The sequence below is a fragment of the Pseudoalteromonas sp. P1-7a genome (assembly GCF_001401855.1).
Taxonomy (GTDB): domain Bacteria; phylum Pseudomonadota; class Gammaproteobacteria; order Enterobacterales; family Alteromonadaceae; genus Pseudoalteromonas.
This window is the reverse complement of sequence record NZ_LKDU01000016.1, coordinates 1-57,671: the sequence shown is the minus strand read 5'-3', so window position 1 is coordinate 57,671 and position 57,671 is coordinate 1. Positions and strand designations below refer to the sequence as shown.

General features: G+C 40.4%; 50 protein-coding genes (1 of these 50 running past the window's edge). 19 read left to right on the top strand and 31 right to left on the bottom strand.

Going from position 1 to position 57,671, the window contains the following annotated elements; translation table 11 throughout:
* The 3 genes from AN389_RS11475 to AN389_RS11465 form a co-directional block, all read left to right on the top strand.
* Positions 1–96: the end of a histone deacetylase gene (locus AN389_RS11475; RefSeq protein ID WP_055019827.1), read on the top strand. 813 nt of this gene lie to the left of the window's left edge; the window shows 96 of its 909 coding nt (coding positions 814–909); its start codon lies beyond the left edge, outside the window; the stop codon is at positions 94–96.
* A gap of 60 nt (positions 97–156) precedes the next feature.
* Complete coding sequence (locus AN389_RS11470; RefSeq protein ID WP_055019826.1) at positions 157–651, top strand: TlpA disulfide reductase family protein; 495 nt, start codon at positions 157–159, stop codon at positions 649–651.
* Positions 652–757: 106 nt separating this feature from the next.
* The gene (locus AN389_RS11465) at positions 758–1,423 is read left to right on the top strand and encodes a hypothetical protein (RefSeq protein WP_055019825.1); all 666 of its coding nucleotides are present in this window, start codon (positions 758–760) and stop codon (positions 1,421–1,423) included.
* 1 nt (position 1,424) lies between these two features.
* Here AN389_RS11465 and AN389_RS11460 read toward each other — a convergent pair whose 3' ends face one another.
* The gene (locus AN389_RS11460) at positions 1,425–2,885 is read right to left on the bottom strand and encodes a PLP-dependent aminotransferase family protein (protein ID WP_055019824.1); all 1,461 of its coding nucleotides are present in this window, start codon (positions 2,883–2,885) and stop codon (positions 1,425–1,427) included.
* 106 nt (positions 2,886–2,991) lie between these two features.
* Here AN389_RS11460 and AN389_RS11455 point away from each other — a divergent pair, with 106 nt between their 5' ends.
* A complete protein-coding gene (locus tag AN389_RS11455; protein ID WP_055016860.1) occupies positions 2,992–3,567 on the top strand; it encodes a GNAT family N-acetyltransferase in 576 nt (191 codons plus the stop codon).
* Positions 3,567–4,154: an FMN-binding negative transcriptional regulator gene (locus AN389_RS11450; protein ID WP_055019823.1), complete on the top strand. Its 588-nt coding sequence runs from the start codon at positions 3,567–3,569 to the stop codon at positions 4,152–4,154. The genes AN389_RS11455 and AN389_RS11450 overlap by 1 nt, the downstream gene beginning before the upstream one ends.
* Before the next feature lie 59 nt (positions 4,155–4,213).
* Here the strand turns inward: AN389_RS11450 and cyoE are convergent, their stop codons facing one another.
* The 17 genes from cyoE to AN389_RS11365 all read right to left on the bottom strand — a co-directional run bounded on the left by cyoE (position 4,214) and on the right by AN389_RS11365 (position 20,750).
* Complete coding sequence (cyoE, locus tag AN389_RS11445; protein WP_055017573.1) at positions 4,214–5,098, bottom strand: heme o synthase; 885 nt, start codon at positions 5,096–5,098, stop codon at positions 4,214–4,216.
* Between the two features lie 9 nt (positions 5,099–5,107).
* Positions 5,108–5,464 (bottom strand): cytochrome o ubiquinol oxidase subunit IV, encoded by a 357-nt coding sequence (cyoD, locus tag AN389_RS11440; RefSeq protein WP_004587444.1) that lies wholly within the window; start codon positions 5,462–5,464, stop codon positions 5,108–5,110.
* The gene (gene cyoC, locus AN389_RS11435; RefSeq protein ID WP_055016848.1) at positions 5,464–6,099 is read right to left on the bottom strand and encodes a cytochrome o ubiquinol oxidase subunit III; all 636 of its coding nucleotides are present in this window, start codon (positions 6,097–6,099) and stop codon (positions 5,464–5,466) included. The genes cyoD and cyoC overlap by 1 nt, the downstream gene beginning before the upstream one ends.
* On the bottom strand, positions 6,096–8,084 hold the full coding sequence (gene cyoB, locus AN389_RS11430; protein WP_055016847.1) for a cytochrome o ubiquinol oxidase subunit I: 1,989 nt from the start codon (positions 8,082–8,084) through the stop codon (positions 6,096–6,098). Before cyoB ends, cyoC begins: the two co-directional genes overlap by 4 nt.
* Positions 8,085–8,086: 2 nt before the next feature.
* Positions 8,087–9,040, bottom strand: a complete 954-nt coding sequence (gene cyoA, locus AN389_RS11425) for a ubiquinol oxidase subunit II (protein ID WP_055016846.1) — start codon at positions 9,038–9,040, stop codon at positions 8,087–8,089.
* Between the two features lie 310 nt (positions 9,041–9,350).
* Positions 9,351–9,770, bottom strand: coding sequence for a hypothetical protein (locus AN389_RS11420; protein WP_055016845.1), 420 nt, complete (start codon positions 9,768–9,770; stop codon positions 9,351–9,353).
* A gap of 1,050 nt (positions 9,771–10,820) precedes the next feature.
* Positions 10,821–11,033, bottom strand: coding sequence for a (Na+)-NQR maturation NqrM (gene nqrM / locus AN389_RS11415; RefSeq protein WP_004587136.1), 213 nt, complete (start codon positions 11,031–11,033; stop codon positions 10,821–10,823).
* A gap of 162 nt (positions 11,034–11,195) precedes the next feature.
* Positions 11,196–12,227 (bottom strand): FAD:protein FMN transferase, encoded by a 1,032-nt coding sequence (locus AN389_RS11410; protein WP_055019822.1) that lies wholly within the window; start codon positions 12,225–12,227, stop codon positions 11,196–11,198.
* A gap of 97 nt (positions 12,228–12,324) precedes the next feature.
* Positions 12,325–13,554, bottom strand: a complete 1,230-nt coding sequence (gene nqrF / locus AN389_RS11405) for an NADH:ubiquinone reductase (Na(+)-transporting) subunit F (RefSeq protein WP_055014971.1) — start codon at positions 13,552–13,554, stop codon at positions 12,325–12,327.
* Between the two features lie 18 nt (positions 13,555–13,572).
* Positions 13,573–14,181: an NADH:ubiquinone reductase (Na(+)-transporting) subunit E gene (nqrE, locus tag AN389_RS11400; protein ID WP_004587139.1), complete on the bottom strand. Its 609-nt coding sequence runs from the start codon at positions 14,179–14,181 to the stop codon at positions 13,573–13,575.
* 10 nt (positions 14,182–14,191) lie between these two features.
* A complete protein-coding gene (locus tag AN389_RS11395; RefSeq protein WP_004587140.1) occupies positions 14,192–14,824 on the bottom strand; it encodes an NADH:ubiquinone reductase (Na(+)-transporting) subunit D in 633 nt (210 codons plus the stop codon).
* Positions 14,824–15,576 carry a Na(+)-translocating NADH-quinone reductase subunit C gene (locus AN389_RS11390; RefSeq protein ID WP_055014970.1) on the bottom strand — a complete coding sequence of 251 codons (753 nt, stop codon included), beginning with the start codon at positions 15,574–15,576 and terminating at the stop codon, positions 14,824–14,826. The genes AN389_RS11395 and AN389_RS11390 overlap by 1 nt, the downstream gene beginning before the upstream one ends.
* Positions 15,569–16,771: an NADH:ubiquinone reductase (Na(+)-transporting) subunit B gene (locus tag AN389_RS11385; protein ID WP_055014969.1), complete on the bottom strand. Its 1,203-nt coding sequence runs from the start codon at positions 16,769–16,771 to the stop codon at positions 15,569–15,571. Before AN389_RS11385 ends, AN389_RS11390 begins: the two co-directional genes overlap by 8 nt.
* Positions 16,772–16,774: 3 nt before the next feature.
* On the bottom strand, positions 16,775–18,118 hold the full coding sequence (locus AN389_RS11380; RefSeq protein WP_055014968.1) for a Na(+)-translocating NADH-quinone reductase subunit A: 1,344 nt from the start codon (positions 18,116–18,118) through the stop codon (positions 16,775–16,777).
* A 355-nt stretch (positions 18,119–18,473) separates the two neighbouring features.
* The gene (fabV, locus tag AN389_RS11375) at positions 18,474–19,667 is read right to left on the bottom strand and encodes an enoyl-ACP reductase FabV (protein WP_055014967.1); all 1,194 of its coding nucleotides are present in this window, start codon (positions 19,665–19,667) and stop codon (positions 18,474–18,476) included.
* A 104-nt stretch (positions 19,668–19,771) separates the two neighbouring features.
* Positions 19,772–20,083 carry a BolA family transcriptional regulator gene (locus tag AN389_RS11370; protein WP_055017576.1) on the bottom strand — a complete coding sequence of 104 codons (312 nt, stop codon included), beginning with the start codon at positions 20,081–20,083 and terminating at the stop codon, positions 19,772–19,774.
* 55 nt (positions 20,084–20,138) lie between these two features.
* A complete protein-coding gene (locus tag AN389_RS11365; RefSeq protein ID WP_055019821.1) occupies positions 20,139–20,750 on the bottom strand; it encodes an alpha-ketoglutarate-dependent dioxygenase AlkB in 612 nt (203 codons plus the stop codon).
* 42 nt (positions 20,751–20,792) lie between these two features.
* Between AN389_RS11365 and AN389_RS11360 the strand changes: the two genes are divergently transcribed.
* From AN389_RS11360 to AN389_RS11345, 4 genes are read left to right on the top strand one after another with little or no spacing between them, the layout of a single operon-like run.
* A complete protein-coding gene (locus AN389_RS11360; RefSeq protein WP_055019820.1) occupies positions 20,793–21,935 on the top strand; it encodes a methyltransferase in 1,143 nt (380 codons plus the stop codon).
* A 1-nt stretch (position 21,936) separates the two neighbouring features.
* Positions 21,937–22,497, top strand: a complete 561-nt coding sequence (locus AN389_RS11355) for a YajG family lipoprotein (RefSeq protein ID WP_055019819.1) — start codon at positions 21,937–21,939, stop codon at positions 22,495–22,497.
* Positions 22,498–22,499: 2 nt separating this feature from the next.
* A complete protein-coding gene (locus AN389_RS11350) occupies positions 22,500–23,117 on the top strand; it encodes a peptidylprolyl isomerase (protein WP_055014962.1) in 618 nt (205 codons plus the stop codon).
* 46 nt (positions 23,118–23,163) lie between these two features.
* Positions 23,164–24,543 (top strand): AmpG family muropeptide MFS transporter, encoded by a 1,380-nt coding sequence (locus AN389_RS11345; RefSeq protein WP_055014961.1) that lies wholly within the window; start codon positions 23,164–23,166, stop codon positions 24,541–24,543.
* Positions 24,544–24,614: 71 nt separating this feature from the next.
* Here the strand turns inward: AN389_RS11345 and AN389_RS11340 are convergent, their stop codons facing one another.
* A complete protein-coding gene (locus AN389_RS11340; RefSeq protein WP_004587151.1) occupies positions 24,615–24,854 on the bottom strand; it encodes a helix-turn-helix domain-containing protein in 240 nt (79 codons plus the stop codon).
* Between the two features lie 500 nt (positions 24,855–25,354).
* Here AN389_RS11340 and AN389_RS11335 point away from each other — a divergent pair, with 500 nt between their 5' ends.
* Entirely contained in the window at positions 25,355–25,543 is a 189-nt protein-coding gene (locus AN389_RS11335; RefSeq protein ID WP_055014960.1) for a hypothetical protein, read from the top strand.
* Positions 25,544–25,591: 48 nt separating this feature from the next.
* On the opposite strand, the gene erpA is transcribed toward AN389_RS11335, so the two are convergent.
* Positions 25,592–25,930, bottom strand: a complete 339-nt coding sequence (erpA, locus tag AN389_RS11330; protein WP_002958911.1) for an iron-sulfur cluster insertion protein ErpA — start codon at positions 25,928–25,930, stop codon at positions 25,592–25,594.
* A 246-nt stretch (positions 25,931–26,176) separates the two neighbouring features.
* On the opposite strand from erpA, the gene AN389_RS11325 reads away from it, so the two are divergent.
* The 5 genes from AN389_RS11325 to AN389_RS11305 all read left to right on the top strand — a co-directional run bounded on the left by AN389_RS11325 (position 26,177) and on the right by AN389_RS11305 (position 32,751).
* Complete coding sequence (locus AN389_RS11325; RefSeq protein WP_055014959.1) at positions 26,177–27,859, top strand: chloride channel protein; 1,683 nt, start codon at positions 26,177–26,179, stop codon at positions 27,857–27,859.
* 7 nt (positions 27,860–27,866) lie between these two features.
* Positions 27,867–28,301, top strand: a complete 435-nt coding sequence (locus tag AN389_RS11320; protein WP_055019818.1) for a CopD family protein — start codon at positions 27,867–27,869, stop codon at positions 28,299–28,301.
* Between the two features lie 116 nt (positions 28,302–28,417).
* Positions 28,418–29,434 (top strand): aspartate carbamoyltransferase, encoded by a 1,017-nt coding sequence (locus AN389_RS11315; RefSeq protein WP_055014958.1) that lies wholly within the window; start codon positions 28,418–28,420, stop codon positions 29,432–29,434.
* A 35-nt stretch (positions 29,435–29,469) separates the two neighbouring features.
* Complete coding sequence (gene hemL / locus AN389_RS11310) at positions 29,470–30,750, top strand: glutamate-1-semialdehyde 2,1-aminomutase (protein ID WP_055014957.1); 1,281 nt, start codon at positions 29,470–29,472, stop codon at positions 30,748–30,750.
* Positions 30,751–30,909: 159 nt separating this feature from the next.
* The gene (locus AN389_RS11305; protein WP_055014956.1) at positions 30,910–32,751 is read left to right on the top strand and encodes a methyl-accepting chemotaxis protein; all 1,842 of its coding nucleotides are present in this window, start codon (positions 30,910–30,912) and stop codon (positions 32,749–32,751) included.
* A gap of 75 nt (positions 32,752–32,826) precedes the next feature.
* Here AN389_RS11305 and AN389_RS11300 read toward each other — a convergent pair whose 3' ends face one another.
* The 5 genes from AN389_RS11300 to AN389_RS11280 form a co-directional block, all read right to left on the bottom strand.
* A complete protein-coding gene (locus AN389_RS11300) occupies positions 32,827–35,847 on the bottom strand; it encodes a TonB-dependent receptor (RefSeq protein ID WP_055019817.1) in 3,021 nt (1,006 codons plus the stop codon).
* Between the two features lie 454 nt (positions 35,848–36,301).
* The gene (gene mrcB / locus AN389_RS11295) at positions 36,302–38,644 is read right to left on the bottom strand and encodes a penicillin-binding protein 1B (RefSeq protein WP_055017580.1); all 2,343 of its coding nucleotides are present in this window, start codon (positions 38,642–38,644) and stop codon (positions 36,302–36,304) included.
* 149 nt (positions 38,645–38,793) lie between these two features.
* Positions 38,794–40,023 carry an ammonium transporter gene (locus AN389_RS11290; protein ID WP_055014953.1) on the bottom strand — a complete coding sequence of 410 codons (1,230 nt, stop codon included), beginning with the start codon at positions 40,021–40,023 and terminating at the stop codon, positions 38,794–38,796.
* Between the two features lie 12 nt (positions 40,024–40,035).
* The gene (locus tag AN389_RS11285) at positions 40,036–40,374 is read right to left on the bottom strand and encodes a P-II family nitrogen regulator (RefSeq protein WP_004587162.1); all 339 of its coding nucleotides are present in this window, start codon (positions 40,372–40,374) and stop codon (positions 40,036–40,038) included.
* A 220-nt stretch (positions 40,375–40,594) separates the two neighbouring features.
* On the bottom strand, positions 40,595–41,815 hold the full coding sequence (locus AN389_RS11280) for a response regulator (RefSeq protein ID WP_055019816.1): 1,221 nt from the start codon (positions 41,813–41,815) through the stop codon (positions 40,595–40,597).
* Positions 41,816–42,152: 337 nt separating this feature from the next.
* Here AN389_RS11280 and AN389_RS11275 point away from each other — a divergent pair, with 337 nt between their 5' ends.
* Positions 42,153–43,670: a S10 family peptidase gene (locus AN389_RS11275; RefSeq protein ID WP_055019815.1), complete on the top strand. Its 1,518-nt coding sequence runs from the start codon at positions 42,153–42,155 to the stop codon at positions 43,668–43,670.
* A 24-nt stretch (positions 43,671–43,694) separates the two neighbouring features.
* Here the strand turns inward: AN389_RS11275 and AN389_RS11270 are convergent, their stop codons facing one another.
* The 3 genes from AN389_RS11270 to AN389_RS11260 all read right to left on the bottom strand — a co-directional run bounded on the left by AN389_RS11270 (position 43,695) and on the right by AN389_RS11260 (position 48,424).
* On the bottom strand, positions 43,695–45,941 hold the full coding sequence (locus AN389_RS11270) for an ATP-binding protein (protein WP_055019814.1): 2,247 nt from the start codon (positions 45,939–45,941) through the stop codon (positions 43,695–43,697).
* Positions 45,928–46,698: a phosphate/phosphite/phosphonate ABC transporter substrate-binding protein gene (locus AN389_RS11265; RefSeq protein ID WP_268795563.1), complete on the bottom strand. Its 771-nt coding sequence runs from the start codon at positions 46,696–46,698 to the stop codon at positions 45,928–45,930. The genes AN389_RS11270 and AN389_RS11265 overlap by 14 nt, the downstream gene beginning before the upstream one ends.
* A 205-nt stretch (positions 46,699–46,903) precedes the next feature.
* Positions 46,904–48,424 carry a CYTH and CHAD domain-containing protein gene (locus AN389_RS11260; RefSeq protein ID WP_055019813.1) on the bottom strand — a complete coding sequence of 507 codons (1,521 nt, stop codon included), beginning with the start codon at positions 48,422–48,424 and terminating at the stop codon, positions 46,904–46,906.
* Between the two features lie 215 nt (positions 48,425–48,639).
* Between AN389_RS11260 and AN389_RS11255 the strand changes: the two genes are divergently transcribed.
* Positions 48,640–49,245: a TIGR04211 family SH3 domain-containing protein gene (locus tag AN389_RS11255; RefSeq protein WP_055014947.1), complete on the top strand. Its 606-nt coding sequence runs from the start codon at positions 48,640–48,642 to the stop codon at positions 49,243–49,245.
* A 104-nt stretch (positions 49,246–49,349) separates the two neighbouring features.
* Here AN389_RS11255 and AN389_RS11250 read toward each other — a convergent pair whose 3' ends face one another.
* The gene (locus tag AN389_RS11250) at positions 49,350–49,832 is read right to left on the bottom strand and encodes a winged helix-turn-helix transcriptional regulator (protein ID WP_055014946.1); all 483 of its coding nucleotides are present in this window, start codon (positions 49,830–49,832) and stop codon (positions 49,350–49,352) included.
* 206 nt (positions 49,833–50,038) lie between these two features.
* Here AN389_RS11250 and putA point away from each other — a divergent pair, with 206 nt between their 5' ends.
* Both putA and AN389_RS11240 read left to right on the top strand, forming a co-directional pair.
* Positions 50,039–53,842: a bifunctional proline dehydrogenase/L-glutamate gamma-semialdehyde dehydrogenase PutA gene (putA, locus tag AN389_RS11245; protein ID WP_055014945.1), complete on the top strand. Its 3,804-nt coding sequence runs from the start codon at positions 50,039–50,041 to the stop codon at positions 53,840–53,842.
* A gap of 118 nt (positions 53,843–53,960) precedes the next feature.
* Positions 53,961–55,160, top strand: coding sequence for an HD-GYP domain-containing protein (locus AN389_RS11240; protein WP_082430554.1), 1,200 nt, complete (start codon positions 53,961–53,963; stop codon positions 55,158–55,160).
* Positions 55,161–55,196: 36 nt separating this feature from the next.
* Here AN389_RS11240 and AN389_RS11235 read toward each other — a convergent pair whose 3' ends face one another.
* Positions 55,197–56,261 carry a general secretion pathway protein GspB gene (locus AN389_RS11235; RefSeq protein WP_055017583.1) on the bottom strand — a complete coding sequence of 355 codons (1,065 nt, stop codon included), beginning with the start codon at positions 56,259–56,261 and terminating at the stop codon, positions 55,197–55,199.
* A gap of 11 nt (positions 56,262–56,272) precedes the next feature.
* Positions 56,273–57,190, bottom strand: coding sequence for an ExeA family protein (locus AN389_RS11230; protein WP_055017584.1), 918 nt, complete (start codon positions 57,188–57,190; stop codon positions 56,273–56,275).
* Positions 57,191–57,671 lie beyond the last annotated feature (481 nt).

The following is a 57,671-nucleotide window of genomic DNA, read 5'->3' as shown; positions in this document are numbered from 1 at the left end:
GCTATTGCCAGTGTTATTGGCGGCGGTTACGACAGAAACCATACGCGTTTAGCAAAGCGCCATGCAATCGTAATTGAGCAGGCCGCTGGTTTTTAATGAAATGAAATAACTTAATTCACGTTCTTATTAATATTAAAAAAATAATAAGAACGAACCATGAGAAAACTAATTACTGCCATTACACTGATTTTATTAAGCTTTATAAGCTCTGCACAGCAACTCGCTGATGATGACTCATTACCACTATTGCCTGCAATAACGTTAAACATGGCTGATGGTTCAACCGTTCAAACGCACGATTTATTAGGCCAACCTTACGTTTTACATTTTTGGGCTACGTGGTGTCCATATTGTAAAAAGCTGCAACCAGCACTTGAAAAAATAAAACACAAAGGCTTAAAGGTCATTGCGGTAAGCTTTAAAGAAGACGACGATGCCAGCCCCGCCATAGCAATAATTGATAGAGGCTATACATTTAAAACAGCTATTAAAGCCGATGCCATAGCAAAACAATTAGGAATCAGAGGCACACCCACTACCTTATTTATTAATAAAGCTGGGCGTGTAATTTATTTAACCAACACTTCAAACCCTGAAGACGAAAACTTACACGTATATGCTAGGACTTTATTACACGAAGTGAACAACTAAGTGCATAAATACATCTTAATAAATAAACTTACTTGCCCTAACAATAAATCACCAGCTTAGCGCACTTTATACTACACTTTAAGCTCATAAATTAATTGAGATTATTATGCGTTTACTTCTTACTTTGTTGATCATTACTATAAGCGGATACGCTTTTGCTGAGGAAGAGGCAGCAGAATTGCCACCACTCAACCCCAAATACAATGCTGAGCATGCAATAGCACTGGTAAATAAAGGTTCAGGAATTTATGCGTTTAATTTACCCAGTTATAAATTACCGTACGATATACAAGTAGTGTATAGGATTAAAAACCCTGATGTTGCTTTTTTAGATGTTGTTCGCAACGCAGAGCTAATAACCCTAAAGCCTAAACCGTTTAATATTCAACGCTTAATGCGCGGTGAAGCAATAACCATTATCGCCAATGTGTACGAAGGCAATTACAAAAATGCAGGTAGCCTAATTTACACAAACCGAACAATAGAAATGAATAAACAGCTGTATTCTCGCCAGTTAAAAGATTTAGCTAAAGCCAGCCCCTGGCAAGAATACGACATGATAGACCTAGGCGGCACTGAGCGTATTTATATTCATAAAATTAGCCAAGCACCTAGTTTTAACCACCTAATTTTTGTGGATTTGGTAAATGCCTGTATGCAAAAATTTAGAACCTCAACTCTCCTTCCTGGCCAGAATGAGTTAACGTATAAATTTATAAACTGCGGCACCCTAAAACCTTTGTTTTACGAAGCAGAAAGTTTAAAAAAATAGCTTAATAAGCATACTCAGCAATGATATCTAATCCCTTTTGCATGGCTTCCTCCGACTGCCCCGCAAATCCTAGGCGCAAGTAACTAAAGTGTTTAGGTTTTAAGCTTCTATAAGAATCGCAAAAATAAAACTCTGCTTCTGTTTGCAAATAAATACTGTGTTTGTGTAGGTACTTTTTAATATTAGCCGTATCTATGTTTAAGTTAATCCACATTGCCATCCCACCATCGGGCTTTTTAAACTCAAGAGGTAATCCTTTAGCCTGCAGTGCTCTTAATGAGTTATCCATTGCTTCATATCGCTGTTTATAAAGCTTTGTCATACGTTTTAAATGACGCTCAAATGCGCCTTCTTTCATAAAGTGTGCTACCGCTAATTGCATTACCACATCGTTTTTATGATTCATGAGTTGCTTCCATGCACTTAATTGCTCAAGTACTGCAGGTGCAGCACATATGTAGCCTATACGGGCTGCCGAAAACATAATTTTAGAAAACGTAGAGAGATAAATCACTATACCTGCTGGGTCATCTGCTGCCATAGGTTGTAACGGGTGGCATTGATAGTGAAACTCATGGTCATAGTCATCCTCTATAATCATTACCCCATGTTGGTAACATAACTGATAAATTTGCATACGCCGTGTAGGCGATAAAGTAACAGTTGTCGGGTACTGATGCAGCGGTGTTAAGTACAACATTTTAATTGAGAAGCGACTAAATTGTGTTTTCAAATCATCAATACATAAGCCAAATTCATCTTGTTTTATATCTACTATTTGTGCGCCACATGCCGCAAAAGCTTTACGCGCTGGTGGATACCCTAACGTCTCAACCGCAACAAAGTCACCTTTACTTATAAAAGCTTTTGAGATTAAAAATAATGCCTCCTGAGAGCCGTTACATATCAGTAAGTCATTAACTTTAAGATTACGTGCTTTGTATAAATGACTACTTACTTGGTGCTTTAACTCGCTCGCCCCGTTTATATCGCCATAATGAAACTTACTGGTATCTACATGATTAAATACATAACTTAAAGAACGTTTAAATTCTTTATATGGGAAGCAATTAAGATCAGGGAGTCCACCTGCAAAGTTATATTTAAATTCATTTAAATTCATAGCAGGCGCGGGCTCTGCTAACTTTTTGGTAAATTTGTAAGGTTTAGGGTCAACAACAGGTACTTGCTTTGTGTTAACACTGCTTTGAATTGGTAAGGTTTGTGTTACGTTATACCCGCTGCGCTCATTAGATTCCAACCACCCTTCAGCTACCAATAACTGTAAAGCATTCATTATTGTATGGCGGTTTAACTGATAAATTTTTGCCATTTCTCTGGCTGAGCTGAGCTTTGTGCCCACCGCTATGTCGCCTTTAATAATTGCACTGCGAAGTGCTTGCGCTAATTGCAAATATTTTGCTTTGCGTTGCTCATTAAATTCAATACTTAGCGGCTGCATATATTCCCTTTAATCTGGTATAGGTAAAAGTTATATTCTGGTTGTTTTTACTATGCCAAATAAGCGTACATTTATTGCTCTTTAATAGCAAAAAATGGAGCCAGCAATGTTTACTCTGCAAACGCACAAAACAAACAAGGTTATTCTTGAGCCATTAAGCCATAAACACTTAAATGGGTTATATAAAGCGGGCCAGCACCCTATTGTGTGGCAATGGGTACTTATTAACTACACTAAAAGTCATGATATTTTAAAGGAGTGGTTTTTAACCCAGGCGCAATTTAATAAAAACGAACAAATTGTGTTTGCCATTATCGACAAAGATACTCAGCAGGTAGTGGGTACAACACGATTATTTAAATTGGATAAATTCAATTTGAGTGCTGAAATTGGCCACACTTTTATAAGCAATGACTGGCAGCGAACTTACATAAATACACACGCTAAATATTTACTGCTTAAATACGCGTTTGATGAGCTTAATTTAGTGAGAATTACATTTAATACCCATGAAAAAAATCAAAAATCACGTAACGCAATTATTCGTTTAGGTGCTCACTTTGAAGGGCTCGCTTATAAAGATAGAAAGCTTAGTGATGGTAGCTATAGAAACACAGCAAAATTTAGCATAGTTGATGAGCAGTGGCCGGATGTAAAATCACAACTAGAAGAGAGGCTTTAATGTACCCACCGATGCATTTTCAGGAAAATGATATAAAACGCTTAAAGGCATTGGTTAGGCAATTTCCGCTAGCGAGTATTTTAATGCCCAACTCGCAAAGTGACTTAAATACTGTATGCCAAGTACCTGTATTATATGAGCCCTCACAGAATATATTTATGGCTCACGTAGCAAAAAATAACCCTCTGACGCATTGTGATAAACACTCTGTAAAATTACTTTTTAATGGTGACAATTGTTACCTATCTCCCTCTTATAGCAATAATAAAACACTGCCGAGCTGGCTTTACGCATCGGTGCAAATAACTGCAAAGGTAGTGATTATTAAAAGTGACATTGAGAAAGAAAAAATAATGAATCAACTAACAACCCATTTTGAGCAAACCTTTAAGCCCATGTGGAATATTAATGATATGCCTATACGCAGTCGCCAAGCAATGTACCAACAATTAAGTTTTATAGAGTTTACTCCCACTCATTGGAGTGGAAACTTTAAGCTAAGCCAAAATAAATCAGCAGAAATTAGAGCCCAAATAAAAGAAAACCTAAAGCAAGCTCATAAACACTCTATTGCCCAGCTATTTTAGGCATAAAAAAAGGCCCTTTCGAGCCTTTGGATTAACTTTGGAAATGTAAAGTTTTAAAATTATATTAGTGTAAGCAGTTGTGGCGCTGCACTGTGGTAGTCAACGGCCATGGCTATACTGAGTGCTGTAATATTTATAATAGAAAAAGCAAACACTTGGCGTGCCCAGCTCGTTAAATTAATATTACGGCGATAGCCACGCAGTGCCATAAGTAACCACCAAAAGCTGGTAATACACGCCACGGCCATAAAGGCAGCGCCGGTGTAGCCACTTATTGGTAATAGCATGACAACTAAAGCGTACACAGCAATATAAAGTACAATATGGCGCTTCGCTTTATCAATACCTTGCGCTACGGGTAATACGGGGATACCTGCGGCTTGGTAATCTTTAAAGCGAAAAATAGCAATGGCATATGAGTGCGGCATTTGCCACAAGCTAAACATAACCAATAATATTAACGCGCCCATATCGAACTGCCCTGTTACAGCGCAGTAACCTACCACAGGAGGCACAGCGCCTGAAAGACTGCCTACAAACGTGCCATAAACAGAGTTGCGTTTCATGTAAAGGCTATAAACCCCAACATAAATGACATAGCCAAACGCTGCAAAAAATACCGCGGCTTGTGTGGTGTAAGCAATGAGTAACCCAAAACCTACAACCCCCAACAAAACACCGTGACTCAGTGCAGCAAAGGCCGACATTTCGCCTGTTACTGTCACCCGCGTACGCGTACGTGCCATGGCTACATCTATGTCTCTATCAATTACATTGTTGATAGCACAGCCCGATGCAACCACAAGTGACAAGCCAATAAGCGTAACAACCATTAACCATGGGTCTATATCTCCGCGCGAGGCAAGTAAAAAACCGCCTGCCACGCTAATAAGGTTACCCATAATAATGCCCGGCTTAGTCACTGATAAATAACGACGAAACATCTTTAACTCCTAGTACATCATCATTGCGTTAGATTCGTAAATTATCCAAACCGATAACCCAACAACCATGACGATAATTAGGGCGCTGAATAAAAATGAAAAGGTACTTGCACGGCCATCTTCTGTCGTAAAATTAAGGTGTAAAAAGTATTTTAAGTGCACCCAAATTTGTACAATCGCTAAAGTCACAATGCTCCAAAGCGTTGTTACTTTTGAAAAGTCGCCTTCCATTACCATGTAAAACGGTATGGCGGTCAAAATTATTGATAGCACAAAGCCTATTAAGTACGTTTTAACGCTGCCATGAGACTCATCATGGTGCTCGTTTTGCATTTGCTTTAACGCGTGCGCTTCGCTGTGGCTCATTACATTGCTCCCATTAAATAAACAACGGTAAATACACAAATCCAAACAATGTCTAAGAAGTGCCAAAATAGGCTTAGGCAGCTTAAACGCGTTACGGTTGGTTTACCTAAACCACGTTTAGCCACTTCTATCATCATAATACTCATCCAAATTAGACCCGCTGTTACGTGTAAACCATGTAAGCCTACTAACGAGAAGAATGAGGTTAAAAAGGCACTTTGCTGTGGACCATTACCGTGCACAATTAAGTGATGAAATTCGTAAATTTCCATGCCTATAAACACAGCGCCTAAACAAAAGGTGATAAACAACCAGGTGAGTGTGAGTGCCTTTTTTTGCCCTTGTGCGGCAATCATGGCAAAGCCAAAGGTAATACTACTAATGAGTAGCGCCGCTGTTTCTACAGCGACAAAGTCGAGTTCAAAAATGTCTTTACCTGATACACCACCGGCTGTGTTCATAAACAGCACGGCGTAAGTGGCAAAAAACGAGGCAAACAATAGGCAATCGGTCATTAGGTATAACCAAAAGCCAAAAATTGTATCGCCAGAGGTATCGTGATGCTCATGTGCATGATCATCGTGCGAGACTGAGTCTAAATGGGCAGTTTCTACATTCGCAGATAGTGTACTCACGCGCTTAGCTCCTTATTTCCACTAGAATTATACGCAGCTTCAATACGTGCAATTTCATCAGGTTGTATATAGTAATCAACATCGCTGGTGTAACAACGCTTAATAAATAAGGCAATTGCGCCAACAAAACCTACAGCGGCTAACCACCAGATGTGCCAAATCATGGCAAAACAAAATGCTGTTAAACTTGCTGCCATAAATACACCCGCTGAGGTATTTTTAGGCATATGAATTGGGCTGTAGCTTGCTTTTGTTTTATACGCTTGGCCTTTTTCTTTCATGTCGGTCCAGGCATCAATATCATCAACGTGTGGAATAGTGGCAAAGTTGTATACTTGCGGTGGTGAGCTGGTTGCCCACTCAAGGGTATGTGCGTTCCATGGATCGCCTGTTGTATCGTCAAGTGCTTCGCGGTCTCTAAAGCTAACGAATAACTGCACGGCTTGGAAAATAATACCAAACATAATAATGACAGCACCGCCTGCTGCAATGTATAACCATATGTTCCAATCTGGGTTATTAGTGTGGTTTAAGCGACGAGTCATACCTAAGAAACCAAGTACATACAACGGCATGAACGCCACGAAGAAACCAACTATCCAACACCAAAAAGACGCTTTACCCCATTTTTCGCTAAGCTTAAAGCCCATTGCTTTAGGGAACCAGAATACAAAACCTGCAAGGTAGCCAAATACAGCGCCACCAATAATTGTGTTATGGAAATGCGCAATTAAGAATAAACTGTTATGCAACACGTAATCGGCACCCGGAATAGCCAATAGTACGCCGGTCATACCGCCTACTGTAAAGGTAACCATAAAGCCTAATGTCCAAAGCACCGGAACGCTGATGCGTAAACGGCCGCGGTAAATGGTAAACAACCAGTTGAATAACTTAACGCCAGTAGGGACGGCAATAACCATGGTCATTACCCCAAAGAACGCATTAACGTTTGCACTCGACCCCATGGTGAAAAAGTGGTGTAGCCAAACAATAAAACCTAAAATAGAGATTGCACCGCTGGCATACACCATCGATTTGTAACCAAATAAACGTTTACCGGCAAAGGTTGAGATAATTTCAGAAAAAATGCCAAACGCAGGCAGTACTAAAATATAAACCTCAGGGTGACCCCACGCCCAAAACAGGTTGATGTACATCATGGCGTTGCCGCCCGCTGCATTGGTAAAAAAATGAAAATCAAGGTAACGGTCAAGCGTTAGCATGCCCAGCACAGCAGTTAAAATAGGGAAAGAGGCTGCAATTAAGATATTTGCCCATGTACATGCCCATGTAAAAATTGGCATTTTCATTAGGGTCATACCTGGGGCACGCATTTTAAACACAGTAACTAAAAAGTTTACTGCCGTTAAAAGCGTACCGAGTCCGGATATTTGCAAGGCCCATATATAATAATCGACCCCCACCCCAGGGCTAAAGGTCAGCTCCGAAAGCGGCGGATACGCCACCCAACCTGTTTTTGCAAACTCACCAAATACAAGCGACAAGTTAATTAAAATGGCGCCGCTGGCTGTAAACCAAAAACTTAAATTATTTAAAAATGGAAAAGCAACATCGCGAGCACCAATTTGCAGTGGCAATACAATGTTCATTAGGCCAATCATAAATGGCATAGCCATAAATATGATCATGATAACGCCGTGCGCTGTAAATATTTGGTCGTAATGCTCAGGAGGTAAATAACCTGGCGCACCACTGGTAGCAAGTGCTAACTGCGCACGCATCATAATGGCATCAGAAAAACCACGAAACAGCATTATTAATGCTAAAAAGATGTACATTACGCCTAAGCGTTTATGATCAACAGAGGTGATCCAGTCGTGCCAAAGCACGCCCCACTTTTTATATTTAGTAATAAGCCCGGCGATAATAAGCCCGGCAATCGCTATCACCGTCATGGTAACCATTATAATTGGCTCATGAAACGGAATTGCGTCGAGTGAAAGTTTACCTAAAAACGACATTATTATTCCTCGCCCTGGCTGTGAGATAAAGGCATTGCGTGTTTATTCATTTCATGGTGCTTTTTGCTCATTTGCCCATGTTCGCTCATCGCTTGATGTTTTTTGTTCATATCGCCATGTGCCTGCATATACTTCATCACAATGGTATGAAATAGGCCGTCGTCGACCTTGCCATAATAGGCAACAGGATTGTTTTCACTGGCTTTTGCAAGCTCAACATAATTGGCATGAGTGAGGTTGTTAGCATTGGCTTTAACGCTTGTTACCCACGTGTCAAAATCAGCTTGTGTTGGGGTGGCAATGGCATTGAACTTCATACCGGTAAAACCTGCGCCACTGTAATTAGCAGAAAAGCCTTTAAATGTACCCGGCTCGTTTGCGATTAAATGAAGCTTGGTTTCCATGCCTGCCATAGAATAAATTTGACTACCTAGCTGAGGAATAAAAAATGAGTTCATTGTGCTTTGTGAAGTGATTTTGTATTCAACAGGTACATTAGCCGGAAATACCAATTCATTTACCGTTGCAATACCTTGCTCTGGGTAAATAAATAGCCACTTCCAGTTTAATGAAACCACCTCTACAGTGAGGTGCTCGCCTTTACCTTCAATAGGTTTATAGGGGTCTAAGTCTTGGGTAGACTGCCAGGTAATAACACCTAAAATAATAACGATAACAATAGGAACAGCCCAAACAACGGCTTCAATCTTATTTGAATGAGCCCATTTTGGTGCATAAATTTCATGATCTTGTGTGTCTCGGTATTTCCATGCGAAATACAAAGTCATCACAATAACGGGGATTACTACGAGCAGCATAAGGACAGTAGCAATGATGATTAAGTTTTTCTCATCAATACCTATTTGGCCTTTTGGATCGAGTATCCCGCCTTTACAGCCTGACAACGCCAGCACCGTACTAGCTAAAGCAATATTACAAAGGTTACGAATTAACAAGGGAGTATCCTACAAACCTAGAGTTTTAATTTGCTGCTTTGAATAAAAATTAAGCAACGATTTTTCAATAAAAACCCAAGTTAACTAGCACTAAATTATAAAAATAAAGGGGACTGAACCCGCTGCAAGTGGATGCAAAAAATACCTAGCAACAAACCCAGCTTCTAAACGCATTTATATAACGTAATAAAAGTTAACTTGGGTGAGTGTTGGTTGGCTGACGTGTTTAAAACACGCGGCTACATTGCTAATGCAAACTTTAATTATTTACAGCAAGAAAAAATAATTAAAACCAGCAACAAGTGAAGCCTTACAGACAACCTGTAAAGCTAGGTGGAGCACGACAACCATGTGCAGCGGACACAGGTTGGTGTACTTTTGCCTCGCGAAAAGCGAAAGCGGCTTTACGAAGGATTATTCCAGCACGACGCGCCGGAAAAATATGGAACAATAACCAGCAAAGGCCAATGAGTAACTGACTAGATATGATCGGATGAGCTAAAAATTGCGTAATGTGCAGCAAAACAGGCTCAACAATAGAGCCATTGCTAAACAACGCTTCAAGCTGAAAGGCATCCTCTAATGCACCACTTAGCAGCATTACCGTATTAAACACTAATAATGTTATAGCGACACACACGCCCTTGCCCGCTTTATTCAAGCGTTCACACGTTTGCGGTTTGCTAGAAGCAAAAGCCGTATTTGTATGATGCAAAGAAAGTGTGTTCAAAGACATTAACCTACTAAATGACTAATAACAAAATTAGAGTAATAAAGCGCGCAATGGAAAAATTAAAAAAACATTGCTGCTGTAAGCCCTAAAACGAGGTGCTAAATACAATCAAACCCGGCTAGCACACATTTACCTAGTGAGAATTGATCCGTATCAAATAAACTTTCAAAACTTACTGAAAGTTCGATGCTGAGTATAACAAAGACAGTTTTCGGTTCAACAAAAAATATAAAGTTTTGCGTTAAGCTTTCGCAGCTATTTTGTTAATAAAAAATAACATAATAAAAATAATGACTTAGTTTATAAATATTTTATATTTAGGAAGCTTGAGGAGTAGAGATAAGGGGGGATTAATGAAGTTAAAAATAAAGCCGCACAAACAAAAACAGCCCAAATTCAGTCACCACCGAACTTGAGCCGCCTTTCACACTGACAACATCTTCACACACATATAAAGATTCTTGGTTTACACTGCGTGGCAATTGTAGGGAATAAAAACAACTCAAAACCGGTCACCACCAACCTTGAGTTGCCTTTCACACTGACAACATCTTCACACACAATATAAAGATTTTTGGTTTACACTGCGTGGCAATTGTAGAGGATAAAAACAACTCAAAACCGGTCACCACCGACCTTGAGTTGCCTTTCACACTGACAACATCTTCACACACAATATAAAGATTTTTGGTTTACACTGCGTGGCAATTGTAGGGAATAAAAACAACTCAAAACCGGTCACCACCGACCTTGAGTTGCCTTTCACACTGACAACATCTTCACACACAATATAAAGATTCTTTTAAGCGAGGCTAACTTCATGCCTCTACCTTATGACGAGAGCCTTGCTCCGTGTCTATGGTTAAACTTTAGAGTGTTAGCTCCAATTTGACAAACGAGAAAAATAAACCTAATAGGTGAAAAAAACTAAACTATAGACCTTGGTCTAATACATTAAGCTTGTGTTTATTTAAAACATAATCTGGGCACTAAATATACAGGTACAAAAAAAGCGCCATAAGGCGCTTTTTGTCGTTAAGCTACTGCTTAAATAATTTGGTTTTCTTTCCAGGCTTGCTCTTTAGCCATACGCTTTTTACGCTTATCACAAGGATCGTCACAATCACAGGCTTTATCAATACCTACCGAGCCTAACCCACCGCAACTACTTGCCATAGATTTTCTTTGCACGATCATACCAACAGCCATAGCTATCACGATTAAAATTAATAAACCAAATGTAAGAAGAAAAAGTGACATTGCTTAGCCCCTATTGATCAGCAATAAATTATGCTCAAACATTGTTGAGCGACCGCTAAATTATACACCCAAAACCCACATAGATGCGAGAGAAGTCTATCTCAAAAAATCGAGTGAAATATGCGTTTAGCACTAATAAAGTGTTAGCTAAACGCCATTATATTACAAATAAGGTTTAAATGCAGTGCTCGCGTAAGTCACAATGCCTTTGTCTGATTTAGCCATTAAGTACACTGGTAAATCGTGCTTTTCAGCATATGCTTTAGCATCATCCATTCCCATAACCGTTAATGCCGTTGCTAAGCCATCTGCGGTCATTGCACTAGGGTGTAATACAGTAACCGACACTAAGTCATGTTTGATTGGCATGCCTGTTACAGGGTCTATTAAATGGGTGTAGGTTTCGCCATCCATTTTATAAAAAATACGGTAGTCACCTGATGTTGCAATGCCATTCGTACCGGGCGTTAATACACGGTGAACTTTTCGCTCGCCTGGTGGCGCATCTGGCTGCTCTATCGCGATTTTCCAGTCTTGGTTATTTGGCTTTTCACCGCTAATGCGCAGCTCCCCACCTATTTCTACCATGTAGTTACTAATATTTTGACTTTCAAGTAATTGCGCTACTTTATCAATGCCATACCCTTTCGCTGTGGCCGAAAACGACAACTCTAAACCATCAACTGTTTTAGCAAGGCCCTGCTCAGTAAGGTTGAGTTTATCTACACCAATTTTTTCAATCATTGCAGCAAGTGCTTCATCACTTGGGCGCTTAGTTGGTTTTTTATCAGGTCCAAAGCCCCATAAATCTATTAATGGGCCCATCGTTACATCAAGCGTTTTGGTCGACTTACCTAAACGAATCGACTCACTCACCACAGCCCTAAAATCTTCACTAATTGGCATAACCTGATTGGCGGGTAGTTTATTAAAGGTGTTAATTTCAGAGTCTGGAATATACGTAGACATAGACTGATTCACTGCTTTTAGCTCATCATCTATTTGCTGCTGTAACTTAGTGGCATCAATGTTTTCATCGTCGGCAAAGTATTTAATATGATAGGTAGTGCCCATCGTTTTGCCTTCTAAAAATACCTCCTGAGGTGTTTTATCAGCCCCACAGCCAGAGATAAATAGCATTATAGTTAATAAAAAAATACTGATAACGCCTTGAGAACTGCTTACTCTGTTCATTAAATTAGCCCATGTAAAATAAAATAAAAAAGCCCCGTAGCACAAAGTGCGACGAGGCCTGTATTTTAACCAAAACTAAGTTGTTTTGATATGGGTGTTAGCCACCGAAGTCATCTAGTAAGATGTTTTCGTCTTCTACACCTAGGTCTTTAAGCATGCCGATAACAGCCGCGTTCATCATTGGAGGACCACACATGTAGAACTCACAATCTTCTGGCGCTTCATGATCTTTCAAGTAGTTTTCATAAAGTACGTTATGGATAAAGCCTGTGTAACCTTCCCAGTTATCTTCTGGTTGTGGATCAGACAATGCGGTATGCCATACAAAGTTATCGTTTTCAGCTGCTAAGCCGTCGAAATCTTCAACATAGAACATTTCACGCTCAGAACGTGCACCATACCAGAAACTAATCTTACGCTTAGAATTTAAACGCTTAAGTTGGTCAAAGATATGTGAACGCATTGGTGCCATACCTGCACCACCACCTACGAATACCATTTCAGCGTCAGTGTCTTTAGCGAAGAACTCACCAAATGGACCTGAGATAGTAACCTTGTCGCCTTTTTTAAGTGACCAAATGTACGATGACATTTTACCACATGGTAGGCTTAGGTTTCTTGGCGGCGGCGTAGCAATACGCACGTTAAGCATAATAATGCCTTCTTCTTCTGGGTAGTTAGCCATTGAGTATGCACGAATAGTTTCGTCGTCTACTTTTGACTCCAGGTCAAAGAAACCAAAGTGATTCCAGTCGCCACGATACTCTTCAGGAATATCGAAATCTGCGTATTTAACATGGTGAGCAGGCGCTTCGATTTGGATGTAACCACCCGCGCGGAAAGGCACTGATTCGCCATCTGGAATTTGTAGCTTAAGCTCTTTAATGAACGTTGCTTTGTTATCGTTAGAGATAACTTCACAATCCCATTTTTTAACACCGAAAATTGACTCTTCAAGTTCAATTTCCATGTCGTTTTTAACATTTACCTGACACGCTAAACGACAGCCTTCACGGGCTTCACCTTTAGATATGTGATCAAGTTCTGTTGGTAAGATATCGCCACCACCTTCTTTAATGTGTACACGACACTGACCACAAGAGCCACCGCCACCACATGCAGATGATACGAAAATACCTGATTCAGATAGCGCGCCTAAAAGCTTGCTACCTGCTGATGTTTTAATGGCTTTATCTGGATCGCCATTAATACCGATGATGATGTCACCGCTTGCAACTAACTTAGATTTAGCACCAATGATAACTAAAACTAGTAGTACAACGATAGCGATGAAAACACCAACGCCTAAGAAAATCTCATAACTCATGATTTATCCTCGCTACCTTTACAGTGAAATACCAGAGAATGACATAAAGCCAAGACCCATTAAACCAACAGTGATGAAGGTAATACCTAAACCACGTAGGCCATCTGGCACGTCTGAATATTTCATTTTCTCACGGATACCTGCAAGCAATGTAATTGCAAGCGCCCAACCAACACCAGCGCCAACACCATAAACAACAGACTCACCGAAGTTATAGTTACGCTCAACCATGAATGATACCGCACCAAAAATTGCACAGTTAACTGTGATTAGTGGTAAGAAGATACCTAATGCGTTGTAAAGTGCAGGGAAAAACTTATCTAATGCCATTTCCAAAATTTGCACTAGTGCTGCAATAACACCAATGAAAGTTAAGAAACGTAAAAAGCTAAGGTCTGCTTCAGGGTAACCAAGCCACTCTAATGCACCTGGTGCAAGTACGGCATGGTAAACCAAGTTATTTACTGGTACAGAGATACCTAGTACAACAATAACGGCTACACCTAGGCCAATTGATGTAGTTACTTTTTTAGATACAGCTAAGAAAGTACACATACCTAGGAAGAAAGCTAAAGCTAAGTTTTCAATAAAAACCGCTTTTACAAATAAACTAATATAATGTTCCACTGCTTGCCCCTTACGCTTTAGCTTCTACTTGGTCTTTCTTATAAGTACGAAGTACCCATATGAATAAACCAATGATGAAGAATGCACTCGGTGGTAAAATCAATAGACCCATAGGTTGATACCAACCACCATCTTGTACTAATGGGATAATATCAACACCGAATAGTGTTCCCTTACCAAATAGCTCACGAATGAAACCAACAGTAAGTAATACCACTGAGTAGCCTAGACCATTACCAATGCCATCTAAAAATGACATAAGTGGTGGCGACTTCATTGCGTACGCTTCAGCACGACCCATAACAATACAGTTAGTAATAATTAGGCCAACGAATACAGAAAGCTCTTTTGCCGTAGCGTAAGAGAATGCTTGTAATACTTGGTCTACAACAATTACTAGTGAAGCAATGATCGTCATCTGTACGATAATACGTACTGATGAAGGTATGTGGTTACGAATGCTTGAAATGAACAAGCTAGAAAACGCCGTTACTAATGTCAATGCAATTGACATGATTAAGGCATTTTTTAAGCTAGACGTTACCGCCAGAGCAGAACAAATACCAAGTACTTGTAATGCGATTGGGTTGTTAGCTAAAACCGGACCAAATAGGACCGATTTCATTTCTTTAGTATCAGCCATTATTTCAACGCTCCTTCACGTACCTTCGCAAGGAAAGGACCAAAGCCGTTTTCACCAGTCCAAAAGTCAACTGTGTGATCAACACCATTAGAAGTTAGTGTAGCACCTGATAAACCATCAATTTGATGTTCGTTGCTAGCACCGCTTTTCATAATGTTAATAGGTAACTCTTTACCTTGCCATTTAGCTGTCCATTGTGGGTTTTGAATTTCGCCACCCAGGCCTGGTGTTTCGCTATGCTTGTAGAAGTTGATGTTTTTAACTGTTTCGCCATCGCTTTCAAGCGCTAAGAAACCGTACATAACACCCCAAAGGCCGTAACCTTGGATAGGTAAAATGATTGCATCTGTAGAGCCATCTTCTTTTTTAGAGATGTAAACAGGTGAGTTTTTAGTCATACGCTGAATACCAGCGATGTCCTTAATCCCTTCTGCTTTAAGTGCAAAACTTCTTTGTTGATCGAATTTCGTTTTTTCGAAATCAAATGAGTTAGGATCAGCACCTTCAACAAACTCGCCAGTGTCCATATCCACAACACGTGCTTCGATTTTTCCATCGAATGTGTCAGATACAGAACTTGCAATTTCAATATCAGCTGCTGCTAAGATATTACGTTGAATATCTTGAGTTTTATTAGCTTGCTGTAAAGGACGAAGCTGTACAGAAGCAAACGATACAATAATTGCACACACTAAACATAGTGCAACAACAACCGTTAACGTTTTGCCGATTGATTCGTTATTACTAGACATTACGTGCCAACCTCCGCTTGATATTAGCTTGCACTACAAAGTGATCGAACAGTGGAGCAAATAAGTTAGCAAATAAAATTGCTAGCATCATGCCTTCTGGGAAAGCAGGGTTTACTACACGGATCATAACTACCATAAAGCCAATAAGCGCGCCGTATGCGAACTTACCTTTATCGGTAAATGCAGCTGATACAGGGTCAGTAGCCATAAAGAACATACCAAATGCAAAACCACCCAGTACTAAATGCCAATGCCAAGGCATTGCAAATACAGGGTTGCTCTCAGAGCCAATTGCATTTAATAAGAATGCAGTTGCCACCATACCTAGGAATACACCTAGTACAATGCGCCAAGAAGCGATGCGAACGTAAATTAAGAATAAGCCACCAATAAGCACAGCAAGGGTAGATGTTTCACCTACAGAACCTTGAATGAAACCGTAAAACGCATTCCACCATAGCTCCATGTTGCTGTAATCAAGAGTGCCTACAAACGCTTGACCTAGCATAGTTGCACCAGAGAACGAGTCTACTGCAGTCCATACTGTGTCACCTGAAATTTGTGCAGGGTATGCGAAGAATAAAAACGCACGGCCCGCTAATGCAGGATTTAAGAAGTTACGCCCTGTACCACCAAAGATTTCTTTAGCAATAACCACACCAAACGTAATACCTAACGCCACTTGCCACAAAGGAATTGTCGCAGGCAAAATAAGTGCAAATAATACAGAGGTTACGAAGAAACCTTCGTTAACTTCATGCTTACGCACAGAAGCAAATAGTACTTCCCAAAAACCACCTACTGCAAACGTAACGGCGTATATTGGTAAGAAGAAACATGCTCCGTAGAACATTTTAGCGCCCCAGCCCGACTCAGCAGTTAATTCACCACCAAATAACTGGAACACACCAACCTGCCAAGAGTTTGCTAGTTCAAAACCTTGTGCTAAAGCACCTGCGGCCTGATGACCGATGTTGAACATACCAAAAAACATAGCTGGGAACGTCGCCATCCACACTAAAATCATCATACGTTTTAGGTCGATATTATCGCGAACGTGAGTTGCGCCTTTATTTACATAACCTGGCGTATAAAAAATAGTCGCGGCTGCTTCATACAGGGCGTACCATTTTTCATGTTTACCACCTGGTTCAAAATGCGGCTCAATGTCTTCTAAAAATTTCTTTAAACCCATCTCTTAGCCTTCCTTCTCGATCGTTGTTAAGCAATCGCGTAGGATAGAACCATACTCGTATTTGCCCGGACAAACGAAGGTACATAACGCTAAATCTTCTTCATCAAGTTCAAGCGCGCCTAATGAAATTGCACTGTCTAAATCACGTGCGATTAAGTCACGTAATAATAGTGTTGGCAAAATATCTAACGGCATTACGCGCTCGTAGCTACCAATTGGAACCATGGCACGTTTTGAACCACCTGTAGACGTTGTCATTTTAAATAAACGACTCGGTGCAAGGTGAGAAAGGAATGTACGCGTTACAGAGAATTTATTACTACCTGGTGCAATCCAACCAAACAGCTCTTTTTCGCGACCTTCAAGTAAAACTGACACCTGAACGTGGTAGCGACCCAAGAATGCATGAGGACCTGAAGAAATAGCGCCAGATAAAACAGAACCAGAAATTACACGGTTATCACCGTCTTCTAATTCGCCTGCCACTAAATCATCTAATGAAGCACCTAGTTGTGTTTTCACTAAACGAGGATTTTTAACGCGAGGGCCTGCAAGTGAAATTACACGGTCAGTGTTGATTTCACCAGTAAGGAATAAGTGACCATAGGCGATAACGTCTTGGTAACCAATATGCCAAACTTGTTTATTCGCAGATACTGCGTCAAGGTGATGAATATGAGTACCAACTAAGCCTGCTGGATGCACGCCACCGAACTCATGTACTTCTACTTGAGCGATAGACGAGCTAGGAACTTGACTGCCAGCTTGCTTACATACAAATACTTTTCCATCGGTCAAACGCGAAACAACAGCAAGACCCGCTTCAAATGCAGCTGCATTTTCGGCAATAATTACTGCAGGGTCTGCAGCAAGAGGGTTTGTGTCGATAGCGGTTACAAAGATAGAGCTAGGATTTGCATCCAACGCAGCTACTTTGCTAAATGGGCGAGCACGAAGTGCTGTCCATTGACCTGACTGAACAAGTACTTCTTTGGCTTTTTCACGCGATAAGCTTGCAAGCTCATCTGCATTGAAAGAGTCAAAGGTGATTTGCTCACTGCCGTTTACTTCAATAACAACAGATTGCAGCACACGTTTAGCACCACGATTAATTTCTTTTACTGTACCAGAAGCTGGTGCAGTAAATAGGACGCCTGGGTTCTTTTTGTCTTCAAAAAGTACCTGGCCTTTTTTGACTTGGTCATCCACACGAACATGCATGGTTGGACGCATACCGATAAACTCTTCACCTAGCACAGCTACACGTTTGATGGCAGAACCATCATGAATAACTTGCTGAGGCGCGCCCTCTATGGGTAAATCCAGACCTTTTTTTATGTTGATCATACGCACTTGCATTAATTAACGGAAAGAAACTGAAAAATCGTATCAACCACGTCGCCATTTGAGTTATCCAAGATATATCAAGGTACAAAAGAACAACTTGCTAGGAATATCAAACAAGCAACGCAGTAAAACTCCTCACATATTGCTCCGATTTTAACATCATTATGGACGACTATGCGAGTGTATTTATGAAAATTATACGACAGAAACGCTTATTTAGTTTTGTTAAGTGTTTTAAATAAAAATCAAGGTAGACCAAAGTGGTAGCCGAAGCACCTAAGGGCCACAAAATATTTAAAACACTAAAAGCAAAAAAGCCGCAATAAGCGACTTTTTTATAATTACACAGTATGATTTAGTCAATCATGTTTGCAATTGGCTTCACTGCATCTACATCTTGCTCATAGTCAACAGCGTCAATGCCAAAACCGAATAAACGTAAAAATTCGTTATGATAGCCCACGTAATCAGTTAGCTCATCAATTGAGCTCGTATCTACTTTATCCCAAACAGCTTGCACACGCGCTTGTACATCGTCTTCTAGCTCTTTGTAGTTTTGGAATAAGTGACCGCCCTCGTCAAAGCGTGGGTTTTCACCGTATAAGTTTTCGCTAAATAAAGCATGAATCTGCTCAATAGTGCCCTCATAGGTGCCATCGGCTTTCATTACTTTAAATAAAGCAGAGATATATAGCGGCATAATAGGAATTGCAGAGCTTGCCTGAGTGACAACCGCATTTAAAGACGATACATAGGCTTGACCATTTAAATCCTTTGTTGATTCTTTAATTGCAGCCGTTGCACGGTCTAAATCTTCTTTTGCTTTACCTATTGTTGCGTGTCCGTAGATTGGCCACGTTAACTCTTTACCTATATATGTATACGCAGTGGTTTTAAAGTTATCGGCTAATACATCGGCTTCTTTTAATGCATCAATCCACATTTCCCAATCTTCACCGCCCATCACTTTAATGGTGTTGTCGATGTCATCTTGGCTTGCGGCTTCAACTGTTACTTCGTCAATTACACGCTTTGATGTATTTAAGTTTTTAGTGGTAACGGCATTGCCAATTGGCTTAAGTGTTGATGAATACACTTCACCTGTATTGGGATCAGTACGACGAGGTGATGCTAAGCTGTAAATAATACAGTCTACTTTGCCTAAATCTGCTTTGATTGTCTCAATTGCCTTTTGCTTAATTTCGTTAGAAAACGCATCGCCATTAATATTTTTTGACCAAAGCCCAGCTTCATCTGCAGCGTCTTGAAATGCTGCTGTATTGTACCAACCAGCAGAACCCGTTTTACGCTCTGTACCTTCTTTCTCAAAGAAAATACCCAATGTTTTAGCACCACCACCAAAAGCTGCCGTAATACGAGACGCTAAACCGTAGCCAGTAGATGCACCAATTACGAGTACATTTTTAGGCGCATCTTTTAATTTGCCTTGTTGTTTTACATAGTTAATTTGTTCTTGAACATGCTCTGCACAGCCTACAGGGTGTGCGTTAGTACAAATAAATCCACGAATTTTAGGCTTAATGACCATTGATCATCCTATATCTTTTGCAATAAAAATTAGCGCTAGTTTAAAGGCTAATACTAAAAACACTGATCTGATCAGTTAAACACCGATCAAATACCCTATTTATATTAATGAAGCTTTGAGCCACCTAAACAATCAGGTGAGTCTGGCGCTTCGCCGCCTTGCTCTGTAAATTCATCAGGCGTGTAAGTATGAATAGCTAATGCGTGTATATGATTTGCTAATTCATCTTTTAGTACTTCGTTAATTTGGCGGTGACGCTGCAGTAAACGTTTACCCGCAAACTCTTCGCTCACTACAATCACTTTAAAATGCGACTCAGTGCCGGCGCTGTGCATATGGCTTTCGTTAATTACGTTTAAATGCTTACAGGCAATCGCACTACTAAGCTTGTCTTGGATTTGTTGTTGCATTGACATTAAAACACCATATTTAGTCACTAATTTGTGCAGCTACTATAACAAGTTAATTTAACTAACTAAATTGCTTTTGTTTAATGTGCTCAATAAATCGGTACGTTAAGCTAATGCGTGGGTGCGCAAGGGTTGTTTGTTTAGGTATTGCGTGCTGGTAGTCGCGCTGACTATGCCCGCTCATCACTAAGCAACTGCCACTTTGTAATTTTAAGTCGGTGACTTTATTCGTGGCCTTTTGTTTTAACTTGAGTGCGCGCTCAGCACCGAGCGATATACATACTATGGTAGGCTCTGGGCCGAGTTCTATTTCATCATCACTGTGCCAGCCCATAGTATCGTTACCATCACGATAGTAATTGACTAATAGCGAATTAAGCGGCTTGTTTAAATGTCGCTCTAAACGTTTGCGCATCGCTAAAAGTACATCATCCCACGGCTCTACTAATTGTTTACTGTGTGAGTAGCCATATTCAATATTTAAATCACTCATAAAGCATTGCAAGCGTGGTATGGGTCCAGTTCTGCCATACACAGTGACATTAGGCTGCTGCCAGTTAAGGTTTTTTTGTAAATAATAGAATAAATCGAGGCTTTTTTGCGCACTAAGCGCCTTACTTTGATAAGAAAAGCCGTTTGGTAACTGTTGGGGGTTGGCGTTTTGCCGTTGCATGTTAGAATTTACCTACATTAGATTTCTGATCAACAAACCATTATGACGACGCAAGCCCAGCTAGGCGATAAAACATTTACTCTTGAACGTTTCCCTTTGGATCAAAAAAACCGCAGTTTACAAGCATGGGATTCGGCCGATGAGTACCTTATCAATTATGTTAACGAACATCACCCTGATTGTCGCTCATTACTCATTTTAAACGACGCGTTTGGTGCCCTGGCCTGTTATTTTAGTGAATTAACGGTTTGTTCAGTTAACGATTCTTATATTAGCCACCAAGCTGCAGCCTATAATTTAAAAGAAAATAAACTATCACCAGCACAATTTACACAGTTAGATAGCTTATCCGCGCTGCCTGAAGAGGTTGATTTAGTACTAATAAAAGTGCCACGTAACGTAGGGTTCTTACAGTTTCAATTAAGTGAGTTAAGTGAAGTACTTGCCCCAGGCACACCGGTTATTGCTGCGGGTAAAACAAAGGAAATACATAATTCAACTATAAAAGCGTTTGAGCAATTTATTGGCGAGACCAAAACAAGCTTGGCCGTTAAAAAGTCGCGTTTGATATTAAGTACAGCAAAAGGCGGTTATAAAGCGGCTAACTTTCCGGTCAGTTGGCAACTTGAAGGCACTGACTTTAATATAACGAACCATGCCAATGTGTTTTCGCGCGATTCGTTAGATATAGGTGCACGGTTCTTTTTTAATTACTTGCCACAAACCTCAAAGGCAAAAAGCATTATCGACTTAGGCTGTGGTAATGGCGTAGTGGGCTTAATGACGCTATCACGCTGTCCAAATGCGTCGGTAACCTTTGTTGATGAGTCGTACATGGCGGTCGAATCTGCACGTTTAAATGTAGAACTTAACCAAGCAAATAGATTTGATGACTGCCAATTTATAGAAAATGATTGCTTAACCGGCTTTGAAAAAAACAGTGTTGATATGGTGTTGTGTAACCCGCCATTTCACCAAGCCCAAGCCGTTACCGATCACATTGCGTGGCAAATGTTTAAACAAGCTAAAGACACATTAAAAGAAGGTGGCGAGCTACGTATTATTGGTAATCGTCATTTAGATTATCACGATAAATTAAATCGTATGTTTGGTAACTGTAAGCTATTAGGTTCAAACAAAAAGTTTGTAGTGCTCAGCGCAACTAAAAATAGTGGGATGCTATAAAATGAAATTAACTAAATTTAATTTAGCCTGTTGCTCCATGCTGGTGTTTAGCGCATGCAGTAATCAGCCAAACCAAGTGATATTAAACCCAGTTTATAAAAACGGGCAAATTAGTGTTATATCAGCCAGTTTAAGTACCAGCGTCATTGATTTACGGGGCGATAGCGCAACCCTTAAGCTTGTTGAGTCTGATAAGACTAAAACCTTTGCAAGCCAAGATATTGTTACCTCTGTTAAAAGCGTATTAGATAGCGCGCTAAACCGTAACGGAGCAAGTATTTCTAACCTAGCAACAACCCGCTTTGAACTAGACATTCATGCCTTACAAGCACTAGTGACTGAAAAGCTCATGAGCCATACCAGCGAAGCGAACATTGAATTGGGTGTGCGCGTACTTCGCTCTACCAGTAATTTCACTAAGGTGTACCGCGGCAGCGCAAATTTAGAAGGGCCGCTGAGCCACGATCGCGCCAAAATTGAAGGTCAACTCAATAAGTTGACGGAACAAATTATAACCCGCATTGTATCGGACCCAGAATTAATTGAATTTTTAGAAGGTTAACAATGAAACAATTTTTAATCTGCTTGAGCCTACTATTCAGTGTAAGCACCTTTGCCGCGCAAGAAGGCCGTTTTGTACAAAAAGACAATATTTTCCCGCGTGTAGAAATAGTCACGTCATTGGGCAGCATTGTGGTTGAGCTAGACCGCTCAAAAGCCCCTATTACAGTAAATAACTTTTTAACCTACGTAATGGATAAAAGTTACCAAGGCAGTATATTCCACCGTGTAGAACGTGATGTTGAAAACGACCGTGACTTTGTAATACAAGGCGGTGGCTACGATAAAGACCTTGACGGCCTGCACGAAAACGATCCTATATTTAACGAAAGCGGCAACGGTTTAAAAAATGATATGTACAGCATTGCTATGGCGTATCAAGACCGTGAACCGCATTCAGGAACTCGCCAGTTCTTTTTTAATATGGATGATAACGATCATTTAAACCCAGGAAGAGATTGGGGCTTTGCCGTGTTTGGCAATGTAATGGATGGTTACGACACGCTAGATAAAATTATGGCTGTAGAAACCGGCTTTAATGAAAAAATTGGCTATGACTTTGTACCAAAAACGCCCGTTGTTATTTTAAATATTAAAGTACTTGAGCAAACCCCATTATAAATCACTGAGGTGTAACTAAGTTGCACCCAACGCCAATGAAGGCCCTATGAGCAAAACCCTCTCAATAAGCGAATATTTCTCGTATTTTAAAGATAAACGTTTAATCAATATTTTTATATTTGGTATGAGCAGTGGTTTTCCATGGGTGCTGATTGGCTCAGTTATGTCGGCTTGGCTAAAAGATGAAGGCCTAAGCCGCAGTATGATTGGCTTATTTGGTATTGTATTTGGCGCATACAGCATTAACTTTATGTGGTCGCCACTTATTGATAGAACCAAGCTGCCCTTATTGTACAAATGGTTTGGGCAACGTCGCAGCTGGATTATATTTTGTCAAAGCTTTATGTTTATTGGCACCCTGCTTTTAGCAGGCCTTGATTTAAAAGCAAACTTAGCAATTGCCGCCGGCTTGTGTTTACTCATCGCAGTCGCCTCTGCCACACAAGACATCGCAATTGATGCATTTAGAATAGATACGTTAAGCGAAAACGAATCTTACAAAGCCACTGCCGCTGCTGCTATGGCCACATCGGGTTGGTGGACAGGTTATGCATTACTTGGTGCTATTCCTTTTTACATGGCCGATATCCCCTCTTTAGATTGGCCACAAGTGTATTACTTTTTAGCCGCTGTTATGTTACTGCTAATGAGCGGCGTGTTGTTTGCTAAAGAGCCTAAATCAAACCGAGAAGCTGTTCACGCAGAGCTTGAGCGTGTATACCTTGAAAAACTAGCCAGCATTAAACAAACGCCCTTTACTAAAGTGATTGCTTGGCTTGGCGTTACAGTGGTTGACCCCTTTAAAACCTTTTTTGCGAAAAATGGCGTAAAAACAGCCCTTGCCTTATTAGCATTTATTTTCTTATTTAAAATTGGCGAAGCTTTTTTAGGGCGAATGTCGATTGTTTTTTATAAAGAAATAGGCTTTAGTAACAGTGACATAGCTACCTTTTCAAAAGTAGGCACAGCCGTACTTACCATTGCTTTTACCTTTGTGGGCAGCTTATTCAATCAAAAGTACGGCATTGTAAAAGGACTATTTATAAGTGGTGTGGCAATGGCGGGGTCTAACTTAGCATTTTCGGCTATTGCACTGGTTGGCCCTAATTTAGGATTATACGCTTTTGCTATTGTTATTGATGGCTTTACGCAAGCCTGGTCGTTAGTGGCTATGGTGGCGTTTATATCGATGTTATGCGACCGGGCATTTAGTGCAACACATTATGCTTTACTTGCCTCATTAGGGAATTTAGGGCGCACATTGCTTTCAAGTTACAGTGGTGTGGTTATTGATGATTGGTTAATGGGGAATTGGGCATTATTTTTTGTGCTAACGGCGCTAATGGTAATCCCTTCGCTGGTATTTTTATATTTGATTAGGCATAAGCTTTATCAGTTAGAGCAAAATTACCATCAAAATAGGTAATGCATCCCTGCATTAACGTGATTTGCTTAGGCCATTCAAGTGCCCCTTATAACACCCTAAGCAAAACAATATTAATCCGCTTTAATTAAGCCTAGCGCTTCATGCGGATCAACTTCAAGTGCATTACAGTAACGTACAAACTCAATAACATCTAAACGGCGTTCTTGATTTTCAATCTTACCGATAAATGAGTGAGGTGTTCCTAGCACTTGTGCTAGGCTACGCATTGTATGACCCTTTTCATGGCGTTTTGTTTTAAGCCATTTAGTTAGCTTTTCGTTTTCTTCAGAAGAAACAGTTTTGCCCATCATTTTACATCTCCTACTAGATGATATGACATACCCGTCAAAGCAGTAGTCACACAATGATTGGTGGCATATAAGCAGATACCCACTACATTTTTCAATAGCAAGCTATTGCTTAAAATAAGCAAAGGTATTGCTACTTATTCAACCTACCAATCTATTCAGTGCTAACCCGCAAAAATAGGATATAGGTTTGTTTTTATTAAGAGTGAAATTTTGCCCGTCTCACTCTTGGATACATTATATACTATTAACAGTTCGGTTAAATAATTAATTACATAGTTTGCATAAATTTACCCAACCACTAACCTTTACTTATGCTGAATATTTAAGTTAACGTACCAAAAATATTAAGTTTTTTACTAAAAAATTAATTGTAAGATAAAAGCGCTTTGTTACAAATTAACGTGCGAATAACCTTGCTGTATTGATGTTTAAACAACAGTATCAGTAAAAAAGTTCCCATAAATAACGTTTTTCCCTTATTGAGGGACTAAAGAGGAAGTATGTTTAGAGTCTTATTTTTGTTACCAGTTTTACTATGCTTTTTATGGTTTATGTTTTTACGTCATTACGGCGTACCTATTAAACAAGGTAAAAAAGGCTTTTTATACATTCTTGCTTTTTCTGCGTTTGTATTAGGCTTTTTTGTATTAATAATGCAATTTACCCACTACAGCCCGATTGAATTTTAGACATTAAAAAAGCCGCTAATGCGGCTTTAATAACTAAGCGTAAATTGCTTAAACGCTAAAACTTGCACCACACCCGCAGGTGGTCGTTGCATTAGGGTTAGATACAAAAAAGCGTGCGCCTTCTAACCCTTCAGTGTAATCCACCTCGCCATCAACTAAGTACTGAATACTCATTGGATCAATAACCAGCGTTACACCATTTTTGACAATTTCTAAATCACCAGGATTTGCTTTTTCATCAAAAGTAAAACCATATTGAAAACCAGAACAACCGCCGCCTGTTACATAAACACGCAGTTTTAAATCTGGATTTTCTTCTTCGTCGATTAACTGTTTAACACGAACAGCAGCTGCATCGCTGAACTTTATTGGTAATTCTTCAGACATTTTAAAACCCTCAATATCGCAATGGCGTGATTATCTAATACCCGAGTATTTTAATCAAGTATAGTCAAACATCTGTTAGGGTATCTTACTTATTAACCTTTACTTTGGCCGGTACCAAAACAAATAGCATTGAGAGAGACGCTGTAATATTTGTTAATATTAGTAACTAAAATTGCAAAATCACAAGGACTTACCCGCGCTCTTTTGCTAAACTGCTCGCTGAAAAAATGTGGCGGAGAATACAGCATGTGGCTTGAGCAACTCAGGCGTCGATTAGCAAAACCAAAAACCTCTGTGCAATTATGCTTATTAGGCGTAAGTGCTGGTTTAATTGCTGCATTTTTTATCATTTTATTTCGCTTAACGATTCTGTTTTTTCAAAGCTTATTTTTAGACACTCCTGATAACTTTACCACTATCCCTACTCTTGAACGGGTTTTAATGCCATTAATTGCAGCGCTATTAATAGCAACCTTTGCCGCATTTACTGGTTTTAAGCACTATCGTTTAGGCATTCCTTTTGTTATTCATCGTATTAAACGCCATTATGGGCAAATGCCTTTGTACAATACTGTAAACCAATTTGTTGGTGGTGCACTGGCATTAATAAGTGGTTTTTCGGTTGGTCGCGAAGGGCCATCTGTTCATATGGGCGCTACTGGCGCGAGTATATTAGCCGACAAACTGCATTTACCGCACAACGCCATGCGCACATTAAGTGGCTGTGGTGTCGCCGCTGGTATTGCAGCCTCGTTTAATACCCCACTGGCTGCGGTTATTTTTGTTATGGAAGTGGTGCTACGTGAGTATAAAGTGCATATTTTTGTACCAATTATGCTTGCTGCGTTAACGGGCGCTTTAGCAACACAGTTTGTGTTTGGTGAAGGCTCGGAGCTGGCACTTATTAGCATTACGCCATTGAGTGGTTGGCATTACCCATATTTAATTTTATGTGGCATGGCCTTAGGGGCAATTGCCTATAGCTTTAATCAAAATTTAATGCTGATCATAAAAACATTTAAACCTTTAAGCATGTTTCCTCGTTTACTCATTGCAGGTTGTATTGCGAGTGTTATTGCCTATGCAGTGCCCCAAGCGATGGGCTCAGGTATGAGCGCAATTACGATTGCGGTTGAATCGCCAGAAAACGCGCAGCTACTTACCACTATTTTAATAGCTAAACTGCTGGCTACCCTGTTTGCAATTGGCTTAGGAATACCAGGCGGGTTAATAGGCCCTGTAATTGGGCTTGGGGTTTTAACCGGTACTTTAATGGCCTTTTTTGCCCAGTTTATAAGCCCAGGTGCTGACATTGCGGGCACATACGGCGTATTAGGCATGGCAGGGTTACTCGCAGCTACATTACATGCGCCGTTAGCTGCATTAACAACGGTGATGGAGCTTACCTCCTCGCCAGAGATTATTGTACCGGCCATGTTAGTGATAACAACCGCTTATGTAACGGCGCTGCAAGTATTTGGTAATCGGTCTATATTTTTGCAACAGCTCGATTTTCAAGGACTCCCCTATCATGTATCGCCCGCAACGGAGGCGCTACAAAAAGTGGGCATAATGGATGATATGGATGAAAACTTTAAGCTGCTTTATTCTGATGATAAAGAGCAAATAAAAAACACCCTAGATGCCATGGACAGCCAAACCCCTTTAATCGTCTTTGACGAAGAAAACGGCTATCGTTTAGCAGAGTATGACCTTACTCTGATGTCGGGCGAAACCATAAATATAAACTACATTAGTTTACAGGGTATTAGCAGTCAATCGACCTTAGCCGATGCCTTTGATATTTTAAAAGATAAACGCAGCGGTGCCCTGTATGTTTACAACTTGCTAGATGACCAACAAATAATGGGGCTATTACGCTGGGATCAAATAAATAATATTTTAACTATTCGTAACAGCCTACTTTAGGATTCTTATGAGCGCTTTATTAATTTATAAAACACTGCACATTTTTTTTATGATTGCTTGGTTTGCCGGTATTTTTTATTTACCTCGGTTATTTGTATACCACGCGATGAGCGAAGAAAAAGCCTGTAACTCAATGCTTAAAGTGATGGAACGTCGGCTACTCTTTTTTGTTACCCCGTTTGCCATTTTAACGGCCGTTTTTGGTGTGCTCACCATTGTAGAATATGGTCGTGATTGGTTTAGATACAGCATGTGGCTGCACTACAAACTGGTACTGGTCATCATTTTATATCTATACCACGGCTACTGTTTTAAATTACTAAGCGACTTTAAACACGACAGAAATACCAAAACAGACCGCTTTTATCGTATTTTTAATGAGCTCCCAGTGATTGCGCTGCTTATTATTGTTGCGCTTGCGGTGATAAAACCTAATTTATAAGCATCACAGCGCATGTTAAACTGCGCTGCAATTTACAATACTTGCTATAACACGCGCGATTGCGTGCCCCATTTTTATGGATTATCGCGCCCCTTTGATTGATTAGGAATAACCCCATGTTAAGTTTCCAAGGTGAACATATACTGTCGGTAAATCAACTCGACAGAGACTGCATTGAGCGTATTTTTGCAGTAGCAAAAAAAATGGAGCCTTATGCTAAAAAACAAAAGCAAACAACCGTGCTAGAAGGCGCTATTTTAGCTAATTTGTTTTTTGAACCAAGCACACGAACGCGTGTAAGCTTTGGTACTGCTTTTAATTTACTAGGCGGTGGCGTGCGCGAAACAACCGGTATGCAAAGCTCCGCTCTTGCTAAAGGTGAATCGCTTTACGATACAGCGCGCGTTATCTCGGCATATGCTGATGCCGTTGCTATGCGCCACCCTGATGCAGGCTCGGTAAGCGAATTTTCAGAAGGTTGTACCGTACCTGTTATAAATGGGGGGGACGGCCCTAACGAGCACCCTACTCAAGCATTGCTTGACTTACTAACCATTGAGCGTGAACTAAACCGATTTGAGCAAAGTATTGATGGCATGCATATCGCCCTAGTTGGCGATTTAAAATATGGCCGTACAGTCCATTCACTCTCTAAATTATTGTGCCATTACAAAAATGTGAAGTTTTCGATGGTGGCGCCCGATGGGCTGCAAATGCCAACCAGTATTTTAGATGCTGTCGAAAATGCAGGCCATAAAATACAGCTAGTTAACAAAATGGAAGGTAACTTAGCAGCTGATATTGTGTACCAAACACGCATTCAAGAAGAGCGCTTCCCTTCACAAGAAGAAGCCAACAAATACCGTGGCGGCTTTAGAATCAGCCAATCAATTTATAACGCGCACTGTAAGCCAAATTCAGTGCTTATGCATCCGCTTCCACGTGATAGCCGTTTAGAAGCTAACGAGCTTGATAACGACTTAAACAGTAACGACAACTTAGCAATATTTCGCCAAGTGCAAAATGGCGTATTGATTCGTATGGCACTGTTTGCTTTAACCCTCGGCGTAGAAAACAAAGTCGAGCAATATGAAGTAGACGTTCCTTGGTTTAGCCGCAAACGCGACAGCTAAACACTTTTACCAAGCGACAATTTATAGGATTTTTCATGACAATTAGCCAAGATTTATTTAATCGCGCACAAACTTCAATTCCTGGTGGCGTAAATTCACCTGTACGTGCATTTAACGGGGTGGGTGGTACGCCACTATTTATTACCAAAGCAGAAGGCGCATTTACTTTTGATGCTGATGGCAACCGTTATATTGATTACGTAGGCTCGTGGGGCCCAATGATCATGGGCCATAATCACCCAGCTATAAAGCAAGCAGTGCATGAAGCAGTAGAAAATGGCTTAAGTTATGGCGCCCCTACTGAGGCCGAAATTTTAATGGCCGAAAAAGTAAAAGCGCTTGTTCCTTCAATCGAAAAAGTACGCATGGTTAGCTCAGGAACAGAAGCCACTATGAGCGCTATTCGTTTAGCACGTGGCTATACAGGTCGTGATAAAATCCTAAAATTTGAAGGTTGTTACCACGGCCATGCCGACTCGTTATTGGTAAAAGCGGGCTCTGGGGCACTTACCATGGGTGTGCCAAATTCACCAGGTATTCCTGAGGATTTTGCAAAGCACACGCTTACCGTATCGTTTAATAACCTTGATGAAGTAAAAGCTGTTTTTGAAAAATACGCTGACGACATTGCTTGTGTTATTGTTGAGCCAGTAGCAGGTAACATGAACTGTATTCCTCCTGTTGAAGGCTTTTTAGAAGGCTTGCGTGCAGTATGTGATGAGTACAAATCGGTGCTTATTTTTGATGAAGTAATGACCGGCTTTCGTGTTGCATTAGGTGGCGCACAAGCGTATTACAACATCAAACCTGACTTAACCTGTTTAGGTAAAGTCATTGGCGGCGGCATGCCTGTTGGTGCCTTTGGCGGCAAAACCGAAATTATGGATTACATTGCGCCAGTAGGTCCGGTTTACCAAGCGGGTACGCTTTCTGGTAACCCTATTGCAATGGCTGCAGGTTTAAAATCACTTGAGCTATTAAGCGAGCCAGGTTTACACGATAAGTTAGAAGCCATTTCTAAAGCTATTTGTGAAGGTTTTGAGGCTGGCGCTAAAAAAGCGGGCATTCCTTTAACCACAAACTACGCTGGCGGTATGTATGGCTTTTTCTTTACTGAAGCAGAAAAAGTAACCACTTATAAGCAAGCAACTGAATGTGATTTAGAACGCTTTAAACGCTTTTTCCACTTAATGCTTGAAGAAGGCGTATACCTAGCACCTTCTGCATTTGAAGCAGGCTTTGTGTGCGCTGCGCACACTGAGCAAGAAGTACAAGCGACTATCGAAGCTGCAGAGCGCGCCTTTGCTAAGCTATAAGCATCCAAAAAACACAAGTTAATAACGTGCGTTATTAGCCCTAAAGTTAAAAAAAGCCCGTAAGGGCTTTTTTTATTTATGCGCATTGATAATTGAATGGTTTTTAGCCTTTATACGGTCTCACTTTTAAGACTCACTTTTACCCTACAAGAGAAACGTATGACAAGCTTAAGGCAGTTAGCAGCACCGGCTACATCATTGATGGGCAACTTAAAATATAAAACTAAAATTGGTTTAGTTTTTGGTATTTTATTATTACCCCTTGCGCTTAGTTTGTTTTTTTTAGTCTCTTTATTAAGCGAGAGTATAAGCGTCTCTCAAATGCAAAAACAAGGATTACTGGGCTACAGAGAGATTCTTGCAAATCAAATGCAAGGTGAAACCTATAAAAACGTAAAAGTAGCAAAAGCACGTGGTTTTAATGTAAAAGATGAGCAAATGAATGACGTACTTGAACTGGTTTCAATACAGTCTAATTTAGCCTTAGATAATCAGCTTGCAAGTGCTTATGTTAATCGCGCATTAGTTACGCCTATACCTGCGCTTATCATACAGATAAATGCGACAGCGCAAAGCGCTAATACTGTTCTTACTAACCAGCGTTTTACACCAGAAACTTTTATTGCGCTTTCAAACTTGAGTAAGTCGCTACCTTTATACCAGCAGCAACTTGATAAAATAATTACAATTGCCACCACGGCTGATACATCTGTAAATAAAGCTCTAATGCCCTCTTTAACTAATTTACATAATGCCATAGCCGCTTTTAAAACAGCTATTGATAAGAGGCTACTTGAACCAGATGATATACAGCTTACACAAAACGAATTTGCGGGGCTTACCAGCCAAGTGCTTAATCGCATTAGCGAACTAATTGATAAAAGCATTCCTACCCTTGAATCGCTAATAAATGAAAAACTGAACACGCAGCGCTTGACAAGAAACACTGTATTAGCAGCATCATTAATTAGTTTATTGATTGCACTTTACTTAATGATTAGCTTTTATTTTGCAGTAGTTGATAGTATTACCCGCTTTGCTAATGCCGCTGAAAGAGCGGCAAACGGGGATTTAAATGCCTCTATTAATTCAATCACGAATGATGAAATGGGTATAATTGCTACTCGCTACAACGCTTTGCTGAGCGCAATTTCACATTTACTATTTAATGTAAAAACAAGCACATTAGAGCTATGTGGTGCTACTAAGTCACTCTCTCAGGCGAGTAGCCAAACAAGCCAAGATGTTGAAAAACAACAAATACGCGTAAACGCGATTCACAATGCACTTAGTAATATGGAACAAAGTGCGCTCAGTGTAGAAGTATCAGCTAATCAAGCGATGTTAACCGCGCAAGATGCAGCGCAGCATGTAAAGCAAGGCTCTTACAACACCATGGAACTGGCTCGGTACATGCAAGATTTACAAGTTGAGTTTACCGAAAGCCAGCAAGCCTTAAATAGATTAGCCCAAGACAGCCAAGAAATTAGCAAGGTAAGCAAAGGCATTAGCGAAATAGCCGATCAAACAAATTTATTGGCCCTTAATGCCGCTATTGAAGCCGCACGCGCCGGTGAGCATGGTCGTGGTTTTGCTGTTGTGGCTGATGAAGTAAGAACCCTCGCCCAGCGTACGCAAACACAAACCCAAGAAATTCACCAAATAATTAGCTCGCTCCAACAAGCCTCTAACGATACACAACAAAAAATGCGCTCAAGTGTTGAAAAGATGGAACAATCGGTAAAAGCCGCCACTCAAACAAATGACGTTTTACAAAGTGCAGAGTACAGTATGGGTGATATAAAACGCCAAGGCGAAGAGATAGCACTGAGTGTAAAAGAGCAATCTATCGCAACCACACAAGCACTAACTGATTCGCAAGAAGTAAGTAATTTAGCAGATCAAACTCTTCTCTCTGCGCAGTCTACTTTGCAAGATGCGCAGCAACTTAGTCGTTTATCCGATGACCTAACAAAATCAATGCAATTTTTTAAGTCATGAAATAATAAATAGTGCTTTTAAATTACAAAAAACCCTTCGATTAAGAAGGGTTTTTAGGTTAGTTATTAATAAGTGTTAAAAGCGAGCTTCTAAACCTATACGAACGTAACGTGGTGTTTGCCAAGAATATGCAGCATCATGGTACGCATTTACTTCACCTTCGTTTTGCTCATAGTGTTCATTCAGTGATGACTCTGTTTGCGAGTTGAAAATGTTAAATACATTAACCGATGCACGCATGTCGATATCAGATACTGTGAAATCATATGCAGCAGATAAATCTAAGTTAAATACCCAAGGTGTACGGCCATTAGTGCCTCGGCTATGTTTTTCATAGATTTTCTCATCTTGATCACAGTCGCCGTTGCCATTTGTATCCGGACATTCATTAGTGTAAATGTAGAAAGTATCACCCCAACCGCCATTTAAGTTTGGATCGGTAGATGGATATCCTTGACCAAATAAGCTCTTAGGGCGTCCGCTTTGTAAAGTAGCATTCCAACCTACTGTTAAGTCTTCCATCGGTTCCCAACTACCAAAGAATTTGAATGTATGGCGTCTGTCATTAGGTTGATAACCTTGTGATCCATCCATAACTGCTGGGAAGTCAAAGTCTTGGGTAATACCCGCATCAGCTTGACCAATATCTGATTTAACAGCACCTTCAAAGTTACCTACACTTCTAGCCCATGTATAACCAAACTGATAACGAATAGTGTCAGCTTTATAATCAAGACTAAACTCTACAGCGGTGTATTCATTATTTGCTTTAGGTAGGCCTATTGTTTCTGCTGAATAGGTAGTTAAAGAACCACTATCTGGAACACCGTCGTTATTGAATGATGAATCCCCCCAATCGGTTCCATTCCAGTAGTAACCATCGCTGTACCAGCTAGACGAATCACCCGGATTTATCATTACGCAGTATGGGTAGGCATATCGCCCACAGTAGTCATCTAATGCAGTTGCAACTTCGCGGTATATACCTTTAACACCTACTGTATATTCATCATTTAACGCTTGCTGTATACCAATAATATATTCATCTTTAGAGAATGGATCAGCCTCTTGCGCCTGAAAAATATCTTTTTCAGGTATAACCGGTACACCACTCACTTGCTGTGAGTTTTGAATACCACCATTTCCAAGCGTGTCAGCTAAAGGCGTGAGCCCCGTAGGTGCGCCAGTTTGCGAATCTACACCTGTGTAGGTATAAGCGGTAGTTATATCACTAACTCCTGATGCGGCTCTAAAAATTGTATTATTGGCTACGGGTAAGTAATAACGCCCATATGTACCATATACTTTAGTATCGCCTGTACCCGTAGGATCCCATGTGAAACCAAGTCGAGGAGCAATATCTGTTTCAAAGCTAGTGAGTAACTTACCAGTCGTCCCCCAGCTATCAAACTCATCAATACGTAAGCCGACTTTAACAGAGAAATCCTCTGTTACTTGCCACTGATCTTCTATGTAATAAGCCGTTAACTCCGACTCAAAGCTACCGCCACCATCAAAGATACGGTCTTCAACATAGTCAAGCGCGGCACCTGTATTATTTGTTAGCGCGCCATTATCAGCTTGCCAGCTACCATTATCTGCAAGTGTTCTGTAGTCATAGCTATGGCCACCGATAGGACTACTTATGTTCTCAGACTTACGCTCTTGGTAATCAATACCAAATGTAATTTCATGGTCATTCCATACATATTCAACATCTAAGCGGTATTGGGTATTTTCATCATTATTAGCACCAAAGCTACCGCCTGCACCACAGCCAGTGATTGGATTAGCAGTACCTCGAGAGTCGGTAATAGATGGACAAACCAAGTTTTCTGATTGCGTTTCATATTCTGTTTTAATATTACCAGCCATTGCAGTAACAACTAGGTCTTCAGTTAAAACGCCTGTATAACTTAAGCTTTGTGCTTCACCACCACGCTTTAAAATGGCGCCATCGATACGATCGCCCACAGTACCGTTATTGTATTCGTATACAGAACGCTCAATATCACGACGATTAGAGTAAGCAAAATAGCTCAACCTATGGTTTTCATTAATATCCCAATCAAGCTTACCGCCCCAAAATAAATTATCGCCACCAGAAGCCGATTCATTTCGGTATTGATCGTTTGGCGAAAATTCATCTCCACCCCAAGTGTATGTAGACTCAGTATCTCTTGGGTTAATTAATCCATAGAAAAACAACGTGTCTTCAATTAGAGGACCACCAGCAGAAATAGTTACATCTGTTTTGCTATCAGTGTCTAAGCTTTCGTCTCTAAATATTTGACCTGCACCATTGTTACCACGAGAGATACTGCCTTCTTCTTGCAAAGAGTCTGGTTGAAATTGCACAACTGCCGCAAATTCCCACTCATTTGTACCACTTTTAGTAGTTGTGTTTATGGTACCACCGGTTGCGCGGCCAAATTTGGCAGAATAACCACCCGTTTTAACTTGGAATTGGTCATAAAACTCAAATGGCACTTCACCACAACCAAGGCCTTGGCGTGTATTAGTAACCTCTAAGCCATTAATATAACATGCATTTTCAGCTACTGATGAGCCACCAAACGACGCAGTATTACCAAAAGCACTGTCCCCTTTTACAGCGCCTGGTGCTAATAAAGCAACCGAGGTAAGGTCTCTGCTTATTGGCATACGATCTATTTCAGCATCTGTAATAACGAGACCAGAATCGGCAGTAGTTAAATCAATCGAAGAAATGCGAGCGCCTAATACTTGGATTACTTCAGGACCTGAATCACTAACCTGTGCTAAATCAAAGCTCGCTTTTGCATTAGCACCTAATGAAACGCGTACACTATCTTCAGCTACAACAGCACCGTTTTTTAAAATTTGTATTTGATAGCTACCTGAAGGCAATGAAGCAAATCTAAATGAACCGTCTTCAGAAATATTTAATGTTCTTTCTAACCCTGTTGCAGGATTTTTTACTGTTACGGTATACCCTGCTGTAGTAGAAATATTATCGATAGAACCTACAACATCTGATGCCACTGCTGGAAGCGTTACACCTAGTGAAGCGAGAACCGCTATTGCCGTAAGATTTTTTTTGAAAATATTTTTCATACTCTTATCCCTGTTAAGTTTATAATTATTTTTGCACTTTATACAAAATGCATACAGAGAGTAACAAAAGGGTACAAATTGTAAACACGTTAATTAAACAAAGATAAAACAAGAAATAAAAGCAATAAAAATCAATACCTTAATATTATTTTCACGCGCTAACTTGTAAATTATAAAACGTCAAATGTTAATTTAAAGAAACAAAATAAAAGCTTTAATAAATAATAATTCAGCTAATTAAACTATTAACATGTTAGTTACAGCACTTGCATTTCAACCTCGTAAAATGCTTTTTTAGGCAGGTTATACTCCCTCTTTATTTAATAATTTATAAAAAGGAAATAAAAGTAATTAAAATTTATTTAACTTCAAATTTTAATTACTAGGTAGATAGATAAGCTAGGTATAATAAAACCGCTGAGTTAGCGGTTTTATTATTAAGGTTTTTATTTTATTAGCGTATGCATTGTGGTCTTGGCTCAAACTCACTGGCTCTTAGTGGTAGCTGAATGACCTTGCCGCATCCAGGTGGGGCTTGTAAACCCGTTTTTTCATTGACGAAAGCCCATCTAATTGATGATGGGCGGGTATCGGCAATAGCTTCAGGGTTAAGTGGTTTTAAGTAGCGAATATAAGCCTCCAATGCGCCCACACTACCTGTTAAACCGGTGCTTCTATTATCGTCTCTACCAAGCCAGGCAACGGTCACTGTATTTTGATCAAACCCTGCAAACCAGCTATCACGTAAATCATTACTAGTGCCTGTTTTACCTGCAAGCTGGATTGAAGGAAAGTGCAAATTTAGGCGCTTAGCGGTGCCGTCTTTTGTTACTCGCTTCATGGCATATTTAGTCATATAAACAGCGTCTTTTGCAAAGCGCGGTTCTGACTTAACTTTATGTTTATACAATACCTTACCTACGGAGTCTGTTAGCGCAGATATAGCTGTAAGCTCTCTATACTCGCCGTCGGCTGCAATAGTGGTATAAAGCTGGGCAACCTCAAAGCTCGACATTTCTACGGCACCAAGTAGCAGCGAGGGATACTCATCTATATTACCTTTTGCTCCTAACCCTTTGAGCGTGTTTGCAACTTTATCAACACCGACATCTAAGCCTAAATTTACTGCAGGAATATTAATGCTGTTACTAAAGGCTTTATAAAGTGGTAATGCACCTCGGTATTGGTGATCAAAGTTCTCAGGTTGCCACACTTTACCCTGCTCATTTGTTACCTGTACAGGGGAGTCATCAAGTAATGTAGCTAAGTTATAATGCGGTAGCTGTAGGGCTGTTAAATACACAGCAGGTTTAACTAAGGAGCCTATATTACGTTTAGTATCGAGCACTCGGTTGAAACCTGAGTAACGAACATCGCGCCCTGATACTAAAGCAGACACACCGCCTTTTTCGATATTAACTGAGATCATGGCTGCTTCGAGTTTATCGGTATTAGGGCGTTTTTCTAGATACGGTAAACTTTTTTGAATGGACTCTTCCATTGCCGTTTGTTTTTGTAAATCAAAGTAAGTAAATACACGCACACCCGCATCTAGTGTTTTTTGATCAGGTAATAACTGCTTAAGCTCACGATTTACCAGTTCTAAAAAGCCAGGGTATGACTTTTGTAAACTTGCTTTCATTGGCGCTATATCAATTGGGCGTTTAAGTGATGCACGGTATTCTTTTGTCGTTAGTAGTTTGTTTTCAACCATTAAGCGCAGTACTAGATCACGACGCTCCATAGTGCGCTCTTTATAACGACGAGGATTGTAATACGAAGGCCCTTTAACCATCGCCACCAGTAGCGCTATTTGGTCATATTCCAGCTCATCAACAGGCTTTGAAAAATAAAACTCAGACGCCAAGCCCATGCCATGCACGCCTTGGTTATAAGACTGTCCTAAGTAAACTTCATTTAAATAAGCTTCTAAAATCTGATCTTTTGAATAACGGTAATCTAAAATAAGCGCAATAAATGCCTCATTTATTTTACGCACCAAAGAACGCTCACGTGTTAGGTATATATTTTTTGCAAGCTGCTGCGTTAAGGTACTGCCACCTTGTACGGTACGTCCTGCTTTAATATTTGAATAAAGTGCACGTAAAATAGAAAATACCGATACACCATGGTGATTATAAAAATCACGATCTTCTACCACTAGTAATGTGTCTTTTAGCATCGGCGGAAACTTATCAAGCGGTACAAACTCTCTGTCTTGCTTTGAATCGTTGCCAATACGGGCTATTTGTACAGGCTCTAAACGCGCACTATTTAAACGCCTGCCAAATTTATCTTTTATTGTGGCTACTTTTTTCCCTGCAAAACGTAGCTCTATAATATGAGCTTGCTCTAAGCCATCATAAAACTCAAAGTCGCGTCGGTAGATTTTAATGCTGTTTGGCGTTTTAACGTATTGGCCGGTGCGGCTTAAACGGTTGACCGATGAGTAATTTAAACGCTCAAGCTCCCATACAACCTCTTGGCTTGATAAAAACTGTCCTGGGTAAAATTCCATTGAGCGTGCATATACTTGTGCTGGCAGTTGCCATTTATTGCCTTCGAATATACGAGTTGTTTTTGAATCTAAATAAATAAGATACATAGCCATCGCAATAAAAACAGCCAAGCTCAACTTCCAAAAAATAGACCATGTTTTTCGCATAAATGAGCGTTTAACAACAGGGTTTGACCCTTTTTTTGTGGTTTTTGATTTGGCTTTGCGTGGCGAGCTAGCTGCTTTAGAAGCACGCTTAGGTGTGGTTTTACTACTGGGTGTTTTTTTATTGTCAGCCATTTAAGTGTAATTTATTCCAAGGTTTATTCACGAGTGTGAGCTTAGCATATTGGTTATAGCCTAACACCTGAAAAGTTAACCTCCCCTGAAACGAAAAAAAGCCCTACCTAGGTAGGGCTTTGTGAACACAATGATTAATCTATTTAATATTAGTTACTGCGAACAGATACGAATTCTGGGTAAGCATCAACACCACAATCGTGTTGGTCCATACCGCTTAACTCTTCTTCTTCTGTTACGCGAATGCCCATAGTTTGCTTTAAAATAGTCCAGACAATGAATGAAGCTACGAAAACAAAAGCTAAAATCGTTACTAAGCCAATAAGCTGAGTTACAAAGTTTGCATCGCCGTTAGATACAGGTACAAGCATAATACCTAGGGCACCACATACACCGTGTACTGAGATTGCACCTACCGGGTCATCAATCTTCGCTTTATCAAGAGCTACAATACTAAACACAACCAGAGAACCACCTAAAATGCCTAGTAAACATGCCATAAGTGGTGATGGTGAAAGTGGGTCTGCAGTAATAACAACCAAGCCTGCTAATGCGCCGTTTAGTACCATAGTTAAATCAGCTTTACCCCATAACACTTTACATACAAATAAGGCAGCAATTGCACCCATTGCCGCAGCGGCATTGGTGTTAAGTAAAATTTGACCTACCGCTGTTGCATTTTCTTTGTCTGAAAGAAGTAATTGCGAACCACCGTTAAAGCCAAACCAACCCATCCATAAAATAAACGTACCTAATGTAGCAAGGGGTAAGTTAGAGCCAGGAATTGGGTAAATTTCACCGTTTTTACCGTATTTACCTTTACGAGCGCCAAGTAAAATTACACCTGCTAACGCAGCTGCAGCACCCGCACCGTGAACAATAGCAGAGCCTGCAAAGTCAACAAAGCCCATTTCTGATAAGAAGCCACCGCCCCATGTCCAGTAACCTTCCATTGGGTAAATAAAGCCAGTTAAAATCACTGTAAATGCTAAGAAAGCAAATAACTTCATACGTTCAGCCACGGCACCCGATACAATCGACATAGCCGTTGCAACAAATACTACTTGGAAGAAAAAGTCAGACTCTAAAGAGTGGTCAGCATCGGCCGCTTGCGTGCCAATTAATGCACCAATTGAAGGAATTATGCCGCCTTCAGCGTTGTCTACATACATAATGTTGTAGCCAACTAATAAAAACATGGTACATGCGATAGAGTACAGCGCCACATTTTTAGTTAAAATTTCAGTGGTATTTTTAGAACGAACTAAACCCGCTTCTAACATGGCAAAACCTGCTGCCATCCACATTACTAATATACCCGACACCAGAAAATAAAAGGTGTCGAGAGAAAATTTGAGTTCTACAATTGTGTTTTCCATTAATCAGCCCCCTTAAATTGCTTCTTCATCAAGTTCGCCCGTACGAATACGTACGATTTGATCTAAGTCGTACACGAAAATCTTACCGTCACCAATTTTGCCCGTTGAGGCAATTTTAGTAATTGCTTCAACTACGCGTTGGCAGTTTTCGGTACGAGTCGCAATTTCAAGTTTGATTTTAGGAATAAAATCTACCTGATACTCTGCTCCACGATACAGCTCTGTGTGGCCTCGTTGACGTCCAAAACCTTTAACATCAACTACGGTCATCCCTTCAATACCTAAATCAGCGAGCGCTTCGCGCACATCATCTAATTTAAATGGTTTTATGATTGCACTAATCATTTTCATAGTGGCCCCCTCGGACGCTTTATTGTTATCCTGTTGGCTTATATAATCCAACCTTTGTGCCACTATTAAAATCTATTTTATATCAACCAGATAAGAGCAAACCAAAAGCTTAAAACAAAAAAAACGCACCATATAGGTGCGCTTTTTTAACAACTTAGCTACATTGGTGCACTACAAATAACTAACACGTGTAAGCTTGTTATTAGTGTTATTTTTATAGTTAAACAACACAATTCCTACCATTATTTTTAGCTTGGTAAAGTGCAGCGTCAGCGACACGCATAGCTTGTGTTAAATCAGTGTTTTGAAAATCAGCAACACCAATACTGATGGTGATAGAAAACGGTTTTTCATCGATTAAAAACTCATGTTTAGCGAGTTTTTTTCTAAAGCCTTCTAAGTACTCTCGCCCACGCGCCGTGTCTATATCATCTAATATAATGGCAAACTCTTCGCCGCCCACCCGCGCAACGGTAAACTTAGAAAACGTAGTTTTAATTAACGTGGCTACCTGCTTTAGTGCCTGATCGCCCGCTTCGTGGCCTAAGGTGTCATTAATATTTTTAAAAAAATCTATATCGAGTAATGCAAGCGTATTTTGCTGTTGTTTTTTTAATAGTTGCTCTGCATATTGGTAAAAATAACGGCGGTTATACATACCCGTTAAATAGTCTCTGTAAGCACTTTCTTTAATATCCGCAATCAGTGACAACTGCTCCATTGTTTGCATAACACGACAATGAAACTCTTCATTCATAAATGGCTTTGTCAAAAAGTCGTTGGCACCGTATTTAATAAACCGAGCCGATAACCCATGTTTACCTGCCCCCGAAAGCCCGATAATGGCCAAATCATCACGCCCTCTAAAATTACGCACCGCTTTAACCAGTTCAAAGCCATCCATTAATGGCATCGCATAATCGGTCATGAGCAATTTTATATTAGGGTTACTTTTTATTATTTCGAGTGCTTGCTGACCATCTTGCGCATCGGTTACATCAAATAATTGCTTTTCTAGCATTTGCTTCATTAAGGAGCGGCTTAGCATTGAATCATCAGCAACCAACGCCTTACAGCCTTGATTTCTCAGAAGCTGAGCTACTAACTTGATAGCGTAATGGTATGAATCACGGTTGTCTTTTATTACATAATCAATAACACCAAGCTCTAGCATTTGTTGGCGCTTATATTCATCAATTTTTGAGGTAAGTACCACAGTAGGAATGGCGTGTGAAAGTGTGAATTTAGCGACCTCGCCATTAGGTGCATCGGGCAAAGTTAAATCAACTAAAGCCAGCGAGTATTTATGTTTCTCAATATAGTCTTGGCATTCATTTAATGACCAGGCAAAATCGACAGCGACATCTAAATATTGAGCCGATAAGTGGCGTAGCACCTGCTGCACTACTTTACTGTCTTCAACCACTAATACTCTTTGCATAAACTTCTCTTTAATCTTGTTATTTTACGTACTTAAACTTGCACTAAAGCGACAAGTTATGAAAAACATCCAATAAAGTTCTGTTTATGTAGCCAGTAAGTAGGCTAAGTCCATTAATCTAAGCGCAAGGCTTGTATTTAATTTAAATACAAAGTCGACCAAATATACTTGATTTTTTAGCTAAGCTAAACACGCTAGGATAAATTAACCCTAAATAAACAAACACGCCGTGTATAAGTTTAGACTTAACCAGTATTATCGACCATTAATCTCAATACTTTTGTTATTTGTGTGTTTTTTATTTTAAATAGCATCTAAACAAAAATAAGGAACGACAATGAAGCTTGTCCAATTAACTCGTTACACCTTAGCGCTTGCCATCGTATTGCTTAGCAGTACTGCAACAGCAGAAAATCAACGAAAGATAGACATTGATAGCCACGTAGTCACTAAGCATAAAGCAAAAATTAATGGTGAACGCTTTAGCTACACCGTTAAAACAGGCACTCAGCCGGTGTGGAATGATAATGGCGATACCATTGCCACATTACAATATACCTATTACACACGAGATAAAGTCGATAACACCGCAGCTCGCCCATTACTGATATCGTTTAATGGCGGTCCTGGCTCTGCATCTGTATGGATGCACTTAGCCTATACTGGCCCACGCGTATTAAAAATTGATGACGAAGGCTACCCCATTCAGCCTTATGGCGTAAAAGATAACCCCTACTCTGTGTTAGATGTAGCAGATATTGTTTATGTAAATCCGGTAAATACAGGTTATTCACGCGTAGTAGAAAACGCTAAAGGTGAAATGCTTTCGAAAGAGCAACAAAAAGAGCACTTTTTTGGTGTGAATGCCGACATAAAATACTTAGCTGAATGGCTAAATACCTTTGTTAACCGAAACGAGCGCTGGCGCTCACCTAAGTTTTTAATTGGAGAAAGCTACGGCACTACTCGTGTATCAGGCCTTGCCCATGAACTACAAAACAGTCAATGGATGTACATTAATGGGGTGGTATTAGTATCGCCGACCGATATTGGTATAAAACGCGACGGCCCTATAAAAGCGGCTAATCGCTTACCTTATTTTGCTGCAACGGCGTGGTATCACAAAGCACTTAAAAAAGATTTACAAAAAAAAGAGCTCTATGAACTTTTACCCGAAGTTGAGCAGTTTACTATTAATGAGCTTATTCCTGCCCTCGCTAAAGGTGGCTTTATCGATGCCGATAAAAAACGCCAAATAATAAAGAAAATGGCCGAATATGCTGGTCTTTCAGAGCAGTTTGTAGCGCAAAACAACTTAGATATTCCCACTCGATTTTTTTGGAAAGAACTTTTACGTGAGCGCGGACAAACTGTCGGGCGTCTAGATTCGCGCTATTTAGGTATTGATAAACGCGATGCTGGCGAATCACCTGATTACTGGGCTGAGCTTACCTCTTGGCTGCACTCATTTACGCCTGCAATTAACTATTACCTGCGTGAAGAGCTCAACTATAAAACGGATGTAAAATACAACTTATTTGGCAATGTTCACCCATGGGATCGCAGTAAAAATAATACCGGCGAAAACTTACGTTTAGCGATGGCGCAAAACCCGTATTTAAACGTCATGATTCAAGCGGGTTACTACGATGGCGCAACAAATTACTTTGATGCTAAATACACGTTATGGCAGCTTGACCCAAGTGGAAAAATGAAAGACAGGTTAAGCTTTAAAGGGTACCGCAGCGGCCATATGATGTACCTACGACATGAAGATCTTAAGCTTTCTAATAACGACTTACGCGATTTCATTTTAAGCTCCCTACCCGCTAAAGGGCAGGCCGCTAAATACTAATTAAAAGCGTCATTACATGAGGCATTAAGAAGATGCCTCATGTTTATTACAGTACACTTTTAACTGTGTAACCACTTCATTAAACCCTGTTTGTAATGCAAATAATAACGCTTCATCGACCTTATTTTGAGCGGCTAAGCTTTCTATCTGCTGGCAAATGTCACTTAACTTTAACGCTGCAACCGATTTAGCAGATGACTTTAAACCATGCGCCTGAAAAGATAAATCGGCGTAATTTAAACTATGTGTATACGCTTCAATTAATTTAACTTGCTCATAAGCGGTTTGTAAAAACGCCTGAAAGACTAAACAATGTACATGCGTATCTTTTCCTAACATCGAAAACAATAAAGGCATATCTAATTGACTGTACATAGAGCTTGCTTGCGCTGTGATTTGAAGCGGCTGTGTATGCGAGGGAACAACGCCTTGCGAGTGTTTCATCAACAGTGCTTTTAGGCTCTCAAGCTCTATCGGTTTAGTTAAAAAACCGTTCATCCCAGCGCTGTAACAATCTTGAATGTTTTTTTCCATTATATTGGCTGTAACAGCAATAATTATTAGCTCATTGAACTGTGTGTTTTTTCGGATTTTTTTAGCCAATTCAAGGCCATTTAGCAACGGCATTTGAATATCGGTAAGTAGCATATCGAAGGACTTATCTTGGAGCATTTGCCAGGCCTGTTCGCCATTATTTGCAAACGTTGAATTAACACCAAGCATGGTCAGTTGCTGCTTTAAAACCTGCTGATTAGTCAGTTGATCTTCTGCCACCAGCACATTTAATACTGGGAGTTTACCTGTGGCTGAGTTTGCGGGCTCACTGCTGGGATGATTTATCGGCTCATCAGCTTGTATAGTGGTTAAAGCGCTTTCTTTAAAACCATTAAAGCTAATGGTAAAACACGCGCCTTTATTTATTTGGCTATTTACTTGTAGCTGCCCTTGCATACGCTCTACAAGCTCTTTAGTAATAACTAAACCTATGCCCGTACCATGCGTTTTACTGGTCTCTGCCCCTAGCCTATCAAAGGGTTTAAAAAGCCTTAAAATATCATCTTCTGAAAAACCGCACCCTGTATCTTCAATATCAATATTACAGCGGCTGGAATCAGCAACCTCGCAGCGTATATCTATTTTACCTCGCACTTTGTTATATTTTATTGCGTTGGAAAGTAAATTAAGCAGTACCTGTTTAAAACGGCGCTTATCTACATATAAGTAAATACCTTCAAGGGAGTCAATATTGTGAGTATCTATAGTAACAAGCTCAACTCTGGCAAGTTCGCTCACCATTTCAATACTATGCTGTAGCATGTCTTTCACGGGGGCATATTCAAAATTAAACTGCATATTCCCCGACTCAATAGAAGTTAAATCTAGCACGTCGTTTATTAGTAAAAGTAAATGCTCCCCAGCTTGGTAAATACTTTGCGCATTGTCTTTGTGTACCTCGGTTGCTTTACTGTCATATTGATAAAGCTGCGCTAACCCTAAAATCGCATTTAACGGCGTTCTAAGCTCATGGCTCATACTCGCCATAAAGTCAGACTTAGCCTTACTGGCCGACTCGGCTTGAATTCTCAGTGCGTTTACTTTTTGATGATTAGTAGCAACCTCACCGGCCATTTTATTAAATGCATTTATGACGCTGCCAATCTCATTTTTTTGCTGAACGCTAACGTGGCAGTCAAAGTTCCCTTTAGCCAGTTTAGAAAAGGCGACTTCGAGCGCCCGTAAAGGGCTGGTAATTCTATAATCGACCAACCAAGCTAAGCCAATAAAAAACACCACAAGTATAAAAAACTGAATATAAATTAACGTGTAATGTAGCTTAGCCGCTTCGTTTATTTTGTCTTCAAAATTAACGACTAACGTTATTTCAGCCAAAGGTTTATCTAAAAAAGTAATGTGCTCATTTAACGTAACATTGCCCTGCTGCGCTAACAGCTGCCACTCATCTAAAGGATATAACTGATTACCTGTAGTCGGCTCTACTACTCTAATTGCTTTCCAATTAGGGTTTGTATTAAGTTGCGCGTCTATTTGCTCATAAAGCTGTGCGTATTGGCGAGTTAATAAAGGGGTTTTTATTGATGTAGATAGTTGCTGTAAAGAGCGCTGCGCTGCGCTAGAAAGGCCATTGTTTACCCACCTAGCTTGCTCTGGCAAAGCGTAAAATATAAATAAGCAAACCAATAACAAGCCAAATGCCATAACGGCTATAAAGCTTTGACATCGTAAGCTACGCCACCAGTTAATTTTCAACATAAAACGAGCGTAAGCCCCATTGCGTTAATTGTTTATAATCGTCAATGCTTGCCTTACTTGGGTTAATTATTGGGATCCCCGCTAATAAGTGTTTTTGATTAGGGTTACTGCCTATTTCTATAATAGCTTGTTGAACTTGCGCTTGTACTTGAGGGCTTACATTAGGGTGAGCCACTATGGGGTGGCGATTAACCTTGCGCGTTTTGTAAATAACTTTTAGTTTTTTTTGTAGATTTTGAGGCTGCTGCATTAATGTGCCCATCACCCCACCGCCTGCAGGTGTTGCATTAAGGGCCACATTTAAATAAACAGATGAGTGGGTTTGTACATACACAGGTTTTATTGTTAAACCATACAACAAAGCAAGCTCAGCACGCATCAATAAAGAAGCGCCCAATGCATTAGGTGCAGGAAAAGCAATTTCAGCGCCTTCAAGCTGCTTAACGGATTCAATATTACTGTTTTTATTGACTACTAATACCCCTTGCAAATGCCGCGCAGCATCTTTCACTATAGGTAAATAACCTTGCTTGTCGAAGGCAATAACACTGTGCCATGGGTTCATATAAGCAAAATCGTAATCGCCTTGTGCAAAACCTTGCTCAAAAACCGGAATTGACTCCACTGTTACAAGCTTTAACTGCACGCCCGTTTTTTCGGTTACTTTATTAAGAAAAGGCTGCCATATTGCAGTCAATTTTTGAGGCTCATATTGCGGAACTACACCAAAAGTGAAGGTTTGAGCATAGACCCCCATACTATTGAATAAAAAAAGCAAAACAACACTACACTTCATATTAGTCTTACCGTTGTAGGTTTATGACTATAAGCATAGTTAACGAGTGCCTAACACACCATTTTTATTACGTAGAAATTAGGAGGTTATTTAATTAAGGGAGTTTAAAAAAGGTAACAAAAATAGTTAATGCAGGTGTTAATGCTGCAACACCTGCTACAAGGTATTATTGCCAATAAGGCTCTATATCAAAAGACGCTAAACGGCTTTGCTCCATAGCACTGACTAAGTAATCCGACTTCTGATCTAGCCACTGTTGAATTTTAGCCAATTGCTCATCTTCTTGCCCGCCGCAAAGCTGTTTTAAATATTCCAGCGTGCTGAGCTCATACATACCATGAGAAATATCTAACCACGGTAGCCGAAATTCTAAACGCGCTTCTTTGTCAAACAGTGCGCCTAAGCAATTACCGCTTAATAAACTGTTTTCTAATTGCGGGCGTAAACTTAAATAGTCTTTTACCGTAAGCGTTTGCTCCTTAGGGAGTAACTTATCTAAATTTTGCCAATCTTTATTAAATAAGCGTTTAGCAATTTTAGCCACAGGCAGCTCTGCTGCCTTAAGCTCGGTTTGGCCCCAAAATTTACGCCATTGCTTGTCTACTAACCAAGTAGTAAGCAACAGCAGTAACCGATTATAACGCGCACTTTGAAGCAAAGCATTAATATCATCAATACTCGGTTGAAGCTCTTTTAAATCGTTAATAACTTGCGCTAATGCTGGCGCTGCATTTATCTTTTTATAAAATGCGTGGCGCTTAGATGTATACGTTTTTAACTGAATAGCATTTTCAACCCAGGCTAATTCACTTAACAACCACTTGAGCTCTGTTCTTAACTGTTCAGTACTCTCTTTACTTACAATATCGTCGAACAACCAAAAATTGTGTCTAATTAAACTAATGCCGTCAGTCACGCGTTTGAGGGTTTTTAAACTGGGCTTGTCAAAGTAACACTGCTCATGCTTTTGCACAAAGCGAATACCAAAGTTCATGGCTTCAATCAGCGCTTGCTCTTGGGTTGCTTGTTTTTTTAATTTTACAAACCCTATCGACTTACTCGGCTTAAGCGGTGTTTCATCGGCTAGACGATAGCCTCTAGCTGCTTTTGAATAAAGACCTAAGCGGATACAATTTTGACTAACAAGTTTATCTGCCAAAGCAAATAGCTCGTCTCTATTACCCTCAACAAGCTCTATTTCAAGCTCGCTAATAATATCAACCTTACCCGATGCAGCTATTTCGCCCTTATCGAGCACGACTTCGATTTTTGCACCGTTGGGGGTTTCTATTAACCATGTACGACGAATAAAGTTAGTACTAAAAATAGGATATAAATTATCGCTAATAGCATTAACTTGCATACCATGAGGCCAAATAGCATTATTAAAAGCTAATAAATCAGGGCGACTTGATTCAATCGGCAAGTTATATTCAGGGCGTTGGTGAAGTCCGCCCACAACTTCGCCAGCAAGTTTAATGGTTTGTTCGCATTTACCGTCGGCACAGCGCGTTCTAAAACCTATATCCAGGGCTCTTAGCTCTCTACTTGGAGTATCGTAATAGGCATTTTGCAAACTACGTGAAGGTTTATTAATAACCGTTTTAGCAAATTGTGTGATTAGCGAGGGGATCAGTGGAACAACGGCATCTGATACCAAAAACTTCAGTTCTATCTCAGTATCCATTAGGGTTGAGGATTACCTTTAAAATAAATAAGTGCTCAAAATAAACAAAGCCACCTCATTTTGCAAATTTTTTAACCTTTTTGACTGAGCTATGCCATTATCGGGTTACAATATCAACCTTGCTATTAACGCGTTTAATCCATACTATCTCACTACTTATGTGAAAATCTTACTCACAACCACAACGGACACGGATAGACTAACAAGGTAGATAAATGCTAAAACACTGTTTACTAGGGCTACTTTTAACAGCCACCTCGTTTATAAGCCAAGCTCAAGAAGCTCAAACAGCCAACTCATCAGATGCAAACACAGCTTATATAATCGACAATCTATATACCTTTATGCGCTCTGGTGCAGGTAAAAACTACCGCTTACTTGGCTCTGTAGATGCGGGCACTAAATTATCCGTGCTATCAAAAGAAGAAAACGGCTTTATAAAAATCAAAGACGATAAAGACCGTGAAGGTTGGGTTGAATCTAAATTTATATCGAAAACTCCGGGGCTTCACCAGCAGTATCAAACGCTCAGTAGTGAAATGAGCAGTGTTCAAAATAAATTGCGCCAAGCACAAGTTGAGCTCCCGCAGTTACAAAAGCACAATCAAAGCTTAACCAATCAAAACAAACTACTTAACCAACAAATTACTGAGCTGCAAACAACGCTTGAGCAAGAACGTGCGCAAAAACAAGCAGCCACAGCAAAAGAAAAACGTCAGCTATTAACTTATGGCGGCGCTATTGCCTTTATAGGTTTATTTTTAGGTATTATTCTTACCGTTGTACTTTCACGCCGTAAGCGCTACGAAGGGTGGGCATAATTAACCTACACTTTTATTAGCTTATTTTGAGCTAACCACTAAAAAAAGCACCCTTAGGTGCTTTTTTAATGTGTGTGTAGGCTATTGCAAAAAGCATATGGATTTTAAATATCCAAACGTAAACCAGGGTCTTGCTTGATTTTTTCTATGACCATATAAGTATGGTGAGTCCCTACCCCCGGAATGTCGACCAAATCTCCTAGCACTTGTCGGTACTCATCCATATCTGAGACCCTAATTTTTAGCAGGTAATCGTACCCGCCCGCTACCATATCGCACTCGACAACTTGCTCAATTTTAAGTATGTGCTCTTTAAACACTTTAAATACAGCCGTGTTAGATGCCACCAGCGATACTTGCACATGCGCCACTAAGCTCTGGTTCAGCTTTTGTTCGCTAAGCTTTGCAAAATACCCTTCTATATAGCCTTCTTGCTCTAACCGCTTAACACGGTCAAGGCATGGACTAGGACTTAAATTAACCTGTTTTGCTAGGTTAACATTAGAAATTCTGCCGTTCTTTTGAAGAACGTCTAATATTGCTAAATCGATACGATCAAGCAGGCGTAATCTATTTGGACTTGTCATACAGAATTTTATACGGATAAGTTGAAAATATGCCCTGTAAATTATCGTAAATCGCGAAATTTAACCAGCATATTCTGCTGAAATTTAATTAGAATGCACGCATTACATCACTGGTAATTTATTAGTAGCAAGTTTGCTTTAGCCTAGCGGCACAAGCGCATAATTTTGTTCTACTGTTTACATATTAACATTCCTGAGGGTTGCTTATGTTATTCAATGGCGATTTGACAACAACCTGTCCTACAAGACAGAAAATTCGTGATTTTTACCGCATTGACGAAAATGCCGTTATTGATCATATTTTACCACTTGCAGAAGTAGGTGTTAAAGCACGTAGCCGTGCGTGGGAAAGAGCTCGCCAGATTGTTTTAAACATTCGAAAAGACCAAGACGGTCAAAGCGGTGTAGACGCACTTTTAAATGAATTCTCACTCTCTAGTGAGGAAGGTGTAGTGTTAATGTGTTTGGCCGAAGCCCTACTTCGCGTACCAGACAAAGCCACGCAAGATACGTTAATTCGTGACAAGCTTGCTAAAGGTGATTGGAGTTCTCATTTAGGAAGCAGCGATTCTTTATTCGTTAATGCTTCTTCATGGGGATTATTAGTAACCGGTAAAATGGTTAACTACACAGATAAAACCAAAGAACAGCAATTTGGCATGCTTAAAAAGACCATAGGTCGTTTAGGCGAGCCTGTTATTCGCAAATCTGTAAACTTTGCCATGAAAATTATGGGTAAGCAGTTCGTTATGGGTCGCACCATTGATGAGGCCATTGAACGCGCTGCCGAAAAAGAGCAAAAAGGCTACGTTTACTCATATGACATGCTAGGCGAAGGCGCGCGCACAATGAAAGATGCCAAGCGTTACTTCGACAGCTACATGAACGCAATCCATGCCATTGGTAAAGCAGCAAATGGCCGTGGCCCAGTTAAAAGCCCAGGTATTTCCGTTAAACTTTCTGCTATTCATCCACGTTATGAGTTCACGCATAAAGAGCGCGTGATGGCCGAAATTGTGCCTAAACTTAAAGAGCTGGCGCTTGCAGCTAAACAATACGATATTGGCTTTACGGTTGATGCAGAAGAAGCTGACCGCTTAGATATTTCGTTAGATGTTATTGAAGCGGTATTTAGCGATGAAGATTTAGGTAACTGGCAAGGTTTTGGCTTGGCCGTACAAGCGTATCAAAAGCGCGCTATTTTTGTTATTGAATGGGTAACTGAGCTTGCTACTCGCGTAGGCCGTAAAATGATGGTGCGCCTAGTTAAAGGTGCCTACTGGGATACCGAAATCAAAACCACTCAGCAAGATGGTTTAGAGCACTACCCTGTATTTACACGTAAAGCAACGACCGATGTATCTTACAAAGCCTGTGCTATTAGAATGCTCGAAGCGCGTGATGTGCTTTACCCACAATTTGCAACACACAACGCTTACACTGCAGCCACTATTTTAGAAGTTGCTAAAGGCGATAACACCGGTTTTGAATTCCAACGTTTACACGGTATGGGCGAATCTTTATTTGACCAAATCGTAAATGAGGAAAAAATTCAATGTCGTGTGTATGCTCCAGTAGGCCAACACGAAGACTTACTTGCCTACCTAGTTCGTCGTTTACTTGAAAATGGCGCTAACTCGTCGTTTGTAAATGCCATTGTAGATACGACTAAGCCTGTTGAGTCGTTACTTCCAGACCCTGTAGAAACATTGCAAGGTTTACGCAATAAGTACAATACGCAAATTAAAATGCCAATTGACTTATACGGCGATGAACGCGCTAATTCAAAAGGCATGGACTTAACAGACATTAATGCCATTACCCCGTTCAAAGAAAATCTTGAAAGCTGGTTTAATGAGCACTTAATTGATCAAAGCCAAGTACCACAAGGCGCATTAGCGGTTAAAAACCCAGCAAATCATAACGAAATCATCGGCCACGTTAAACTGCAATCTAGCGATGAGATGAAAGATATTTTAGCCAATGCTGAAGCGGCATTTGAGTCATGGTCGCAAACATCTGTAAAAGAGCGTGCTAATTTACTACGTCGTGTAGCGGATATTTTAGAGCGCCACCACGATGAACTTGTGGCTATATGTATTAAAGAAGCCGGTAAAATTGCACAAGATGGTATCGATGAAGTACGTGAAGCTGTTGATTTTTGTCGCTACTACGCTGCCCGCGCAGAAGAACTAGCTAGCGATGAACGTTTTGAAGCCCGCGGTGTAATTTTATGTATCAGCCCATGGAACTTCCCGCTTGCTATTTTCTTAGGCCAAGTAGCTGCAGCAATCGTTACGGGTAATACAGTTATTGCAAAACCTGCAGAGCAAACAAGCTTAATTGCACTTCGTGCTATTGAATTAATGCTTTCGGTTGGCTTACCAGAGCATGTAGTGCAGCCAGTAATCGCCCGCGGTTCTGAAGTGGGTAAAACAATTGTACCTGATGAGCGTATACAAGCTGTTATGTTTACTGGTTCTACAGAAACCGGCACACTTATTTCACAAACTCTCGCTGCGCGTAACGATATTCAAGTACCGTTAATAGCAGAAACCGGCGGCCAAAACTGTATGATTGTTGATTCAACAGCGCTGCCAGAGCAAGTTGTGGATGATGTAATAAGCTCAGGTTTCCAAAGTGCTGGTCAACGCTGTTCAGCACTGCGTGTATTATTTATACAAGAAGATGTAGCTGATGGCATTATTGAAATGCTTAAAGGTGCGCTGGCAGAGCTGCATGTTGGGGACCCGTCAATGCTTTCTACCGATGTAGGCCCGGTAATTGATGAAAAAGCCCTTAAAACGCTAAATGAGCATGTTGAATACTTAAAAGGTAATGCAACACTTCATTACGAGTGTAAGATCCCTGACAACACGCAAAACGGTGCCTACTTTTTTGCGCCTCGTTTGTACGAAATCGAAGATTTATCAGTACTTAAGCGTGAAGTATTTGGTCCATGTGTACACATTATTCGCTTTAAAGCGAATGATATCGACAACGTAATTGACCAAATAAATAACACAGGTTACGGCCTAACAATGGGTGTTCACTCTCGTATAGAAGAGCGTTGTGAGTACCTAGCTAAAATGTCGCGTGCGGGTAACGTATACGTAAACCGTAATATGATTGGTGCCATTGTAGGTGTGCAACCGTTTGGTGGCCGTGGTTTATCTGGTACTGGCCCTAAAGCCGGTGGTCCTAACTACCTGCAGCGTTTAGTAAAAGAGAAAGCATCACCTGATAACGTGCAAATGACTAACCTAACGCCAGATGAGCTTGATTTACACCATTACAGCGGTGCAAATGAGCAAGTTAAAAAGCTAATGGCTAACTCAATGCGCGATGAGAAAATTTGGCGTGCAACGCCGCTAAACGACCGTGTATCAGCTGTTCGTCAGTTACTTGCTAAAGTCGCAACGGTCGAAATCATTGATGATTTAGCGGATGATTTAGCGTTAACGCTTTCAGAAGCGCGTGCACAATTAAACCGCCTCGAAAAACACATGCGTAAGTTCACTACATTGCCTGGGCCGACTGGTGAGTCAAACACCTTGCATCTTGAAGCGCGTGGTTGTGTGGTGTGTTATGCAGATAAAAGCACGTCATTTAACTTTTGGGCGCTGTCAATTATTACAGCACTAGCTGCTGGTAATACAGTAATTACGGTAGCATCGGAGCTGTTTTATGATGAGGCGGTAGCTTTTAAAGACAAGTTTATTGCCACAGGCGTTGCAGAGGGCGTGTTCCAGGTTGCAAAACCTAACCAGCTTCAAGCTATTTTGGCTCACCCTCACTTAGCGGGTGCGGTGGTTGCTGCACGTTCGTCTCGTTTAGGTTACTTCAGCCAACAACTTGCACAGCGTAAAGGCGCTATTTTGCCAGTAATTACTTCAGAGTATTACGATACGTTAATTAAACGCTTAATTACCGAAAAAACGATCAGTATTGATACCACTGCCTCTGGCGGTAATACCTCACTGATGACCCTAGTAGAAGATGACGAATAACCATCTAATACTAATTAACTAAAAATGAAAAAAAAGGCACTTAAAAGTGCCTTTTTTTTTACGTTGCAACGTATAATGATGCTAATTTAAACAAAGACCCCTTATAGAAGTAAGAAAATTGAACGTTATCTCTATTTCGCAATTACAGCCTGGCATGTTTGTACAAAGTGTTACAAAGCAAACTGGGCGCATTAAAATTAAAAACCAAGGCTGGGTTAAAACTCAGGCGGGTATTGATAAGCTCAAAAAAGCGGGCATTTTAGAAATAGAGATAGATCCAGATAAAACATTAACGTCATCCGAGCCCGACACCCAAGCCCCAACGCCAACGCCTAAGGCTGATATTAAAAAACGCGATCCATGGCTTAAAGTTCACAGTAGCGAACAAGAAATGGGCAAAGCTAAAAAGCTCTACGACGAAGCTAAAACACTTCAACAAAAGGCCTTTGGCGATATAAAAGCGGGCAGAGATATAGACATAGCGCCTTTTAAGGAGCTTGCCAGTGGTTTTATGGATTCAATTTTTAGAAACCAAGATGCCCTAGCCTGCTTAACACAAATGCGCCAAAAAGATGCATACTTACTTGAGCATTCTATTAATGTATCTATATTAATGGGGATTTTTGCAAAGCACTTAGGCATAGAGCGCGATATTATTGTAGAGCTTACTACAGGTGCTTTGTTACATGACATAGGAAAAATTAAAACCCCTGACGAAGTGCTCAATAAACCGGGCCGCTTAAGTGATGACGAATTTAAAATTATGCAAAACCATGCTTTGCATTCAAAACAAATTTTGGAAGAAGCAGGATTAACAGGTATTGCTGTAGATATTGCCGGCCTACATCATGAGCGTTTAGATGGAAAAGGCTACCCGTTTGCCAAAAAAGGCGATGAGATAAGCCAATACGTACGCATGGCATCTATTGTAGATGTATATGATGCACTGACAGCAGAACGTGTCTATAAAGCAGGCATGGAGCCCATTAAAGCGTTTAAAATTTTAAAAGATGGCTGCCCCGATAGCTTTGATGGTGAACTACTCACTAAATTTATTCAATGTATTGGCATTCACCCGGTAGGTACCTTAGTTAAGCTTTCAAGCCAAAAAGTAGGCCTAGTAACCGAAAGCAACCCAACGACTCCTTTAAAACCTGTGGTAAAAACATTCTATAGCGCAAAGCATAGCCGCTATACCGAAGTACAAGATATTGACTTAGCCAATAAAAAAACAGCTGACGTACTCGAATCGACAGTTAAACCAGATGATTATAATATTGATTTAGAACGCTTTTATAAAAATTCGATTTTACCTTAAAAAACCGCGTTACGGCGGCTTTTTAATAGTTCAATATTACTGTGGCCAGTCTTGCAGAGCTTTTAAGCTAAATTCATAGCCATCAAAGTCTAGTACGCTTTGCTCTGGGGTAATTTCGCGCACTTTTAGCGCACCTATATTATCGCCTTCGTGTAACTCACGGCCGTTAAGCTTTATCCAACGCTTATCCGCACTTGAAGAATATATGTGTGCTTGATATTTAATGCTCGGCAACATAGCTTGCAAACCATCGGGTAATAGCTCAATAGGTTCAACTCGCGAGGAGCTGCGTGAAGCCTGCGTTACTTCGTAGTCCTGCTCCTGCTGCGAGTCTTTGATTGCTTGTGCAAAAGCGTCTTTTAATTTGCTCGGTACAGCATCAAGCTCCGGACTACTTTGCGGCACTTGCGTACTTGGGGTATTTTCACCATTCAATGGTTTTCCAAGCACTTTGTACTTGCTCATATCTAAACCTGCTGAGCTGGTATTTTGTGCTTGCGGCTGCATAAATTGTGTGTTTTGGCCAGGTGGATTATAGTTTTGCGTGTTAGGTAAGTGTGCATTGTAAGTCGGCTGATTAAACGCATTTTGACTATAGCCATTAGCATTTATAGGGGGTTGCACATTGTAACCTTGTTGCTTTGTCGGGTTATCATTAATAGGGATATACTGCCCTTGTGGGGTAAGCAACATTTTTTGTACACCTGTTGGTGTTTGCACATACACCCACTGCCCTTCTATAGTGGCTTTATTGCTATTTTTTTCAACCTCTGTAGAAGGTGACTTTACAGGATTTGCGGCTTCATTTTGCGCTGTAATTGGCTCATCTGTTGCAACTTGTTTTTGTTTTTTACTATCAGTACTAACAACATCAACCGGCTGGCTTGCTTTTAGTAGTGCACTGGTTTGAAACCACTTACCCGCCGTAAATCCACCCGCTATAGCAATAAATGCTGCAATTGCGCCGCCAAGTAGCCACACCATCTTTTTATAACGCGTGAGTGCTTGTTGCTGTTTTAACTGCGCTGCCTGCAAATCATATTGCTCGGCGCTCATATCTGCTTGTTGAGATTGCTTTAATGCATCTAATAAATAAGACATAAATTACCTAACTATATAATAAACGACATACCAACACCCACTGCAAATAAAACAGCAAATGCTAAGTAATAATAAACATGGCCTGTGGATTTAAGTTCATTACTCTGCGTAGCCACAAAGTCCATAGGCAGTGATTCTTGCGCTGATTGTTTAACAATATCACTATCAACAATAAGCTGCTGCTTAGAAAAAGCCCCAACTAACGCCCGCTCACACACTAAATTCATTAAACGTGGAATGCCGCCAGTTAACTGATGCACAGCTTGCATAGCATCGAGCGAGAACACGCCTTTATCACACCCCGCAATATGTAAACGGTGCTTTATATAGGCAACCGTTTGCCCTTGGGTGAGCGGCAATAAATGATACCGTGCTGTAATTCGCTGTGCTAATTGCCTAAGCTCTGTGCGTTTTAATAATGCCTGAAGCTCTGGTTGCCCCACTAAAACAATTTGTAACAGCTTTTTATGATCAGTTTCTATGTTAGTTAGCAGTCGTAACTGCTCAAGTACATCGGGAGCAAGAAGCTGCGCTTCATCAATAATTAAAATTGTATGCCCGCCCGCTTTATTATTAGCCTCTAGGTGCTGCTTAATAATGTCGGTTAAACTTTTAAGGGTGGCATTTTGAACATCGTAAGTAATGTTTAGCTCATCGCAAATACTGGCCAAAAGCTCAAGCTCCGACAACGCCGGATTGTGGATCATCGCAACTTGGGTATTCTCTGGTAGTTGCTCTAGCATACTGCGGGTAATGGTGGTTTTGCCTGTTCCCACTTCGCCGGTGAGCAATACAAACCCGCCATCTTCGCCTAAACCATAGGTTAAGTGGGCAAGTGCCTCTTTATGGCGTTCGCTTAAAAATAGATAATGGGGGTTGGGCGAGATCGAAAATGGCTTTTCGCTCAAGCCAAAGTAGCTTAAATACACCGCAATGTTCCTTCGTTTTTAAAACTCGGCCTATAATGGCAAAAAAAATGACAAAGTAACAACGTTGTATGTGCTTTATTATTGAAATATCGTAAATTTATGTAAAACAAAAAGCGTCGCTAAATTTAGCGACGCCTTTATATTAACGCCACGTGCTGGCTATTTCATATACTTAGGGGCTGATGACCTTTCGAGGTTGAATTTGCAGCAGCCTGTTTGGTATTTAGGCAAGGCGGAGCCTATGTAGTGTGGTTGTTCTCCATAAATAGGCGATAACGACGTATAAATGCTAAACAGGCGCTGCCCAAAGGGTTCTGCCTAAGGGCTATTTCCTCTTTGTTGCCTACATGGATGTAGGTAAGGGCGTGAGCAGGGCGCGGAAGCTTTACTCAGTTTTTACTTATTCTTACATGGATGTAAGTCATTAGAATAACGCAGGAGCAGTTATCGAGCCCACTAGGTTACAAACCTCGCGCCGCGA

What these genes read in the sequence shown, in the direction of transcription:
- AN389_RS11470 (WP_055019826.1), top strand. Translation starts at nt 157, where the DNA reads ATGAGAAAACTAATTACTGCCATTACACTGATTTTATTAAGCTTTATA.
- AN389_RS11465 (WP_055019825.1), top strand. Translation starts at nt 758, where the DNA reads ATGCGTTTACTTCTTACTTTGTTGATCATTACTATAAGCGGATACGCT.
- AN389_RS11460 (WP_055019824.1), bottom strand. Translation starts at nt 2,885, where the DNA reads ATGCAGCCGCTAAGTATTGAATTTAATGAGCAACGCAAAGCAAAATAT.
- AN389_RS11455 (WP_055016860.1), top strand. Translation starts at nt 2,992, where the DNA reads ATGTTTACTCTGCAAACGCACAAAACAAACAAGGTTATTCTTGAGCCA.
- AN389_RS11450 (WP_055019823.1), top strand. Translation starts at nt 3,567, where the DNA reads ATGTACCCACCGATGCATTTTCAGGAAAATGATATAAAACGCTTAAAG.
- cyoE (WP_055017573.1), bottom strand. Translation starts at nt 5,098, where the DNA reads ATGTTTCGTCGTTATTTATCAGTGACTAAGCCGGGCATTATTATGGGT.
- cyoD (WP_004587444.1), bottom strand. Translation starts at nt 5,464, where the DNA reads ATGAGCCACAGCGAAGCGCACGCGTTAAAGCAAATGCAAAACGAGCAC.
- cyoB (WP_055016847.1), bottom strand. Translation starts at nt 8,084, where the DNA reads ATGTCGTTTTTAGGTAAACTTTCACTCGACGCAATTCCGTTTCATGAG.
- nqrM (WP_004587136.1), bottom strand. Translation starts at nt 11,033, where the DNA reads ATGTCACTTTTTCTTCTTACATTTGGTTTATTAATTTTAATCGTGATA.
- AN389_RS11410 (WP_055019822.1), bottom strand. Translation starts at nt 12,227, where the DNA reads ATGAACAGAGTAAGCAGTTCTCAAGGCGTTATCAGTATTTTTTTATTA.
- nqrF (WP_055014971.1), bottom strand. Translation starts at nt 13,554, where the DNA reads ATGAGTTATGAGATTTTCTTAGGCGTTGGTGTTTTCATCGCTATCGTT.
- AN389_RS11395 (WP_004587140.1), bottom strand. Translation starts at nt 14,824, where the DNA reads ATGGCTGATACTAAAGAAATGAAATCGGTCCTATTTGGTCCGGTTTTA.
- AN389_RS11390 (WP_055014970.1), bottom strand. Translation starts at nt 15,576, where the DNA reads ATGTCTAGTAATAACGAATCAATCGGCAAAACGTTAACGGTTGTTGTT.
- AN389_RS11385 (WP_055014969.1), bottom strand. Translation starts at nt 16,771, where the DNA reads ATGGGTTTAAAGAAATTTTTAGAAGACATTGAGCCGCATTTTGAACCA.
- AN389_RS11380 (WP_055014968.1), bottom strand. Translation starts at nt 18,118, where the DNA reads ATGATCAACATAAAAAAAGGTCTGGATTTACCCATAGAGGGCGCGCCT.
- fabV (WP_055014967.1), bottom strand. Translation starts at nt 19,667, where the DNA reads ATGGTCATTAAGCCTAAAATTCGTGGATTTATTTGTACTAACGCACAC.
- AN389_RS11370 (WP_055017576.1), bottom strand. Translation starts at nt 20,083, where the DNA reads ATGTCAATGCAACAACAAATCCAAGACAAGCTTAGTAGTGCGATTGCC.
- AN389_RS11365 (WP_055019821.1), bottom strand. Translation starts at nt 20,750, where the DNA reads ATGCAACGGCAAAACGCCAACCCCCAACAGTTACCAAACGGCTTTTCT.
- AN389_RS11360 (WP_055019820.1), top strand. Translation starts at nt 20,793, where the DNA reads ATGACGACGCAAGCCCAGCTAGGCGATAAAACATTTACTCTTGAACGT.
- AN389_RS11355 (WP_055019819.1), top strand. Translation starts at nt 21,937, where the DNA reads ATGAAATTAACTAAATTTAATTTAGCCTGTTGCTCCATGCTGGTGTTT.
- AN389_RS11350 (WP_055014962.1), top strand. Translation starts at nt 22,500, where the DNA reads ATGAAACAATTTTTAATCTGCTTGAGCCTACTATTCAGTGTAAGCACC.
- AN389_RS11345 (WP_055014961.1), top strand. Translation starts at nt 23,164, where the DNA reads ATGAGCAAAACCCTCTCAATAAGCGAATATTTCTCGTATTTTAAAGAT.
- AN389_RS11340 (WP_004587151.1), bottom strand. Translation starts at nt 24,854, where the DNA reads ATGATGGGCAAAACTGTTTCTTCTGAAGAAAACGAAAAGCTAACTAAA.
- AN389_RS11335 (WP_055014960.1), top strand. Translation starts at nt 25,355, where the DNA reads ATGTTTAGAGTCTTATTTTTGTTACCAGTTTTACTATGCTTTTTATGG.
- erpA (WP_002958911.1), bottom strand. Translation starts at nt 25,930, where the DNA reads ATGTCTGAAGAATTACCAATAAAGTTCAGCGATGCAGCTGCTGTTCGT.
- AN389_RS11325 (WP_055014959.1), top strand. Translation starts at nt 26,177, where the DNA reads ATGTGGCTTGAGCAACTCAGGCGTCGATTAGCAAAACCAAAAACCTCT.
- AN389_RS11320 (WP_055019818.1), top strand. Translation starts at nt 27,867, where the DNA reads ATGAGCGCTTTATTAATTTATAAAACACTGCACATTTTTTTTATGATT.
- AN389_RS11315 (WP_055014958.1), top strand. Translation starts at nt 28,418, where the DNA reads ATGTTAAGTTTCCAAGGTGAACATATACTGTCGGTAAATCAACTCGAC.
- hemL (WP_055014957.1), top strand. Translation starts at nt 29,470, where the DNA reads ATGACAATTAGCCAAGATTTATTTAATCGCGCACAAACTTCAATTCCT.
- AN389_RS11305 (WP_055014956.1), top strand. Translation starts at nt 30,910, where the DNA reads ATGACAAGCTTAAGGCAGTTAGCAGCACCGGCTACATCATTGATGGGC.
- AN389_RS11300 (WP_055019817.1), bottom strand. Translation starts at nt 35,847, where the DNA reads ATGAAAAATATTTTCAAAAAAAATCTTACGGCAATAGCGGTTCTCGCT.
- mrcB (WP_055017580.1), bottom strand. Translation starts at nt 38,644, where the DNA reads ATGGCTGACAATAAAAAAACACCCAGTAGTAAAACCACACCTAAGCGT.
- AN389_RS11290 (WP_055014953.1), bottom strand. Translation starts at nt 40,023, where the DNA reads ATGGAAAACACAATTGTAGAACTCAAATTTTCTCTCGACACCTTTTAT.
- AN389_RS11285 (WP_004587162.1), bottom strand. Translation starts at nt 40,374, where the DNA reads ATGAAAATGATTAGTGCAATCATAAAACCATTTAAATTAGATGATGTG.
- AN389_RS11280 (WP_055019816.1), bottom strand. Translation starts at nt 41,815, where the DNA reads ATGCAAAGAGTATTAGTGGTTGAAGACAGTAAAGTAGTGCAGCAGGTG.
- AN389_RS11275 (WP_055019815.1), top strand. Translation starts at nt 42,153, where the DNA reads ATGAAGCTTGTCCAATTAACTCGTTACACCTTAGCGCTTGCCATCGTA.
- AN389_RS11270 (WP_055019814.1), bottom strand. Translation starts at nt 45,941, where the DNA reads ATGTTGAAAATTAACTGGTGGCGTAGCTTACGATGTCAAAGCTTTATA.
- AN389_RS11265 (WP_268795563.1), bottom strand. Translation starts at nt 46,698, where the DNA reads ATGGGGGTCTATGCTCAAACCTTCACTTTTGGTGTAGTTCCGCAATAT.
- AN389_RS11260 (WP_055019813.1), bottom strand. Translation starts at nt 48,424, where the DNA reads ATGGATACTGAGATAGAACTGAAGTTTTTGGTATCAGATGCCGTTGTT.
- AN389_RS11255 (WP_055014947.1), top strand. Translation starts at nt 48,640, where the DNA reads ATGCTAAAACACTGTTTACTAGGGCTACTTTTAACAGCCACCTCGTTT.
- AN389_RS11250 (WP_055014946.1), bottom strand. Translation starts at nt 49,832, where the DNA reads ATGACAAGTCCAAATAGATTACGCCTGCTTGATCGTATCGATTTAGCA.
- putA (WP_055014945.1), top strand. Translation starts at nt 50,039, where the DNA reads ATGTTATTCAATGGCGATTTGACAACAACCTGTCCTACAAGACAGAAA.
- AN389_RS11235 (WP_055017583.1), bottom strand. Translation starts at nt 56,261, where the DNA reads ATGTCTTATTTATTAGATGCATTAAAGCAATCTCAACAAGCAGATATG.